The 57,671-nt window shown below is 68.1% G+C and carries 46 protein-coding genes (2 of these 46 running past the window's edge); 21 read left to right on the top strand and 25 right to left on the bottom strand.

The window, feature by feature from the left end; genetic code table 11:
* Positions 1-281, top strand: partial view of a ligand-binding sensor domain-containing diguanylate cyclase gene (locus tag AC3WQA_RS14035; RefSeq protein WP_492675662.1) — the 3' end only. Its footprint begins 2,872 nt before the window's first position; only the last 281 of its 3,153 coding nucleotides appear in the window; its start codon lies off the left edge, out of view; its stop codon occupies positions 279-281.
* A gap of 159 nt (positions 282-440) precedes the next feature.
* Here AC3WQA_RS14035 and AC3WQA_RS14030 read toward each other — a convergent pair whose 3' ends face one another.
* On the bottom strand, positions 441-794 hold the full coding sequence (locus AC3WQA_RS14030) for a Spx/MgsR family RNA polymerase-binding regulatory protein (RefSeq protein WP_492675661.1): 354 nt from the start codon (positions 792-794) through the stop codon (positions 441-443).
* Between the two features lie 102 nt (positions 795-896).
* Complete coding sequence (dapD, locus tag AC3WQA_RS14025) at positions 897-1,718, bottom strand: 2,3,4,5-tetrahydropyridine-2,6-dicarboxylate N-succinyltransferase (protein WP_492675660.1); 822 nt, start codon at positions 1,716-1,718, stop codon at positions 897-899.
* 449 nt (positions 1,719-2,167) lie between these two features.
* On the opposite strand from dapD, the gene AC3WQA_RS14020 reads away from it, so the two are divergent.
* A complete protein-coding gene (locus AC3WQA_RS14020) occupies positions 2,168-3,283 on the top strand; it encodes an HD-GYP domain-containing protein (protein WP_492675659.1) in 1,116 nt (371 codons plus the stop codon).
* Positions 3,284-3,397: 114 nt separating this feature from the next.
* Here the strand turns inward: AC3WQA_RS14020 and glnD are convergent, their stop codons facing one another.
* Together glnD and map are read right to left on the bottom strand one after the other, a co-directional pair.
* The gene (glnD, locus tag AC3WQA_RS14015; RefSeq protein ID WP_492675658.1) at positions 3,398-6,031 is read right to left on the bottom strand and encodes a [protein-PII] uridylyltransferase; all 2,634 of its coding nucleotides are present in this window, start codon (positions 6,029-6,031) and stop codon (positions 3,398-3,400) included.
* Positions 6,032-6,162: 131 nt separating this feature from the next.
* Entirely contained in the window at positions 6,163-6,927 is a 765-nt protein-coding gene (gene map, locus AC3WQA_RS14010) for a type I methionyl aminopeptidase (protein ID WP_492675657.1), read from the bottom strand.
* Here map and AC3WQA_RS14005 point away from each other — a divergent pair.
* The 3 genes from AC3WQA_RS14005 (at position 6,920) to tsf (ending at position 9,079) form a co-directional block, all read left to right on the top strand.
* Complete coding sequence (locus tag AC3WQA_RS14005) at positions 6,920-7,057, top strand: hypothetical protein (RefSeq protein WP_492675656.1); 138 nt, start codon at positions 6,920-6,922, stop codon at positions 7,055-7,057. The genes map and AC3WQA_RS14005 overlap by 8 nt on opposite strands.
* 174 nt (positions 7,058-7,231) lie before the next feature.
* A complete protein-coding gene (gene rpsB, locus AC3WQA_RS14000) occupies positions 7,232-8,104 on the top strand; it encodes a 30S ribosomal protein S2 (protein ID WP_492675655.1) in 873 nt (290 codons plus the stop codon).
* Between the two features lie 96 nt (positions 8,105-8,200).
* Entirely contained in the window at positions 8,201-9,079 is an 879-nt protein-coding gene (gene tsf, locus AC3WQA_RS13995; protein ID WP_492675654.1) for a translation elongation factor Ts, read from the top strand.
* A 344-nt stretch (positions 9,080-9,423) separates the two neighbouring features.
* Here the strand turns inward: tsf and AC3WQA_RS13990 are convergent, their stop codons facing one another.
* Together AC3WQA_RS13990 and purE are read right to left on the bottom strand one after the other, a co-directional pair.
* A complete protein-coding gene (locus tag AC3WQA_RS13990) occupies positions 9,424-10,581 on the bottom strand; it encodes a 5-(carboxyamino)imidazole ribonucleotide synthase (RefSeq protein WP_492675653.1) in 1,158 nt (385 codons plus the stop codon).
* Positions 10,578-11,081, bottom strand: coding sequence for a 5-(carboxyamino)imidazole ribonucleotide mutase (purE, locus tag AC3WQA_RS13985; RefSeq protein ID WP_492675652.1), 504 nt, complete (start codon positions 11,079-11,081; stop codon positions 10,578-10,580). Before purE ends, AC3WQA_RS13990 begins: the two co-directional genes overlap by 4 nt.
* Before the next feature lie 62 nt (positions 11,082-11,143).
* On the opposite strand from purE, the gene AC3WQA_RS13980 reads away from it, so the two are divergent.
* From AC3WQA_RS13980 to AC3WQA_RS13965, 4 genes are all read left to right on the top strand, one after another.
* A complete protein-coding gene (locus AC3WQA_RS13980) occupies positions 11,144-11,416 on the top strand; it encodes a Trm112 family protein (protein ID WP_492675651.1) in 273 nt (90 codons plus the stop codon).
* 75 nt (positions 11,417-11,491) lie between these two features.
* The gene (locus AC3WQA_RS13975) at positions 11,492-13,795 is read left to right on the top strand and encodes a DUF1631 domain-containing protein (RefSeq protein WP_492675650.1); all 2,304 of its coding nucleotides are present in this window, start codon (positions 11,492-11,494) and stop codon (positions 13,793-13,795) included.
* Positions 13,792-14,652: a carboxylating nicotinate-nucleotide diphosphorylase gene (nadC, locus tag AC3WQA_RS13970; protein ID WP_492675649.1), complete on the top strand. Its 861-nt coding sequence runs from the start codon at positions 13,792-13,794 to the stop codon at positions 14,650-14,652. Before AC3WQA_RS13975 ends, nadC begins: the two co-directional genes overlap by 4 nt.
* 101 nt (positions 14,653-14,753) lie before the next feature.
* Positions 14,754-15,233 (top strand): DUF3301 domain-containing protein, encoded by a 480-nt coding sequence (locus tag AC3WQA_RS13965; RefSeq protein WP_492675648.1) that lies wholly within the window; start codon positions 14,754-14,756, stop codon positions 15,231-15,233.
* Positions 15,234-15,247: 14 nt separating this feature from the next.
* On the opposite strand, the gene AC3WQA_RS13960 is transcribed toward AC3WQA_RS13965, so the two are convergent.
* The 5 genes from AC3WQA_RS13960 to petA all read right to left on the bottom strand — a co-directional run bounded on the left by AC3WQA_RS13960 (position 15,248) and on the right by petA (position 19,038).
* Positions 15,248-15,694, bottom strand: coding sequence for a ClpXP protease specificity-enhancing factor (locus tag AC3WQA_RS13960; protein WP_492675647.1), 447 nt, complete (start codon positions 15,692-15,694; stop codon positions 15,248-15,250).
* Positions 15,691-16,317 (bottom strand): glutathione S-transferase N-terminal domain-containing protein, encoded by a 627-nt coding sequence (locus AC3WQA_RS13955; protein ID WP_492675646.1) that lies wholly within the window; start codon positions 16,315-16,317, stop codon positions 15,691-15,693. Before AC3WQA_RS13955 ends, AC3WQA_RS13960 begins: the two co-directional genes overlap by 4 nt.
* Positions 16,318-16,392: 75 nt before the next feature.
* Positions 16,393-17,124, bottom strand: a complete 732-nt coding sequence (locus tag AC3WQA_RS13950) for a cytochrome c1 (RefSeq protein WP_492676367.1) — start codon at positions 17,122-17,124, stop codon at positions 16,393-16,395.
* Between the two features lie 13 nt (positions 17,125-17,137).
* On the bottom strand, positions 17,138-18,433 hold the full coding sequence (locus tag AC3WQA_RS13945; RefSeq protein WP_492675645.1) for a cytochrome b: 1,296 nt from the start codon (positions 18,431-18,433) through the stop codon (positions 17,138-17,140).
* Positions 18,433-19,038: a ubiquinol-cytochrome c reductase iron-sulfur subunit gene (gene petA / locus AC3WQA_RS13940; protein ID WP_492675644.1), complete on the bottom strand. Its 606-nt coding sequence runs from the start codon at positions 19,036-19,038 to the stop codon at positions 18,433-18,435. Before petA ends, AC3WQA_RS13945 begins: the two co-directional genes overlap by 1 nt.
* Positions 19,039-19,228: 190 nt before the next feature.
* Between petA and AC3WQA_RS13935 the strand changes: the two genes are divergently transcribed.
* A complete protein-coding gene (locus tag AC3WQA_RS13935; RefSeq protein ID WP_492675643.1) occupies positions 19,229-20,389 on the top strand; it encodes a S1C family serine protease in 1,161 nt (386 codons plus the stop codon).
* Positions 20,390-20,506: 117 nt separating this feature from the next.
* Here the strand turns inward: AC3WQA_RS13935 and AC3WQA_RS13930 are convergent, their stop codons facing one another.
* Positions 20,507-21,571: a lytic transglycosylase domain-containing protein gene (locus AC3WQA_RS13930; RefSeq protein WP_492675642.1), complete on the bottom strand. Its 1,065-nt coding sequence runs from the start codon at positions 21,569-21,571 to the stop codon at positions 20,507-20,509.
* A 179-nt stretch (positions 21,572-21,750) separates the two neighbouring features.
* On the opposite strand from AC3WQA_RS13930, the gene miaB reads away from it, so the two are divergent.
* The 3 genes from miaB to ybeY all read left to right on the top strand — a co-directional run bounded on the left by miaB (position 21,751) and on the right by ybeY (position 24,732).
* The gene (gene miaB, locus AC3WQA_RS13925; RefSeq protein WP_492675641.1) at positions 21,751-23,094 is read left to right on the top strand and encodes a tRNA (N6-isopentenyl adenosine(37)-C2)-methylthiotransferase MiaB; all 1,344 of its coding nucleotides are present in this window, start codon (positions 21,751-21,753) and stop codon (positions 23,092-23,094) included.
* Between the two features lie 115 nt (positions 23,095-23,209).
* Positions 23,210-24,190 carry a PhoH family protein gene (locus AC3WQA_RS13920; protein WP_492675640.1) on the top strand — a complete coding sequence of 327 codons (981 nt, stop codon included), beginning with the start codon at positions 23,210-23,212 and terminating at the stop codon, positions 24,188-24,190.
* A gap of 77 nt (positions 24,191-24,267) precedes the next feature.
* Positions 24,268-24,732: an rRNA maturation RNase YbeY gene (gene ybeY / locus AC3WQA_RS13915; RefSeq protein WP_492676366.1), complete on the top strand. Its 465-nt coding sequence runs from the start codon at positions 24,268-24,270 to the stop codon at positions 24,730-24,732.
* 7 nt (positions 24,733-24,739) lie between these two features.
* Here ybeY and AC3WQA_RS13910 read toward each other — a convergent pair whose 3' ends face one another.
* The 3 genes from AC3WQA_RS13910 to AC3WQA_RS13900 are packed head-to-tail and all read right to left on the bottom strand — an operon-like array spanning position 24,740 to position 33,041.
* Positions 24,740-26,671: a SpoIIE family protein phosphatase gene (locus AC3WQA_RS13910; RefSeq protein ID WP_492675639.1), complete on the bottom strand. Its 1,932-nt coding sequence runs from the start codon at positions 26,669-26,671 to the stop codon at positions 24,740-24,742.
* Complete coding sequence (locus tag AC3WQA_RS13905) at positions 26,668-27,834, bottom strand: response regulator (protein ID WP_492675638.1); 1,167 nt, start codon at positions 27,832-27,834, stop codon at positions 26,668-26,670. Before AC3WQA_RS13905 ends, AC3WQA_RS13910 begins: the two co-directional genes overlap by 4 nt.
* The gene (locus tag AC3WQA_RS13900) at positions 27,831-33,041 is read right to left on the bottom strand and encodes a response regulator (RefSeq protein ID WP_492675637.1); all 5,211 of its coding nucleotides are present in this window, start codon (positions 33,039-33,041) and stop codon (positions 27,831-27,833) included. The genes AC3WQA_RS13905 and AC3WQA_RS13900 overlap by 4 nt, the downstream gene beginning before the upstream one ends.
* Positions 33,042-33,222: 181 nt before the next feature.
* Between AC3WQA_RS13900 and AC3WQA_RS13895 the strand changes: the two genes are divergently transcribed.
* Together AC3WQA_RS13895 and AC3WQA_RS13890 are read left to right on the top strand one after the other, a co-directional pair.
* A complete protein-coding gene (locus AC3WQA_RS13895) occupies positions 33,223-34,074 on the top strand; it encodes a CorC family transporter (protein WP_492675636.1) in 852 nt (283 codons plus the stop codon).
* 38 nt (positions 34,075-34,112) lie between these two features.
* Positions 34,113-35,321: a lipoprotein N-acyltransferase Lnb domain-containing protein gene (locus AC3WQA_RS13890; protein WP_492675635.1), complete on the top strand. Its 1,209-nt coding sequence runs from the start codon at positions 34,113-34,115 to the stop codon at positions 35,319-35,321.
* Positions 35,322-35,331: 10 nt separating this feature from the next.
* Here AC3WQA_RS13890 and AC3WQA_RS13885 read toward each other — a convergent pair whose 3' ends face one another.
* On the bottom strand, positions 35,332-37,344 hold the full coding sequence (locus AC3WQA_RS13885; protein WP_492675634.1) for an acyltransferase family protein: 2,013 nt from the start codon (positions 37,342-37,344) through the stop codon (positions 35,332-35,334).
* A 120-nt stretch (positions 37,345-37,464) separates the two neighbouring features.
* On the opposite strand from AC3WQA_RS13885, the gene AC3WQA_RS13880 reads away from it, so the two are divergent.
* On the top strand, positions 37,465-38,475 hold the full coding sequence (locus AC3WQA_RS13880; RefSeq protein ID WP_492675633.1) for a magnesium and cobalt transport protein CorA: 1,011 nt from the start codon (positions 37,465-37,467) through the stop codon (positions 38,473-38,475).
* Positions 38,476-38,479: 4 nt separating this feature from the next.
* Here AC3WQA_RS13880 and AC3WQA_RS13875 read toward each other — a convergent pair whose 3' ends face one another.
* Genes AC3WQA_RS13875 through AC3WQA_RS13865 form a run of 3 tightly spaced genes read right to left on the bottom strand, consistent with a single transcriptional unit; the run spans position 38,480 to position 40,540 of the window.
* On the bottom strand, positions 38,480-39,112 hold the full coding sequence (locus AC3WQA_RS13875) for a DUF1345 domain-containing protein (RefSeq protein WP_492675632.1): 633 nt from the start codon (positions 39,110-39,112) through the stop codon (positions 38,480-38,482).
* Between the two features lie 35 nt (positions 39,113-39,147).
* Entirely contained in the window at positions 39,148-39,423 is a 276-nt protein-coding gene (locus AC3WQA_RS13870; protein WP_492675631.1) for a GNAT family N-acetyltransferase, read from the bottom strand.
* A gap of 37 nt (positions 39,424-39,460) precedes the next feature.
* Entirely contained in the window at positions 39,461-40,540 is a 1,080-nt protein-coding gene (locus tag AC3WQA_RS13865) for a 3-deoxy-7-phosphoheptulonate synthase (protein WP_492675630.1), read from the bottom strand.
* Between the two features lie 461 nt (positions 40,541-41,001).
* On the opposite strand from AC3WQA_RS13865, the gene AC3WQA_RS13860 reads away from it, so the two are divergent.
* Positions 41,002-42,864: a DEAD/DEAH box helicase gene (locus AC3WQA_RS13860; RefSeq protein WP_492675629.1), complete on the top strand. Its 1,863-nt coding sequence runs from the start codon at positions 41,002-41,004 to the stop codon at positions 42,862-42,864.
* 258 nt (positions 42,865-43,122) lie between these two features.
* On the top strand, positions 43,123-43,539 hold the full coding sequence (locus AC3WQA_RS13855; protein WP_492675628.1) for an FKBP-type peptidyl-prolyl cis-trans isomerase: 417 nt from the start codon (positions 43,123-43,125) through the stop codon (positions 43,537-43,539).
* Positions 43,540-43,731: 192 nt separating this feature from the next.
* On the opposite strand, the gene AC3WQA_RS13850 is transcribed toward AC3WQA_RS13855, so the two are convergent.
* From AC3WQA_RS13850 to AC3WQA_RS13825, 6 genes are all read right to left on the bottom strand, one after another.
* Complete coding sequence (locus AC3WQA_RS13850; protein ID WP_492675627.1) at positions 43,732-44,700, bottom strand: GGDEF domain-containing protein; 969 nt, start codon at positions 44,698-44,700, stop codon at positions 43,732-43,734.
* Positions 44,701-45,530: 830 nt separating this feature from the next.
* Positions 45,531-45,824 carry a hypothetical protein gene (locus AC3WQA_RS13845; protein ID WP_492675626.1) on the bottom strand — a complete coding sequence of 98 codons (294 nt, stop codon included), beginning with the start codon at positions 45,822-45,824 and terminating at the stop codon, positions 45,531-45,533.
* Between the two features lie 82 nt (positions 45,825-45,906).
* Positions 45,907-47,676: a GGDEF domain-containing protein gene (locus tag AC3WQA_RS13840; RefSeq protein ID WP_492675625.1), complete on the bottom strand. Its 1,770-nt coding sequence runs from the start codon at positions 47,674-47,676 to the stop codon at positions 45,907-45,909.
* A gap of 210 nt (positions 47,677-47,886) precedes the next feature.
* Entirely contained in the window at positions 47,887-49,647 is a 1,761-nt protein-coding gene (locus AC3WQA_RS13835; RefSeq protein ID WP_492675624.1) for a tetratricopeptide repeat-containing diguanylate cyclase, read from the bottom strand.
* Between the two features lie 178 nt (positions 49,648-49,825).
* The gene (locus AC3WQA_RS13830; RefSeq protein ID WP_492675623.1) at positions 49,826-50,119 is read right to left on the bottom strand and encodes a hypothetical protein; all 294 of its coding nucleotides are present in this window, start codon (positions 50,117-50,119) and stop codon (positions 49,826-49,828) included.
* 101 nt (positions 50,120-50,220) lie between these two features.
* A complete protein-coding gene (locus tag AC3WQA_RS13825; protein ID WP_492675622.1) occupies positions 50,221-51,054 on the bottom strand; it encodes an SAM-dependent methyltransferase in 834 nt (277 codons plus the stop codon).
* 89 nt (positions 51,055-51,143) lie between these two features.
* Here AC3WQA_RS13825 and AC3WQA_RS13820 point away from each other — a divergent pair, with 89 nt between their 5' ends.
* The 3 genes from AC3WQA_RS13820 to AC3WQA_RS13810 all read left to right on the top strand — a co-directional run.
* Positions 51,144-52,649, top strand: a complete 1,506-nt coding sequence (locus AC3WQA_RS13820; RefSeq protein ID WP_492675621.1) for a S10 family peptidase — start codon at positions 51,144-51,146, stop codon at positions 52,647-52,649.
* A gap of 274 nt (positions 52,650-52,923) precedes the next feature.
* Positions 52,924-55,776: a TonB-dependent receptor plug domain-containing protein gene (locus AC3WQA_RS13815; protein ID WP_492675620.1), complete on the top strand. Its 2,853-nt coding sequence runs from the start codon at positions 52,924-52,926 to the stop codon at positions 55,774-55,776.
* A gap of 460 nt (positions 55,777-56,236) precedes the next feature.
* Positions 56,237-57,671: the 5' portion of a TonB-dependent receptor plug domain-containing protein gene (locus tag AC3WQA_RS13810; RefSeq protein WP_492675619.1), read on the top strand. Its footprint extends 905 nt past the window's final position; the window shows 1,435 of its 2,340 coding nt (coding positions 1-1,435); it begins with the start codon at positions 56,237-56,239; its stop codon lies off the right edge, out of view.

The following is a 57,671-nucleotide window of genomic DNA, read 5'->3' as shown; positions in this document are numbered from 1 at the left end:
TCGGCGAGGGCCGCCACCTGCGCATCACCTGTTCGATCGGTTTTGCCTGCTACCCGTTCTACCTCGATGCGCCGGAGCGACTGGGTTGGGAGCAGGTGGTGAACCTTGCCGACATGTGCCTGTACGCCGCCAAGCGCGGCGGCCGCGACGCCTGGATGGGCATTGCGCCGATGCGCGCGCCGCTGGCCGGCGATACGGCGGAAACCCTGCGCAGCACGCTGGACCGCCATCCGGCGCCCGGCCCGCTGCCGCTGCTCTGCTCGTGGTCGCGGGAGGCCTGATGCGCCTCAGGGCGGGTGAAGCAGGGCGCTTCCTGCGGAAGGTTTCATCGGTGCGCCTGATCCATGTCCGGACTCACCTCAGTGAAGCAGCCGCTTGCGCGACTGTTTCACATCCGGCCATGCGTGGCCGGGCTTCGCGCCTGAAAAACGCACCCATGCTCAGCGCCCGAAGCGCTGCTTGAAGCCGTTGTCGGTGAATCCCACGCTCACGCTGCCGTCGTCCAGCACCACGACCGGGCGGCGGATCAGCGCCGGGTATTCCTTCAGCAGCAGCGTCCACTCCGGATCGCTGCCGGGGTTCTTGCGTTGCGGCAGCAGATTGCGCCAGGTGGTGGAGGACTTGTTCACCAGCGCCTCCCAACCGCCCAACTGGGCGGCCCACGCTTTCAGCGTGGCCGCCGGCAGCGGGCTCGCGCGGTAGTCCACGAAGTCGTGCGGCACCTCGAAACGCGCCAGCCAGTTGCGCGCCTTGCGGCAGGTGTCGCAGGTGGTCAGGCCGTAGAGAGTGGTCATGCCATGCTTCCGGTAGGAGCCCGCTCGCGGGCGATGGTTCTGATCAGGGCAAGAGCCGCTCGGGAACGATGCCGTTGAAGAGCATCGCCCGCCAGCTGGCTCCTACTCGCCGCTGCGCAGCAGTTCGTTGATCGAGGTCTTGCCGCGCGTCTTCTCGTCCACCTGCTTCACGATGATCGCGGCGTAAAGACTGTGCGAGCCGTCCTTCGCCGGCAGGCTGCCGGCCACCACCACGCTGCCGGCGGGCACGCGGCCGTAGCTGATCTCGCCGGTCATGCGGTTGTAGATGCGGGTGGACTGGCCGAGGAACACGCCCATGCCGATCACGCTGCCCCGCTCCACCACCACGCCTTCGACCACCTCCGAGCGCGCGCCGATGAAGCAGCCGTCCTCGATGACGGTGGGGCCGGCCTGCAAGGGTTCCAGCACGCCGCCGATGCCCACGCCACCGGACAGGTGCACGCCCGCGCCGATCTGCGCGCAGGAACCCACCGTGGCCCAGGTATCCACCATCGTGCCGGCACCCACGTGGGCGCCGATGTTGACGTAGCTCGGCATCAGCACGGCGTCCTTCGCGATGTGCGCGCCGCGCCGAACCAGCGCGCCGGGCACCACGCGCGCGCCGAGATTTTCCAGCTCCGCGCCCTGCGCAAAGCGCAGCGGCACCTTGTCGAAGGCCAGCGCCGGGCCGCCGTCCACCACGTGGTTACCGCTCAGGCGGAAGTACAGCAGCACGGCCTTCTTCAGCCACTGGTTGACTTTCCAGCCGCCATGCCCGTCCGGCTCGGCCACGCGGCGCGCGCCGGATTCGAGCAGATCCAGCGCCTGCTCCACCGCCGGACGCAGGCTGGTTTCGATCTCGCCGGCCGCGAGTTCGTTGCGGCGGTCGAAGGCGTCGTCGATCAGGGATTCAAGGTTTGGCATGGTGAATGGACGTCCAAATTGATCGCGGAAAACCCGTCCATTGTGCCTGCCCCCGCGACCGGACGAAACCCGGCCACCCAAGCTGAGCGGCCGCGAAAAATCGCCTGGCTGTGACGGCCTGCCGGATGACCCCCGCAACAGCTTGTTTTTCAACGGACTGCTAAAGTTGCGGGCGCTTCAGCCGATTTTTGCGGTACCCACCCGACCCGGATGGGCGCCCACCACCCGGAGGCTCGACTGCCCGTGCCATCGACTCGCGCCACCCCGCAATGCAAGAGCGTCCGCGAACATCTCGCACTGCCTGCGGCGCGCGGCGGAGCTGCGCGCAAACCCGGCAGCAAGTCGATTTTTCGGGGTGTTCCAAAGGATCGGTGGATAATGGTGCGACCAGCCGTCGGAGCACCCCACGCGATCCGCCCTGGCCGTACCTCCCCCACACTCTGATGTCCATGTCACGACGCAATTTCGATCCCAACAACCCGGCCATCGGGCAGGTATTGTCCCGGAATGCCTACGACGACAAAGGCCAGTTGCTGCTGCGCAAGGGCGCTGTGATCGGCTCCGACAAGCAACTGGAGCGCATCACCGAGAACATCCTGGCGATCACCGCGCCAAGCAGCCTGCCGCCACCCGAAAAGAACTTCCCCAAGACGCCGCTGGGCGTGATCCTGGCCGCTCGCTGGCGCCTGCTGGAACTGTTCCAGCAGGGTGCCACCGACTTTCCGGCCGAGCTGCACCGCATCGGCAACCTGATTGCCCGCGCCTGCCGCGCCAACAGCGACCTGGCGCTGGCCTCCGTGCTGCTGGTGCGCGATGCGCCGTATGCGATCCGCCACACGGTGAACACCGCCGTCGCCTGCCAGGTGGTGGGCAGCGCGCTGGAATGGCCCGAAGACGTCCTCGGCTCGACCGTGGCCGCCGCGCTCACCATGAACATCGGCATGCTGGATCTGCAGCAGCAACTGCACCAGATGGAAGGGCCGCTCAGCGAGGAGCAGCGCCTCGCCGTGCACCGCCACTGCGAGGTCGGTGTCGACATGCTGCGCCAACTGGGCGTGCGCGACGAGGTCTGGCTGGCGGCCGTGCGCGACCATCACGAACGCCCCGACGGCAGCGGCTATCCAGCCGGCAAGCAGGGCGACGCCATGAGCCAGAGCGCGCGCCTGCTGTCGCTGGCGGACGTCTACTGCGCGCGCGTTTCCGCCCGCTCCTACCGCGCCGCGCTGTCGCCCACCCTGGCGCTGCGCCAGCTCTTCCTGCGCGAAGGCCACTGCATCGACGAGTCGCTGGTGGCGCAGTTCATCAAGACCCTGGGCATCTACCCGCCCGGCACTGGCGTGCGCCTGCAAAACGGCAGCGTCGCGGTGGTCACCCACCGCGGCAACGCCCGGGTAAACACGCCGCGGGTGGCCGCCATCACCACCCCCAACGGCATGTGCCTGGCCACGCCGCTGCGCCACAACGGCGACTCGCCGGCGCACGCCATCAAGGCGGTGGTCGATCTCGATGCGCTGAAACTGCCGGTCAACATGGCCGCCATCTGGGGCGCCGACGCGGTGCTTTGACGCCCACGCCAAACCCATGGCGCACCACGCCGCAGAGCCGGTGGAAAATCCAAACGTCGTCGCACCGGCACCGCTGGCTACGGCGGCGGTAGACGGACGGTTTTTCACCGACGCTCAGTCCACCGCGCCACCCAGCCGTTGCAACAAGGCCTCGCGCAGGCGGCGCTGTCGCGCCTCGTCCAGCGGTGCGTCGCCGTGGACGGCCAACTGGAAGAAATCCTCCACCCGCTCGCCGAAGGTGGCGATGCGCGCGTCGCGCACGCGCACCTCGCAGGCCACCAGCACTTGCGCCACCGCCGCCAGCAGACCGGGGCGATCACTGCACACCAATGCCATGCGGGTGCGGCCATCGGCCTGGCGGAAGTCGATCCGCGGCGACATCTGGAAGTGCTTGAGCTGGCGCGACATGCTGCGCCGTGGCGGCAGGATCTGCCCGCCCTGCGCCAGCGCGCGCTGCATGCGCGCGCGCAGTTCCTCGGCGCGCTCGGCGCTGGCCGGCTGCTGGCTGTCCGCCTCCAGCAGCAGGAAGGTGTCCATCGCCATGCCGGCGCCGGAACCCAGGATGCGCGCTTCCACCACCGAGAAGTGCAGCCGGTCCAGCATGGCGGTGACGCTGGCGAACAGGCCGTCGCGGTCGGGCGTATAGACGAACAATTCGGTGCTGCCGCGCACCGACAACGGATGCACGGCGACCAGCGGCCACGCGCCGTCCGCGCGCACGATCGCCGCGGTCTGCCAGGCGATCTGCTCGGGCCGATGGCGCAGGAAGCTGGAGGCAGGGAAGGTTTCCCAGACGCGCGCGACTGCCTCGGCGGCAATGCCTTCGCCGCGCAGCAGGATCAGCGCCTGCGCGCGGCAGGCCTCGATGCGCGCGGCGGCATCGTGCCCCGGCCGCGTGTCGCTGCGCAGCGCCTGCCGCGCGGCGGCATAGAGGTCGGCCAACAGGCGATCCTTCCAGCCGTTCCACAACCTGGGGCTGGTGCCGATGATGTCGGCCACGGTGAGCAGGTAGAGCCGGCCCAGCCGCTCGCGGTCGCCCACGGTGTCGGCGAACTTGCGCACCACCTCGGGATCGGTGATGTCCTGCCGCTGCGCGGTGGTGCTCATCAGCAAATGCCAGCGCACCAGCCAGGCCACGCGCTCGCCGTCCACCGCAGGCAGGTCCAGCCTGGCGCAGAACGCGCGCGCGTCGCCCTCGCCCAGCACGGAATGATCGCCGCCACGGCCCTTGGCGATGTCGTGGAACAGGCCGGCCAGCAGCAGCAGTTCCGGCTGGCCGAGGCTGGCCCAGGCGTCGCAGGCAACGGGGAATTCACGACGCGCCGCGGGATCGGCGAAGCGCGCCAGCTGGCGCAGCACGCGCAGCGTGTGCTCGTCCACGGTGTAGACGTGGAACAGGTCGTACTGCATGCGCCCGAATACCTGGCCGAACGCCGGCAGGATCGCGGCGAGCAGGCCGTGCCGGTTCATCCGCCACAGCGCGTCCACCGCCGGCGCGCCGCGCTTGAGCAGGCGCAGGAAGGCAGCCAACACCGCGGGGTCGTCGGCCAGCTTGCCGGCGTGCTGCGCAGTGGCCTGGTGGATGCGCCGCATGGTGTCGGCGGAAAAGCCGACCAGGCCGGGTTCGCCCAGCCGCGCGATGAAGACTTCCACCAGCGCCGCCGGGTGCCGCGCGAACAGCTCCGGGTCGCGCGCCGCGAGGCGCGTGCCGTGGCGCACGAAGTCCTCGCCCACCGGCATCGCCTCGCCGGGCGGCTCCAGCAGTTCGACGAAGCGCTCGGCGATCTGCACGCCCAGCCGCTCGACCGTGCTGGCCGCGCGGTAATAGCCCTGCATGAACTGCTCGACGCCGAGGTTCTTCGCATGCTCATCCTCGAAGCCCAGCCGCACGGCGAGCGCGCGCTGGTAGTCGAACAGCAGGCGCTCCTCCGGCCGCCCCGCTTCCAGATGCAGCGCGTAACGGTAGCGGCGCAGCGTGGCCTCGGCCTCGCACAGGCTGGCGCGCTCGGCAGGGTCGAGCAGGCCGGCATCCTGCATCGCCTCGAAACCGCCCGCATGCGCCAGGCGCCGCCCCAGCCAGCGCAGCGAATCCAGCGTGCGCAAGCCGCCGGGGCCGTCCTTGAGGTTGGGCTCGAGGTTGCTCGCGGTATCGCCGTGGCGTGCGTGCCGGGCATCGCGCTCGGCCAGCCGCGCGGCAAGGTACTCGCGCGGCGGCCACGATGCGGGATCGTCCACGATGGCGCGCAGCGTGGCTTCCATGGCCGCATCGCCCGCCATCCATTGCGCATCGAGCAGGCTGGTGAACACGCTGGCATCGGCCGCCGCCAGCGCGCGGCACTGCGCCGGCTCGCGCACCGCATGGCCTACCTTGAGGCCCACGTCCCACAGCGTGGCGAAGCACTGCTCCAGCGCGCGCAGGCGCGCCGGCTCGGGGCGTTCGGCCAGCACCAGCAGGTCCACGTCGGAGTGCGGAAACAGCAGGCCGCGGCCGAAGCCGCCCACCGCGAACAACGCCGCGCCGGCCACCTCGCCCAGGCAGGCCGTCCACACGTGCACCACGATGCGCGCCACCGCCTCGCCACGCCGCCGCGCCAGCGCGCTGGCATCGGCGCCGTCGCGGAAGGCCGTGGCCAGCGCGCGATCGACATCGCCCAGCAACTGCCGCAATGCCTGCCGCGCCTCGACCGAAACGCCCGAGCGCGGCACCGCCGGCGGCAGCCGCGGCAAGGGAGGAAGGACGACGCTCATCGGCGGGATTCGAGGCGGCGGGGAAGGATCGTCAGTCTGCCACGCCACCAGGCCTCACCCGTAGGAGCGCACTGGTGCGCGATGGTTCTGGCGCTGGATCGAAGCCACCGCCATTGCGCACCAGTGCGCTCCTACGCATCCGGCCAGGGCGTGAGTATCTCGAAGCCGGTGGCGGTCACCGCGATGGTGTGCTCCCACTGCGCGGAGAGCGAATGATCCTTGGTGACCACCGTCCAGCCGTCGGGCAGCTGCTTGGTGTGCGGCTTGCCGGCGTTGATCATCGGCTCGACAGTGAAGGTCATGCCTTCCTGCAGCGTGAGCCCGGTGCCGGCCTTGCCGTAGTGCAGCACCTGCGGCTCGTCGTGGTAGATCTTTCCAATGCCGTGGCCGCAGTACTCGCGCACGATGGAGAAACCCGCCGCCTCGGCGTGCTGCTGGATGGCGTGGCCCACGTCGCCCAGGGTGGCGCCGGGGCGCACCACCTGGATGCCGCGCATCATCGCCTCGAAAGCGGTGTCCACCAGGCGCCGGGCCAGCACCGAAGGGGCGCCGGCGATGTACATGCGGCTGGTGTCGCCGTGCCAGCCGTCCTTGATGACGGTGACGTCGAGATTGACGATGTCGCCGTCCTTCAGCAGCTTGCCCTCGCTGGGGATGCCGTGGCAGATCACGTGGTTGACCGAGGTGCACAACGTCTTGGGAAACCCGTGGTAGCCCACGTTGGCCGGAATCGCCTTCTGCACGTTGACGATGTGCTCGTAGGCGCGCCGGTCCAGTTCCTCGGTGCTGACGCCCGGCTTGACGTAGTCCTTGAGCATCGCCAGCACTTCGGCGGCCAGCTTGCCGGCCACGCGCATGCCTTCGAGGTCCTGGGGGGATTTCAGCGTAATGGCCATCTTGAATGCCTTCGATGGCGGCACCGATCCCGCGCCCGGCGCAGGCAACTTGCCGCCTCGCCGGCGCACCGGCTACAATTTCACAGTTTTGCAGCCAGCCGTCGAAGCTTTCGGCGGCCGCACACTGTGAAGCGAAACGGGATTGTAGCGCGCCGCGCCACAACGCCCAAACCCACGCCACACACGCATCGGCACCGCCTTCGGGGTGCCGCGCGCAGCATTCGCTGCCGCGGTCGAAGCCGGGGGTGCGTGGAGGTTCCAACCCCCGGGCCACCTGAAAAGGCCCACTGCAAGGAGTTACACCATGGCTCAAGTCACCATGCGCGAGATGCTCGAAGCCGGCGTCCATTTCGGTCACCAGACCCGTTACTGGAACCCCAAGATGGCCCCGTACATCTTCGGTGCCCGCGGCAAGATCCACATCATCAATCTCGAAAAGACCCTGCCGCTGTTCACTGACGCGATGAACTTCCTGTCGGGCCTGGCGCAGAAGCGCGGCACCATCCTGTTCGTGGGCACCAAGCGTTCCGCCCGCGAGACGCTGGCCGAGGAAGCCACCCGCGCCGGCATGCCCTTCGTCACCGCGCGCTGGCTCGGCGGCATGCTGACCAACTTCCGCACCGTGAAGCAGTCGGTGGCCAAGCTCAAGGAGCTGGAAGCGGCCGAGACCGACGGCAGCTTCGACAAGCTGGTCAAGCACGAAGTGCTGGCCCGCCGCCGCGAGCGCGACAAGCTCGAGAACTCGCTGGGCGGCATCAAGAACATGAACCGCCTGCCCGACGCGCTGTTCGTGGTCGACATCGGCCATGAAGACATCGCCGTGCAGGAAGCCAAGAAGCTGGGCATCCCGGTGATCGCCGTGGTCGACACCAACTACAACCCGGAGCTGGTCGACTACGCGATCCCGGGCAACGACGACGCGATCCGCGCGATCCAGCTGTACGCCCGCGCCGCCGCCGACTCCATCCTGGAAGGCAAGGCCGCCGCGCCGGCCGCCGCCCAGGGCGACGCCGACGAGTTCGTCGAGCTGGACGAGGAAGGCAACCCGGTGGCCAAGGCCGAACGCAAGAGCGCCGCACCGCGCCGCGACCGTGACGGCGACCGCAAGGGTGCCCCGCGCCGCGATGGCGGCCGCGACGGCGGCCGTGGCGCGCGCGCGCCGCGCGACGCCAAGTAAGCGCCGACCGGCGGCGGCCAGCCGCCGCCGGTTCGACAAGCCATCCCGGCGTCGCGGTGACGAACCGCGACGCCATCAAGCATGCGAGGAATACCGATGAGCAATATCTCCGCCCAACTCGTCAAGGAACTGCGCGAGCGTTCCGGCGCCGGCATGATGGAGTGCAAGAAGGCGCTGGTCGAGAACCACGGCGACATCGAAGTCGCCATGGAATGGCTACGCAAGTCCGGCCTTGCCAAGGCCGACAAGAAGGCCGGTCGCGTCGCCGCCGAAGGCCGCATCGTGGTTGCCCAGGGCACCGGCAAGGCCGTGCTGGTCGAGGTCAACTGCGAGACCGACTTCGTCACCAAGAACCCCGATTTCGTGAAGTTCGGCGACACCGTCGCCGACGTGGCGCTGACCTCCGGCGCCGCCGACATCCATGCGCTCAACGCCGCCGCCTACCCGGGCGCCGCCAGCGTGGAAGAAGGCGCCAAGGTGCTGGTCGCCACCATCGGCGAGAAGATCGAAGTGCGCCGCATGGCACGGGTCGAGACCGACGGCAAGATCGGCAGCTACATCCATGGCGGCCGCATCGGCGTGCTGGTGGCGCTCAAGGGCGGCTCCGATGAACTGGCCAAGGGCGTGGCGATGCACGTGGCGGCGATGAACCCGCCCTACGTCCACGCCGCCGACGTCCCCGCCGACTTCATCGCCAAGGAGAAGGAAATCGCCCTGGCCGCCATGTCGGACAAGGAAAAGGCCAAGCCGGCCGAGATCCTGGAGAAGATCGTCAGCGGCAAGATCCACAAGATCATTTCCGAGGTCACCTTGGTCGGCCAGCCCTACGTGCTGGACACCAACGTCACCGTGGCCGACGCGCTGAAGAAGGAAGGCGCCGAGGTGGTGACCGTGGTGCGTCTGGCCGTGGGCGAAGGCATCGAGAAAGTGCAGGAAGACTACCTGGCCGAAGTCGCCAAGGCGATGCAGGGCTAAGGGCGCGCTTCGCGCGCCCGGCGCCCATGGATGGACGCCTGCGCAGCGGAGCCCGGTTCGCCCTGCGAACCGGGCGCGTCCAAAAAGGGGCAAGGGCCCCTTTTTGGACCATCAACACGGCACGCTTCCGCTCTTGGCGAGAACGGGCCAACGCAAAAAGGCCGCGGAAATCCGCGGCTTTTTTGTGGTTGCATCTCGGCGAGCACGAAATGCCAGAGCGCCGTGTTTGATGCCGTCAATGGGCTCCTGCCCATTGGTAGCTCGCCGGACTCGCCAAGCGAGCCCGGCTCTGTCCAGCTGGCCTGCGGCCTGCTGGGACGTGCGCCCATCCATGGGCGCGGCTTCTACCCGCGCAGCGCCGCAATGCCCGGCGCCACCTGCGCCTCGCGGCCCAGCGCCTTGCCCAACGTCTCAAGCTTCGCCGCCATCGTCGCCGCGTCCGGCGCGCACACCGTGGCGTGCCCCACCTTGCGGCCCGACCGCGACGACTTGCCGTAGTCGTGCCAGTGCCCGTCCACCGTGCACAGCACCGGCGCGGCATCGGGCAGTTCACCAATCCAGTTGAACATGACCGACAATCCGCGCACCCCGGTGTCGCCCAGCGGCAGGCCCAGCACGGCGCGCACGTGGTTCTCGAACTGGCTGGTGTGCGCGCCCTCGATCGACCAGTGGCCGGAGTTGTGCACGCGCGGCGCCATCTCGTTGCCGAGCAGTTCGCCGTCCTTCACGAACAGCTCCAGCGCGAACACGCCCACGTAATCCAGCTGTTCGGCCAGCGCGCGCGCCAGCGCCTCGGCTCGCCCCTGCAACTGGTCGATCGCCGGCGCCGGCGCGAGGCTGAGGCTCAGCACGCCATCGACGTGCCAGTTCTGTGTCAGCGGCCAACAGCGGAATTCGCCGGCCCGGCTGCGCACGGCCACCACCGAAAGCTCGCGCTCGAACGGCACGAAGGCTTCCAGGATCAGGCCATGCGAGCCCGCCGACGGCCCCAACGCGGCCCACGCAGCATCGGCATCGGCCAGTGTCTTCAGGCGAAACTGGCCCTTGCCGTCGTAGCCAAAACGGCGCGTCTTGAGCACCGCCGGCGCGCCAATGGCAGCTAGCGCCGCCACGAGGCCGGCGCGGTCATCCACCGCCATGAACTCGGGCGTACGGATGCCGCAGGCGCGGAAGGCGGTTTTCTCCACCAGGCGATCCTGCGCCGTCGCCAGCGCCTCGGGGTTGGGCAACACCGGTACCCGCTGCGCGAGCCAGCGCGCCGTCTGGGCCGGCACGTTCTCGAAATCGAAGGTCACCGCATCGACCTTGCCGGCGAAGCCTTCCAGCGCCGCCCAGTCGTCCCAGCCGCAGGTCACCAGCGGCGCCACCTGGCCCGCGCAGGCATCGGCGGCGCCGTCCACCACCAGGGTCTGCACGCCCAGCGGCGCGGCCGCCAGCGCCAGCATGCGCGCCAGCTGGCCGCCACCCAGGATACCCAGCACGGGCTGCCGTGAGGCGCTCATGCGCGTGGATCCGGCTGATCGAGCACGGCCTGCGTCTGGCTGGCACGCCAGGCCTCCAGCGCGCCAGCCAGGCGCGGATCGTGCAGCGCCAACACGGCGGCGGCCAGCAGGCCGGCGTTCACCGCGCCGGCCCGGCCGATCGCCAGCGTGCCCACCGGGATGCCGGCGGGCATCTGTACGATGGAAAGCAAGGAATCCATGCCGTTCAATGCCTTGGATTGCACCGGCACACCGAACACCGGCAACCGGGTCTTGGCTGCCAGCATGCCCGGCAGGTGGGCAGCGCCGCCGGCGCCGGCGATGATGGCCTGGAGACCGCGCCCTGCCGCCTGCTCGGCATAGCGGAACAGGAGATCGGGCGTACGGTGCGCGGAGACCACCTGCACCTCATGCGCCACGCCCAGTTCGGCGAGCACCCTGGCGGCGTGTTCCATGGTCTCCCAGTCCGAGCGCGACCCCATCACCACGCCCACACGCGGCGTTTCCGTCGTTGCTGTCATGGATTCGACCGTCCAAAAGAGGTTATTGTACGGACTTTCCGGGTTTTCGACGATTTCATCCCATGGACAAGCACCTGCTCGACATCCTCTGCTGCCCGGCCAGCAAGACGCCGGTGCGCCTGTTGGGGCGGGCCGAGCTGGCCGCGCTCAACCAGGCCATCACGGCCGGCGGCGTGCTCACCACAGCCGGCGCGGCCGTGCGCGAAGGGCTGGCCGAGGGCCTCATCACCGTCGACCGCAAGCTGATCTACCGCGTCGACGACGGCATCCCGGTGATGCTGCCCGAGGAGGGCATCGGCACGACCCAGCTCCGCGACTTCCCGGCAGCCGCCTGAGCGGCCCGACCTCACCGCCGAATCGACGAGTCAACCATTGACGCCACCGCGTCCCGCCCCCTCCAAGGTGTGGCCATGAACGAAGCCCCCGAACAGCCAAAAATCATTCCCATCGCGCCCCGGCTGGATGCTGCCAGTGGCGAGCGCGTCGGCGAACTGCTCAACGCCGTGCGCGGCATCGCCGGCAAGCACCTGCAGCAGTATGTTGGCAACCTGTTCGAGCACGTCGACGACGCCTTGTTCGACCTGGCCGAGAAAGCCGAGAACAACGCCACCCAGACCCATTACTTCGACGGCATGCGCGAGGTGCGCAAGCGCCGCCCGGCGGTGGAACGCAACTTTTTGGCACAGGTGAACCGCGAACTGGGCAACCTGGCCGGGCGCCAGGCGTCAGGCCTCGCCGCCTCGGCACCAGCCTCGGCGCCAATGGCGGGCGAGCTGTCGCTGGTGGGCGATGCCGATCTGGAAGAATCGCTGGCCATCACCAGCATGGGCAGCAAGCACCAAAGCCGTCTCGCGCGCGAACTGTTCACCCTGAACCAGCGCCTGGCGGTAATCTGCGGCGGACGCAAGGTCGACGAGGCCAGCAACCCGATCGCGCCGACCGCGCTGTCGCAATCCTTCCGCCAGGCGATGCGCGAGCTCGCCGCCGACATGCGCGTGAAGCTCCTGATCTACAAGCTGTTCGACCGCTACGTGCTGTCTGCGCTGGAGGAACTCTACGGCGAGGCCAACGCGGCGCTCGCCCGTGCCGGCGTGCTGCCCCTGCTCCGGCCGGAACTGTCCCGCAGTGCTTCGGCGCCGCGCGGCAAATCCCCCGCCGGCACGCACGGCGACACCACGGGAACCACCGCCGAGGAAACCTCCGGTGCGCCCGACCAGGCCTCCTCCGAGCTGCTGCAAACACTGCACAACCTGTTCGTCGCCAGGCGCGGCACCGGCGGCGGCGCCATCGATGCACGCGGCGGTGAGGCAAGCGGCCCACCGCCTTCGGTCAACGAACTCCTCGGCGCGCTCAGCGTGCTGCAAACCCAGATCGCCTCCACCGAGCTGCCCAAACCCAACGAAACGGGCACGGAAAGCGAGCTCGATCGGGATGCCGTGGCCAGGCTCAAGGAGCAACTGCTCACCCAGCTTGGCGCCTTGCGCGGCAGCCGTCCCGCCCAGGTCGCCAACATGGACGAGGACACCATCGACCTGGTCGGCATGCTGTTCGAGTTCATCCTGGGCGACCACACCCTGCCGGCCGAAATGCAGGTGATGCTGGCGCGATTGCAGATCCCCTACCTCAAGGCGGCCATCCTCGACCGCAAGCTGTTCGCGCATCGCCAGCACCCGGCGCGGCGCCTGCTCGACACGCTGGCCGAGCAAGCCAAGGGCTGGTCGGTCGAATCCGACCGCGACGGTCGCCTGCGCGACAAGGTCAAGGGCATCGTCGACCAGTTGCTGCACCAGTTCGACGACGACCTCGGCATCTTCGAGCGCCAGTTGGCCGACCTCCTGCAGTTCATCGAGGCTAGCCAGCGCCGCTCGGAGTTGGCCGAGCAACGCGCCACCGAATCCACCCGTGGCCGCGAGAAGCTGGAGCAAGCCCGTCGGCGTGCCGCGCGCGAGATCGTCGAGCGCATCAACGGCCGCGAGTTGCCGCCCTTGGCACGCGAGGTGCTGACCCGCGCCTGGGCCAACAATCTGGTGCTGGTGCTGCTGCGCCAGGGCGAGGATTCGGGCGAGTTCCGCGCCAGCCTGCGCTTCATCGACGACTTCATCACCAGCATGATGCCGGCGCGCGACGAGGCCGCCCGCCGGCAGTTGCGCGAGCTGTTGCCGCACGTCGAGCGTTCGCTGCGCCAGGGCCTGGCCAACATCGCCTTCCAGCCGCAGGACACCGAGCGTCTGCTCGGCCAGCTGCGCGAGTGGTACGGCCAGCAACTAGGCGAAACCCTGCCGAGCGCGGCGCCGGCCCCGGCCCTGCCGACCGCCATCCCGCTGGCGCCGGCCATCCCGGAGAGCATTCAGCCGGTCGCCGCCGCCGAGCCGGAGGAACTCCCCGAGGAAGTCGCCGCCGTCGCGGTGGACAGCCCCGAATGGCGCCAGGTGGAAAGCCTGCAGCCCGGCGTGTGGATGGAATTCCAGTTGCCCGGCGAGCCGATGGTGCGCGCCAAGCTGTCTTGGGTCAGCCCGATGAGCGGACGCTATCTGTTCGTCAACCGGCGCGGCCTGAAGGTGGCCGACTACGCCGCGCAGGAGCTGGCCGTGCTGCTCGGCAGCGGGCATGCCCAGGTGCTGGCCACCAACGCCCTGTTCGACCGCGCGATGAGCGCCATCGTCAGCCGCCTGCGCCAACCTGGCGACAACAAATCCGATACCGGCGCCGAATGACTGCCCGACTCCCGTTCGATCCTCCCGCCGCCGAACAGCTCGCCCTCGATGTGGAACGCGCCTTTGCCGAAGACCTCGGCAAGGGCGACGCCACCGCCAGCCTGCTGCCGGCCGCTAGCCAGGCACACGCCGCGCTCACCTGCCGCGATGACGCGGTGATCGCCGGCACGCCGTGGTTCGACGCCTGCTTCCGCCGCCTCGACCCCGCCGTGCGCATCGAGTGGCTGGCGCACGACGGCGAGCGCGTGGCGCCTGGCACGTTGCTCTGCCGCTTGACCGGCCACGCCCGCGCGCTGGTCAGCGCCGAGCGCTCCGCCTTGAACTTCCTGCAGCTGCTCTCGGCCACCGCCACCGCCACCGCCACCTACGCGGCCGCCGTCGCCGGCACCCGCGCCCGCGTGCTGGACACCCGCAAGACTCTCCCCGGTCTGCGCCTGGCGCAGAAATACGCCGTGCGCTGCGGCGGCGGCCACAACCATCGCATCGGCCTGTACGACGCCATCCTTATCAAGGAAAACCACATCATCGCCGCCGGTGGCATCGCGCTGGCCGTGGCTGCGGCGCGACACCTGCATCCGGCGCTGCTGCTGGAAGTGGAAGTGGAAAACCTTGACGAGCTGCGTCAGGCGCTCACCGCCGGCGTGGATCGCATCATGCTGGACAACTTCACCGTGCCCCTGATGCGCGAGGCCGTGGCCATCACCAGTGGTCGCGTGCCGCTGGAAGTTTCCGGCAACGTCGATCTCACCACCATCGGCGAGTACGCCCGCACCGGTGTGGACTTCATTTCGGTGGGCGCGCTGACCAAGCACGTGCACGCCGTCGACCTGTCGCTGCGACTGCAATTGAGTGTCTGAAGAGTGCGACCAGGGGTAGCCACCCGTTTGATCTCTGCGCTCAGGGATGATCGCAAGGGTAGGCGCTTGCACCCGGGCGGGCCAGCCCACACACTGCCTGCATGGGCAATGTCGACGACCTGCTGGTACTCCTGACGCTGATCGCCGTGGCCGGGCTGTGGCTGAAGCTGAGCGCGGCGCGCGAGCGCGCCGTGGCCGAGGCGCAGCGGCAGTGCGCGCACTATGGCCTGCAACTGCTCGACGACAGCGTGGGCCTGCGTGCCCTGCGCCTGCGCCGCGTGGCTGGCTGGCTGCAACTGGAGCGCGGTTACGGTTTTGAACTGAGCATCGACGGCGCCGACCGCCAGTCGGGCCTGCTGTGGATGCAAGGCACGGAACTCACCGAGCTGCGGCTACCCAACGTGGTGTCGACCACGCCAGCGGGTACCTGGGCAAGCCCCCCGCAGGCGCCCTCTTTCGCCCCGCCACGACCGGCCTTGCCCGATGCCCCGCAGGATCGCTCACCGGATTACCCGCCGGACAGCAACGTGGTGCCGCTGCGGCCGCGCCGGCGTTCGGTCGGGGATGACCGCGCGCACTGAGGCGCGCCAATACGCTACTTGATGACGCGCAGGTGCGAGCCGCCGCGCTTGGGCTTGTCGCCATCGCCGTCGCCACCCTTGCCTACGGGCGCTTCCGGCGGTGCTGACGGTGGTGGCGCATCACCTTCCTCGCCCGCCGGAAACATCATTCCCTGCCCGTTCTCCTGGGCATACAAGGCCAGTACCGCCGCCAGCGGGACGCGCACCGTATGGCTGACGCCGGAAAAGCGCGCCGAGAAGCCCACCCACTCGTTGCCAAGCTCCAGCTTCGCCACCGCGCGCATGGCGATGTTGAGCACCACCTGGCCATTCTTGATGACGTGCGGCGGCACCCGCACGCCTTCCACGGTGGCGTCGACCAGGAGGTAGGGCGTCAGGCCGTTGTCGCTGATCCAGTCATAGATGGCCCGCAACAGGTACGGGCGGTTGGAGCTCATCGCGGGTGCGGCGGTGTCGTTCATCGGGGGCGCATGGCCTGTTCTTGCTCGGTCAGGCTGCGCACGAAACCCTGGCTGTGGAACAGGCGTTCACCGTAGTCGACCACCGGCTTGCCTTCGCGGCCCAGGTCCACGCCCAGCCACGGCAGGCGCCACACCACCGGTGCCACCAGGCAGTCGAGCAGGCTCATCTCGGGGTTCAGGAAAAACCGGGCCGCCTTGAACAGCGGCAGCGCCGCCAGCAGATGCGCGCGCAGGTGCTTGCGCGCGGTTTCCGCATGCCGGCCACCGGCCAGAATGCCGTCGATCTCGCTCAGCCACTCGCGCTCGATGCGCACCGCCGCCACGCGCAGACGCGCGCGGGAAAGCGGGTCGATCGGCATCAACGGCGGATGCGGGAAACGCTCGTCGAGGTACTCGCAAACCACGTCGGTGCCGTACAGGGTGAGGTCGCGATCCACCAGGGTGGGCGCGTCGCCGTGCGGGTTGAGGTCAAGCAGATCCTGCGGCGGCCTGCCCGGCTCGACCAGCACGCGTTCGTAGCTGACGCCCTTGGCGGCAAGCACCAGCCGGACACGGTGGCACTGCACGCCATCAGCCGTGGTGTAAAGGGTGAGTGCGTTACGCGAACGGGCGCTTGGAACCATGCGCGGCATTTCCTGTTTCGGTTGCGCGGCCACGCGGGTCAAGGCCCGCGCGGCCGGGGGTTGCGGCCACGAAAATCAGTGGACGTCCTTCCAGTATTCCTTCTTCATCAGATAGGCCAGGAAGGTGAACACCACCAGGAACAGCAGCACCCAGATGCCATAGTGGTGCCGCTGCAACGCTGCCGGTTCGGAGGCGTAGCTGAGGAAGTTCACCAGGTCGCGGGTGGCCTCCTGGTACTGCGCCGGCGTCAGCGTGCCGGGCTTGGCCAGATCGAGCTTGGCGACCTCCTCCGTGCCGGGTTTCATCACGGCGGTCTGCTCGCCCTGCATCTCCCACAGCGGGAACGGCATGGCGGCATTGGGCAGCGCCAGGTTGTTCCAGCCGATCGGACTCTTGGGATCGAGGTAGAAGCTGTTGAGGTAGGTGTAGACCCAGTCGGCACCCCGCGCGCTCACTTCCAGCGAGAGGTCGGGCGGTGCCTTGCCGAACCACTTGCCGGCATCGTCGGCCGGCATGTGCGAGATCACCGGGTCGTCGAACTTGGCGCCGGTGAAGTTGAGGTTCTGCATCACCTGCTGCTCGGTCAGGCCAAGATCGTCGGCCAGACGCGAGTAGCGCAGGTACTTCAGCGAGTGGCAGCCCGCGCAGTAATTGAAGAACAGTTTCGCGCCGCGCTGTAGCGAGGCCTGATCCTGCACGGTGGCGTGCGCCGGCATCAGGTTTTCGCCGCCCTCCGCACGCACGGCGGTCGGGCCGGCCAGGAACAGGCCGAGTGTCACGGCAAAAGCGGGAAGCAGCCGTTTCATCGAAAGCGTCAACTTAGTCATGCATGGTCACCCGTTCCGGAACCGGCTTGGTCTTTTCCCAGCCAAGATGCGTATACAGCCACATGAACACGAAGAACCCGAAGTAGGCCACGGTCAGGATGCGACCGATGATGTTGTCCCACAGGGTGATGTCCATGTCGGCGCCGAAGATGCGCGGCAGGTATTCGTCGGTGAGGTCCATGCCGATCGCCATGAGGCCGAAGAAAGCCAACACGAAGACCGCGAGTGCCACCTTGTAGCCGGTGCCACGGTAGCGGATCGACTTGACCGGGCCCACGTCGATCCACGGCAGCGCGAACAACAGCGCGATCGAGCCGAACATGCCCAGCACGCCCCACACCGCGGTGCCCAGCGCCGAGGGGATCATGCGCACGATGGCGTAGAAGGCGGTGAAGTACCACACCGGCTTGATCTGCGCCGGAGTGAGCAGGTTGTTCGCCGGGATCGAGTTGTCGTGTTCGAGGAACCAGCCGCCGAAGGTGGGCGCGAAGAAGATGATGAAGGCAGCCACCAGCAGGAACACGCCCACGCCGACCAGATCCTTCACCGAGTAATACGGATGGAACGGAATGCCGTCGGCCGGCGCGCTCGGGCTCCAGCGGTTGCCCTTGGCGCCGTGCTTGACGTCCACACCGTCGGGGTTGTTCGAGCCCACTTCATGCAGCGCAGCCAGATGCAGCACCACCAGCAGCAGCAGCACGATCGGCAGCGCGACCACGTGCAGCGCGAAGAAGCGGTTCAGCGTGGCGTCGGCGGGCAGGAAGTCACCCATGATCCATTCGACCAGGTGGCCGCCGATCACCGGGATGGTGCCGAACAGCGACACGATCACCTTGGCACCCCAGAACGACATGTTGCCCCACGGCAGCACGTAGCCCATGAAGGCTTCGGCCATCAGCAACAGGAAGATCAGCATGCCGAGCAACCACACCAGCTCGCGCGGCTTCTTGAACGAGCCGTAGATGATGCCGCGGAACATGTGCAGGAACACCACCACGAAGAACAGCGAGGCGCCGGTGGTGTGCATGTAGCGGATCAGCCAGCCCCACTCCACGTCACGCATGATGTACTGCACCGAGTCGAAGGCTCCCGCCGCGCTCGGGTTGTAGTTCATGGTGAGGAAGATGCCGGTGACGATCTGGTTGACGAACACCAGCAGCGCCAGCGAACCGAAGTAGTACCAGAGGTTGAAGTTCTTCGGCGCGTAATACTCGGTCATGTGCTTGCGGTAGGTCACCGCCAGCCCGGGCGCGCGCTCGTCGAACCATTGGGTGAATGCGTTCGCCATTACGCGGCCTCCTTCGGACCCACGCCAATCTGCACCGTCATGTCGTCCACGAAGTGGTACTCCGGGATCTGCATGTTCTTCGGCGCCGGCACACCCTGGTACACGCGCCCGGCGATGTCGTAGCGCGAGTGGTGGCAGGGGCAGTAGTAGCCGCCGGCCCAGTTCGGGTCGAACGGTTCGGGTTTCATCTCGCCCACGAAGTTCGGCACGCAGCCGAGGTGGGTGCAGATACCGACCATCACCAGCCACTCGGGCTTGATCGAGCGCGTCTCGTTCTGCGCGTACTTGGGCTGCTGGTCGGCCGAGCTGCCGTCCGACTTGGGATCGACCAGCCGCGCATCCTGCTTGGGCAGGGTGGCCAGCTGTTCCGGCGTGCGGTTGACGATGAACACCGGCAGGCTGCGCCAGGCCACGATGAGCTGCTGGCCGGGCTCGATTTTCTTCAGGGATTGGGTGACCGGCGCACCAGCCGCCTTGGCGCGCGCGCTGGGTTCCCACGACTTGATGAAGGGCATGGCAGCCGTGACAACCCCCACACCACCAACCACCGAGGTGGCGGCCGTGAGGAATCGGCGGCGGCCATGATCGACGACTTCGTTCGCCATCAGGCTCTCCGGTACATGCTGAATCAGGAAAAGGCTCGCGCCCCGGCGACGGTTTGGAACCCCTAAAAATCGCGTTAGTCTAGCGTCAGCCCCCGCACCGTACAATAAAACACCTCGGTACGAGTCGACAGCCGGGCCATCCCGCCAGCCTACCCCACCGCCCGCCGCCCGTCACGGATCGCCGCACGACATGAAACATGCCGCAGGCCTGTTCGCCTTCATCGCCCGCTGCGCCGTCCTCGGCCTTGCCGCCGCGTTCGTGATCGGCCTGTTCTGGCCCGCCAGCGGAGCCCGCCTGCGCGCTCGGCTGGGGCTGCCCGGGGGAACATCCAGCATCGCCGCGCCCTCCGCTCCGGCCTCCTATGCCGACGCCGTGGCGATGGCGGCGCCCTCGGTGGTGAACATCTACGCCGACAAGATCGTCAACGAGCGGGCGATCCGCATGTACGACAACCCCGTGCTGCAGCAGCTGCTGGGCGGTACCCTCACCACCTACGCGCGCCGCGAGCAGACCCTGGGCTCGGGCGTGATCGTCAGCGCCCAGGGCTACGTGCTCACCAACTACCACGTGATCGCGCAGGCCACCAACATCCAGGTGCTGCTCTACGACGGCCGCGTGGCCAATGCCCAGGTGATCGGCAAGGACGAGGAGACCGACCTGGCGGTGCTGAAGATCAACGCCGGCAACCTGCCGGTGGTCCATCTTGCCGCGCAGAAACCCCGCCCCGGCGACGTGGTGCTGGCCATCGGCAATCCGCTGGGGCTTAACCAGACCGTGACCATGGGCATCGTCAGCGCGGTGGGCCGGCAGCTCAGCAACTCCAGCGCCGAGGACTTCATCCAGACCGACGCGGCGATCAACCTCGGCAACTCCGGCGGCGCGCTGGTCAACGCCGAGGGCCGGCTGGTGGGCATCAACACCGCCCTGATCGGCAAGGCCCACAACGCCGAAGGCATCGGCTTCGCGATCCCGGCCGGCACCGCCAAGCGCGTGCTGGACCAGATCGTCGCCACCGGCCACGTGGTGCGTGGCTGGCTGGGCGCGGACTACAGCTTCGTACCGGTAGCCGCCAACAGCGGCCTGCCCGCCGCTGCACGCGGCGCCCAGGTCACCGACGTCTACCCCGGCAGCCCCGCCGCACTGGCCGGCATCCAGTCGCACGACATCCTGCTGCGCATCGGCAACGACGACATCCGCGACCCCGCCGACCTGCGCCGGCGCGAGGCGGCGATCAAGCCCGGCACCACGGTGGAACTCTCCGGCCTGCGCAACGGCAGCCCCTTCCACACCCACGCCACGCTCACCGAGCGCCCGGCGATGAACCTGGACATCGGGGCCGGCAACGATTGACTCCGCGCCGGGACACGGCCCGCGCCGGCCGACGGCGGCCACAGTAGGCAGTGGCGCCGGCAGCACCGCAGGGGCGGCGGATCGCCCGGAGCGGTGGCCCGGCCGATGGGGTGATGGTCAGCCGGCGGGGCGCAGCGCGGCCAAGGGCGGATGCAAGGCGGCTTCGTAACGCTTGCGCAGCGTATCCACGCGCTGCACGTAGACTTGGGTCTCGGCATACGGCGGCACGCCGTTGTAACGCTGCACCGCCGCCGGGCCGGCATTGTAGGCGGCGGCGGCCAGATGCTCGTTGCCGTTGAAGTCGTGCAGCAGCAGGCCGAGGTAACGCGCGCCGCCACGGATGTTCTGCTCGGAGTTGAAGGCATCGAGCACGCCCATGTCGCTGGCGGTGCCGGGCATCAGTTGCATCAGACCCTGCGCGCCCTTGATCGAAAGCGCATTGGGGTTGAACGCGCTCTCGGCGTGGATGATCGCGCGCAGGAAGGCCTCGTCCACGCCGTACTCCACACTCGCCGCGCGAATCGCGTCGGCGTAGGCGGTGAGGTTGAGCTGCAGGCTGCCCCAGTGGATGGCCGAATGCAGGCTGCAGGCGAAACAGGTGGCGATATAGGTGAACAGCCGCTTGGCGGTCTGCGCCGCACGCCCCGCCGGCGGGATATTGGTGTACTCCACGCTGCCGTCGGCCCGCGCGATACGGTACACCGCGCCGCGCAGCACGCGATCGCCCGGTGCCGTGGCGTCCGGTACCGCCGCCAACGCGTCGGTCGTGCCGCCTTGCTGGTAGGTCCAGTGCCCACGCAGCGCCGCCGGCACGTTGCTGGTGACCGCCGGCGGCGACAATGGCCTGGCGCTGGCCAGCACACTGCCCTGCACTCCCGCCAGCGCCACGCTGGCGGCCTCGAACCGTGTCCGTGTGCCCACCGCGCCGCCCTGCACACGTTGCAGGGAAGCCGTGGGGCCGCGCCGCGCCGGCGCGGCGTAGCTGCCCAGTTTGCGACAGTCGTGATAACCCGTCGTCGTGCTGGTGAATACCGCCTCGTCATGGGCGCCGGCACAGTGGTACAAGCTTCCCGCATGCGCCAGCGGCCACCAGATCGCCCCCGACAGCAGGCCGCAGGCCAGCAGCGCACGCCGCGGCGGCGATCGGCGGGACGAAACCTGGTGGCGTACGGCATGGGGCATGGCGTGCAGTGTGCCGCCACACGCACGCCACGCCAAGGGCGAGGCAGCCGTTTCATGCGCCATATCTGCCCCAAGTGCTTGATACGCAAGCCGCTTGCTGGCGAGCCACGGGACGTCGGCGTACACTGCGCGGTTCAGCGGCGGCGCCGCTTCGACGCACACCCACGGTAACCAGCACCATGAGCGGCAAACTTTTCATCAAGACCTACGGCTGCCAGATGAACGAGTACGACTCGTCCAAGATGGCCGACGTGCTGCGCGCCTCGCACGGCATGGAGCTGACCGAGGACGAGGCCGAGGCCGACGTGATCTTGGTGAACACTTGCGCGATCCGCGAGAAGGCCGAAGACAAGGTGTTCAGCCAGCTCGGCCGCTGGAAGGAGCTGAAACAGGGCGGCAAGCCGGTATTGATCGGCGTGGGCGGCTGCGTGGGCAGCCAGGAAGGCGAGGCCATCGTCAAGCGCGCCCCCTACGTGGATCTGGTGTTCGGCCCGCAGACCCTGCACCGGCTGCCGCAGTTGATCGAGCAAAATCGCGCCACCCACCAGCCGCAGGTGGACATCTCCTTCCCCGAGATCGAGAAGTTCGACTGCCTTCCCGCGCCGCGCGCGGAAGGCCCCACCGCCTTCGTCTCCATCATGGAGGGCTGCTCCAAATACTGCAGCTACTGCGTGGTGCCCTACACGCGCGGCACCGAGATCAGCCGACCGTTCGACGACGTGCTGGTGGAAGTGGCCCAGCTCGCCGAACAGGGCGTGCGCGAGGTGAACCTCTTGGGCCAGAACGTCAACGCGTATCGCGGCCCGATGCACGACGGCGGCGTCGCCGACCTGGCCGTGCTGATCCACGCCATCGCGCAGATCGACAGCATCGGCCGCATCCGCTTCACCACCTCGCATCCGCTGGAGTTCTCCGACTCGCTGATCGAGGCCTACGCCAACGTGCCCAAGCTGGCCAATTTCCTGCACCTGCCGGTGCAGTCCGGCTCCGACCGCATCCTGGGCAAGATGAAGCGCGGCTACACCGCCGCCGACTACCGCCGCAAGATCTACCAGCTGCGCGCGGTGCGCCCGGACATCTGCATCAGCTCGGATTTCATCGTGGGCTTCCCCGGCGAAACGGCGGAGGATTTCGAGGAGACGATGACGCTGATCGACAAGATCGGCTTCGACCAGAGTTTCTCCTTCATCTTTTCGCCGCGCCCAGGCACCCCGGCCGCGAACCTCGCCGACCCCACGCCGATGGCCGAGAAGCACGCCCGCCTCGAACGCCTGCAAGCCGTGCTGAACGCCAACGCGAAGCAGGTCAACGAGGCGATGGTCGGTACCGTGCAGCGCGTCCTGGTGGAAAAACCCAGCGCCAAGAACGCCAACGAACTGGCCGGCCGCACCGAAAACATGCGTTACGTGAACTTCCCCGGCGACGCGCGCATGATCGGCCGCTTCGTGGACGTGCTCGTCACCGAGGCGCTGGCCAACTCCCTGCGCGGCCGCGTGCACGCGCTGGCCGAACAAGCCGCTTGAGCCCAAACACTCCCTCCCCCCTCCGGGGAGAGGGCCGGGGTGAGAGGCCGTCCTTGCCGCAAGCCCCGCCCTTCACCGCCATCCTCTCCCCCGAGGGGAGAGGACGCCGCAAAGCATGAGCCCCGACCTCACCGAACGCGATTTCGCCCTGGCCCCCGAAGACAACGCCCGCCTCGCCAACCTGTGCGGGCCGTTCGACGAGCACCTGCGCCAGATCGAGCTGCGCCTTGGCGTGGAGATCGATCATCGCGGCAACCTGTTCCGTGCCATCGGCGAGGACGCCAACGCACGCGCCACCGAGAAAGTGCTGCGCGCGCTCTATGCCGCCACCGAGAACGAGGTCTTGAACGGCGCCAAGGTGAACCTGCAGCTGGCCGAATCGGGCGTGGACGCACTCGCCGACGCCACCGGCGACGGCGTGCAGGACGTGACGATCAAGGTGAAGCGCGGCGTCATCAAGGGCCGTGGCCCGAACCAGGCGCGCTACCTGCATGCCATCGCCCACCACGACATCAGCTTCGGCGTCGGCCCGGCCGGCACCGGCAAGACCTACCTCGCCGTGGCCTGCGCGGTGGAGGCGCTGGAAGCCAACCGCGTGCAGCGCCTGCTGCTGGTGCGCCCTGCCGTCGAGGCCGGCGAGAAGCTGGGCTTCCTGCCCGGCGACCTTTCCCAGAAAGTCGATCCCTACCTGCGCCCGCTGTACGACGCGCTGTACGAGATGCTGGGCTTCGAGAAAGTCGCCAAGCTGATCGAGCGCAACGTGATCGAGATTGCGCCACTCGCGTACATGCGCGGTCGCACGCTCAACGACTCCTACGTGATCCTCGACGAGGCGCAGAACACCACGGTCGAGCAGATGAAGATGTTCCTGACCCGCATCGGCTTCGGCTCGGTGGCGGTGATCACCGGCGACGTCAGCCAGGTCGACCTGCCGCGCAACGTGCGCTCCGGCCTGCGCCACGCGGTGGAAGTGCTGCGCGGCGTCGACGGCATCAGCTTCACCTTCTTCACCTCGCGCGACGTGGTGCGCCATCCGCTGGTGGCGAAGATCGTGCGCGCCTATGAGGCGTTCGAGCAGAAGGACGAGGACAAGTGAGCGGCACGCGCGCGCCCGCAGGAGCGGCTTCAGCCGCGATCCCGCCCAACACAAAGGCATCGCGGCTGAAGCCACTCCTGCAACAGCCCGGTGTGGTGGTGCACCTCGGCTACGCCGTGCCGCGTGCGGGCATCCCTTCCGCCGCCAGCTTCCGCCGCTGGGTGGAGGCCGCGCTGCGTGGCGCGAGGCGGCGCCGTGCCACCGAGCTGTCCATCCGCATCGTCGATGCCGCGGAAGGCCGCTCGCTGAACCGCGACTACCGCGGCAAGGACTACGCCACCAACGTGCTCTCCTTCGAGGCCGAGCTGCCGCCGGAACTCAAGCTGCCGCTGATCGGCGACATGGTGCTGTGCGCCCCCGTGGTGGCGCGCGAGGCTGCCGAGCAGGGCAAGCGCGGGCGCGACCACTGGGCGCACCTGACCGTGCACGGCACGCTGCATCTCCTGGGCTACGACCACCTGGTGGAAGCCGAGGCCGTGGCGATGGAGGCGCTGGAGACGCGCATCCTGGCCTCACTGGGCATCGCCGACCCCTACGCCTGAAGCAGGTTCAGTCGCGCTCGCGCACGCTCACCACCAGCAAGGCGAGATCTTCCACGCTGTCGCCGGTGGCAGCATGCAGCTCGCCCAGTGCCGCCTCGGCGCAGGCGCCGCCGCGGAGGCGGCGGTGCTCCCGCAAGGCTTGCTGCAGACGGTCGATGCCTGACGGCGCCTGGCCGCCATGGTTCGCCGCCACGCTGGGCGAATACAGCACCAGGCGTTCGTCGGCTTCGAGCTGCCCCTGCCACAGCGGCCATTCGGCGCGCTGCTTGATGCCGACAGCCGGCCCGGTTTCCAGCTCCAGCAAGCGCGTGGCGCCCGAGTCGGCCACCAGCAGCGGCGGCAAAAGCATCGCGTTGGCCAGCCGCAAACGACCACTGTCGAGGTCGAGCAAGCCGATCAGCACGCCGGGGAAGGCATCGATATCGGAATCCCCCAACCATTGCTGCGACACCTGCTGCAGCAATTCCGTCGGCATGGCACCGTGGCGCATCTGGCTGCCGATCAAGGCGCCCAGCCGGGCCAGGTACATGGCGGCGGCCAGCTCCGGCCCGGGCATGGCCGCCAGATAGAACAGGCACAGTCCGGGCGCCGGTGCGCTGAAGCCATACCCCAGCCGCGCCACGCCGGCCCGGCGCAGCACCCGCCCCGCCAGCTCGCACTGCAGCCGGGCGCCAAAGAACATCCGGTCGGCCGGCAGCAGCGAGCGCTGGGCGTCGATGCCATGCTGCCAATGGCGCTGCACGTCCTCCTGCGCCTGGCGTGACTCTTCCGCCGACTCGCGCTCGGCCAGGAGGCGCAGTCGAGTGGATTCGAGCGCGCCGGCCAGGCTGCCGATTTCGCGCGAGCCGGCCAGTGCCGGCACCGGCGACACCAGGCTGCCCAGCGCCAGCCGCGCCGCGACACGCGACAAGGCGTTGAGCGGCGCCGCCAGCCGATGCGCCAGTCCAAACAGAACGGGCAGCAGCAGCACCAGCAAGCCCAGCGTCACCCCCGCCACGACACGCAGGCCGCCTTGCAGCGTCGCCAGCAGTTGCCGCTCCGGCACCAGTTCGGCCACACGCCAGCCGGCCCCCGGCACTGGCGCCACCAGCAACCACTGTCGGCCCGACGCGACATCGCCGAACACCTGGGCCGAAGCCGGCGCATCCGCCGGCGCCTGCGCCAACGCGGCCAGCGCGGGCGATGGCAGGCGCGCGGCCAGTTGCCGCACGTTGTCGACCTTCGCGTAAGCCGGATTCCACGCCGCCAGCACCTTGCCCGTGCGATCGAGCAGCAGGAAGCGCTCGCCCTGGCCTTGCCGCGCCCCCAGGCCGACGGTGCGTTCGACCAGGCGGTCGATCGGGACGGAGGCACCGATCATGCCCAGCGCATTGCCGGCATCGTCGCGCAGCGGATAGTCGAGCGTGACGACATCCTGGCCGCCCGCCGCGTCGTCGAAATACGGATCGGACCACCACGCCTTCGCATCCGGCGCGATGCGGCTCAGGTACCAGCCCTTGGTCCAGTATTCGTAATGCCCCTTGCTGGGGCCGCCGGTGGCGAGAAAATCGGTCAGGGCCACGCCGGCGTTCGCATAGGTGACCAACAAGCCGACCCGTTGTTCCGCCACCGGGTTGTGCGGCTCCAGCATCACGCCGATCGAGGCCGTGTCGTCGCCATACAGCACGCGCGCCTTCATCAGCTCGATGAGCTGTTCGCGATCGGGCTTGGCATGGACGATCTGCCAGGCCAGCTCGTCGGTGCGGTGGTCGGCCATGGCAAAGGTTTCCCCCAGCGCGCTGGCGATGGCGCGCTGGCGGTCGAGCTGCCCCTGCACCGCGCGCTGCAAGACCCGGCCGCGCAGCACCGCATAGCCGCCGGCAAGGCTGGCCACCAGCACCACCAGGAAGCCGAGCACCATGCCCAGCGTCAGGCGCGAGCGCAGCCGCAGCGGCTTCATGGCGCGGTCGGTGCGGCGGTCGGATCTGACGCCGCCGCTGCCTCGGCAGCAGCAGCAGCGGCGGTATCGGCGAAGCGCCGCGCGATCCGCTGGCATTCGTCGGCCATCCCCAGGAAGGCGTCGAGCAGGTCGGGGTCGAAGTGGCTGCCGCGCCCCTCGCGCATGATCGCCAGGGCCATTTCATGCGGAAACGGCGGCTTGTAGACGCGCCGGCTGATCAGCGCGTCGTAGACGTCCGCCACCGCCATCAGGCGGGCCGACAGCGGGATAGCGTCGCCGGCCAGTTGCTCCGGATAGCCGCTGCCGTTCCATTTTTCATGGTGCGACAGCGCGATCTCGCGGGCGTAGCGCAGGAAGCTCTGCGGGGTTTCGATGGCGTGCTCGGCCACCATGATGGCATCGCGCCCCAGCGAGGTGTGGGTGCGCATCACGGCGAATTCGGCCGGGGTCAGCTCGCCCGGCTTGAGCAGGATGTGGTCGGGAATGCCGACCTTGCCGATGTCATGCAGCGGCGCCGACTTGTACAACAGCTCGATGGTCGCGTCGTCGCGCAGCGCGTCGCGGAAGCGCGGGTGTCCGCGCACCGCCAGCGCCAGCGCGCGCACATAGTGCTGGGTGCGCCGGATGTGGTTGCCGGTTTCGTTGTCGCGCGTCTCGGCCAGCGAGGCCAGCGCCATGATGGTGGCGTCCTGCACTGCCGCCAGCTCGCGCATGCGCCGGCGCACCTCGGCCTCGAGGTACTGGTTCTGGTCGGTCAGCAGGTCGCGCGCGCGCTTGAGCAGCAGTTGGGCATGCACGCGCGAAAGCATGATCGGCGGGCTGATCGGCTTGGTGATGTAGTCGACCGCGCCGACGTCGAAGCCGATCTGTTCGTCCTCCACCTCGTTGCGCGCGGTGAGGAAGATCACCGGGATGTCACGTGTGAGCGGGTTCTCCTTGAGCAGGCGGCAGACCTCGAAGCCGTCGACCTGCGGCATCATCACGTCGAGCAGGATCAGATCCGGCCGCGCGTCGCCGGCGGCCAGCTCCAGCGCCCGCTCGCCACCGTTGGCGACCAGCACGCGGTACTCGCCACCCAGCAGGCTGGACATCAGGCGCAGGTTCTGCGGCGTGTCGTCGACCACCAGCAAGGTGGCGCGCCCGCCGTTGTCTTGTGCGTTCACGGCTTGTCCTCCAGCAGGTTGCGCACGATGCCGCATGCGGTGTCGAATTCGAATTGGGCGATGGCCCGCGACAACACGCGGAAGCGCTCCCCACCCAGGCGCCCCCGCAGGCCCTCGCGCAAGGCATGGAACAACCGCTCGGCCTCGGCATCGCCGCTTTCCAGCTGCGCCAGCAGCCGCGCCAGGCTGGCCGTATCCGGCGGTGCCGGCGGCTCGGCCGATGCGTCGGTGCCGCCCAGCGCGGCCAGCGTCGGCTGCAACACGGCCAGCTCCCGCTGCAGCTCGGCCAACGCATCCTCATGCGGCTGCGCATGCCGCAGCGCGGTTTCCAACGCCTCGGCCGCCTGCGCCACCGGCATCGCGCCCAGGTTGCCGGCGGCACCGCGCAGCGAGTGCGCCGTGCGCTCGGCCAGTTCGCGGTTGCCGGCATCCAGCGCGGCCGCAATGCGCTCGGCCACATCGCCCTGCTCGGCGCCGAAACGTTCGAGCAGGCTGTGATACAGCACGCGATTGCCGCCGCAGCGGCGCAGTCCGGCCCGTTGATCCAGCCCGGACAACGGCGGTAGCGCCGGCGTGGCCACCGGCGAGGCCGGCGCCAGCGGGGCATGCGCGGGGCGCCACCAGCGCAGGATGGCCTGCAGCAGCGCGTCCGGGTCGATCGGCTTGGCGATGTGGTCGACCATGCCAGCCGCCCGCGTGCGTTCGCGCTCCTCGGCCATGGCGTGCGCAGTCATCGCGATCACCGGAATGTCCCGCCAACGCGGCTCGGCGCGCAGCTCGGCGGTAGCCGCGTAGCCGTCCAGCACCGGCATCTGCAGATCCATCAGGATCAGCGCCGGCGGGGGGGCGAGCTGCGGCAGGCGCTCCAGCACCTCGCGGCCATTGGTCGCCAGCTCGACCTCGGCACCGGCCTCGCTCAGCAGTTCGCGGGCGATCTGGCGATTGATCTCGTTGTCGTCGGCCACCAGCACGCGCAAGCCCTTGAGCGGCTGCGTGCCGGGCACCGGGCTGGGCGCTGCGCCCGGCGTGCGCACGCCGTTGAACAGGTGGTTGAGCGTGTCGAACAGGGACGAGGCATTGACCGGTTTGGCCAGGAAGGCCAGCGCGCCGGCCTCGTCGGCGGCGGTGCGCACGTCCTCGCGGGCGAAGGCGCTGACCATCACGACCTTGACCGTGCCGGTCTGCGGATCGGCGAGCAGGCGGCGCGTGGTTTCGACGCCGGTGATGCCGGGCAGGTCCCAGTCCATCAGGGCGAGGTCGTAGGGCCGCTGCTCGCGTGCCGCGAGCTGTGCCTCGCGCAAGGCCTGCTCGCCGCTTTCCACGAAGCTCGGTGTCACCGGCAAGCCAGCCAGAAGATCCGCCATCACCTCGCGCGCACCGGGGTTGTCCTCCACCACCAGCACGCGCAGCGCCGGCAGCGGCTGGCTGACGGCATGGACGACATCGGGCAGGCCGAACCATGCGCTGAAGAAGAAGTGGCTGCCCTCGCCCGGCGTGGACTGGACGCGCACCTCGCCGCCCATCAGCTCGACCAGGCGCTGCACGATGGAGAGCCCGAGCCCGGTGCCGCCGTACTTTCGCGTGGTCGAACCGTCGGCCTGGGTGAAGGGCTGGAACAGCTTGCCGATCTGCTCGGCGTCCATGCCGATGCCGGTGTCGCGCACCTCGAACTCCAGCTTCACCCGCGACCCCGTGCGTTCGAGCACGCGCGCCCCCACCCGCACTTCGCCATGCTCGGTGAACTTGACCGCGTTGTTGACCAGGTTGGTGAGCACCTGGCCCAGCCGCAGCGGGTCGCCCTCCAGGTTCTGCGGCACCGTTGGCGGGAAGTCGAACAGGAGCTCCAGCCCCTTGTCGAAGGCGCGCCCGCTGGTCACCGTGGCGACGTTCTCCAGCACCGCATCGAGCGTGAAGCGCAGGCTCTCCATCGCCAGCTTGCCGGCCTCGATCTTGGAGAAGTCCAGGAGGTCGTTGATGATGCCAAGGAGCGAGGTCGCCGCACCGTGGATCTTGCCGATGTAGTCGCGCTGGCGCTCGTCCAGCTGGGTTTTCAGCGCCAGGTGCGCCATGCCGATCACCGCGTTCATCGGCGTGCGGATCTCGTGGCTCATGTTGGCGAGGAACATCGACTTGGCGCGGGCCGCTTCCTCCGCCGCCGCGCGCGCCTGGCGCAACGCCTCTTCCACCCGGCGCCGCTCGGTAATGTCGATCAGCGTGCCCACCCGGGTGTTGCCGGCGCCGTCGAACAGGGTCTGCCCCTTCTCCACCACCCAGCGCACGTCGCCGTCGCGGCGCACGATGCGGTATTCGAGACTGTAGGGCTCGCGCTGCGTCTCGGCCCGGGCGATCTGCGCCTGCACGCCTTCGACGTCCTCCGGGTGGCGCATCCGCGCCAGGCTCATGTCGCCGCGCTCGACCAGGCTGGCGGCGTCGTAGCCGGTCAGCGCCTCGACGCCGCTGCTGACGAACAAGGTGCGCTCGTCGTCGGCGCGCACGCGGTACACCGTGCCGGGGATGGAATCCACCAGCACGCGGAACTGCTCGCCGCTGCGCGCCAGCTGCCGCTGCAGGGTGCGCTCGTCGGTGACGTCGACGATCAGCACCACCACCCCGCCCGGGCTGCCGTCGGCCTTGCCGAAGCCGGAGAGCAGCAGGTCGATCTCGTGTTCGCTGCCGTCGCCATAAGGCACGCGGCCCTCGATCTCGACGGTGAGCGGGGTGTCGAGCAGGCGCGCCACCTGCGGCTGCACCAGCGCGATCAGCGGCTCCGGCAACGCCGGAATGTCGCGCAGGTCGTGCCCCTGCACGCCCTCGCGGGTAACCTGGAAGGCGCGCAGGAAGGCGCGATTGCAACCGGAGATGCAGCCGTGCTCGTCGAAGAACCACACCGGCGTCGGGATGGTGTCGACCAGTTGCTGCTGGAACTGGAAGGCGGCGGCCAGCTCGTCCTGCTTGCGGCGTTCGTCGGTGACGTCCAGCGCCACGCCGACGGCGCGCAGCGCGCGGCCGGAAGGATCGCGGAACAGGCGCATCTCCGCGCGCAGATGGCGCAACTCGCCGCTGGGCCAGCGCACGCGCCAGTCGTCCGCGAAGCGGTCGCCGTCGCCGCCGATGGCGCCTTCCAGTGTGCGCCGCGCCCGGCCGCGATCCTCCGCCGCCAGGCAACCAAGCAGTGCATCGGTGGTGCCGGCGAGGACGCCTTCATCCGTGCCCAGCATGTGCTCCAGCTGCGGCGACCAGTAATGCCGATCGCGCACCAGGTTGAGGTCGAACACGCCGATGCCGCCAGCCTCCTGCGCCAGGCTGAGCAGCTCGGACTGCTCGCGCAGCGCACGCTCGGCCCGGCGCCGCTCGCTGACATCCTCGACGATCCACAGGTCGCGCCAGCTGCCACCGGCCGCATGCACGCGCCGGCCGATCAACTGCGCCCAGAAGCGTTCGCCGTCGCGGCGGCGCAGCTCGGCCTCGGTGGCGAACAGGCGGCCCGCCTCCAGCCGGCCCGCCGCGCTGCCCAGCGCGCCGGCAAAGGCCTGTTCGTCCGCGAACAGGGCGCCGAAATCCTGCCCCACCAGTGCCGCCGGATCGACATAGCCGAACATCTGCGCCAGGCTCTGGTTGCAACGCGTCACGGCGTCTACGTCGACGATGGCGATGCCGATGGGCACGTTGTCCACCAGCACGCGCTGCTCCTCCAGCAGTGCATCGAGCTGCGCGCGCGCGGCATGCTCGTCGCTGACATCGCGCAGCAGGGCGCTGAACATCACCGCGCCGCGATCCTCGCCATAAGGCGTGGCCGTCATCGCCAGGCGGCGCTCGCCGGCGGGCAGCTCGAAGCGCAGCTCGCACTCGAGCCGGCGACGCTCGCCGGCGGCATCGGCGAAGGCACGTTCGAGCTCGTCGCGCTGGCTGGCATCGAGCCGGTCGAACAGGCGATCGCTGCGCAGGCTCAAGACGTCCTCGGGCACGCCGACGATGGGCGCACAACTGCGCGCCACGAAACCGACCGCAAGCCGCCCATTCGAGCGCACCGCCGCCTGGAAGACGCCGACCGCGAGGCTGTCGGTGACCTGGCCCAGGCGGATCTGCGCGCTCTGCACGGCCTTGCGCAGCAGCATGCCTCGGCGCATGCCCAGCGCCAGCGCCAGCGACAGCAGCACCAGCACCCCCGAGGCAGCCAGCGCGGCGCGCCGCGCGCGCAGCAACTCGGCGGCAGCGTGCCGCGGCAGCACCTGCAAACGCCAATGCCGTCCACCGAAATCGATCGGCACATCGTGATCGAAACCGCGCAGGCGCAGGTCGTCGTTGGTGGCGACACCGCCCGCACCGGCGGCGAACACCGGCTGGTAGCCGCGACTGGCCGACTCCTGCAGGCGCAGGTCGACGCCGTCGGCGCCCGGCAAACGATCGACCCCGGCAAACGCCTGGCGCAGCGGCAGCAACCCCACCATCACCCCGACCAGGCCGGCGCGGCGCAGCGGCGCGGCCGGCGCGGCCAACGTGGCGTACACCGGCACGAACAGGCGCACCATGCGGTGCCCCGCCCCCGCCACCCCGGCGGCGGTGCCCTGGCGCACGAAGATCTCGCTGAGCGCGGTTTGCGCCTCGGCCCGCGCCGTGACGATGGCCTGCGAATCGATGCGCACCTGCGTCGATTCCGCGTCGAGCGGGCGCGGCGACTCCACCGTCAGCTCGGTGGCCATCACCTCGCCCGCCTCATCGGGGTTTTCCGGCATCGAGAACAGGCGCGGAAAGTACACGTTGCGCTGGTCGCCCCATTCCGGGCCGCGGCGGCCATCCAGCTCGTGTACCGCATAACCGCCCAGGCCCTGCTGCTGGGCCGCCCGCACGAAGCTGTCGTCATCCGCCTGCAATCGCCGCGGCCACCACTCCAGCCGGGCCAGCGCGGGGGTGGCGTCCAGCGCCGCGCCGGCAAAGCCATTGAAGGTCTGGCGATCCATGCGACCGTGCAGGTGGTACACCCAGGACAAGCTTTCCACCGTCTGGGCGGCATCGGCCAGGTTGCGCTGCACCCGCACACCCGTCTCGCGCGCCAGCGTTGCATAGCGCTGCTGCATGGACTGCCCCTGGGCGGCGCCGAGCACGCCGTTGATCCACCAGGCGAAGCCAACCCCCATGCCGAGGATGATCGCCAGCAGCAGCCATTCGCCGCGAGTCAGGGTTTGCGGTGCCGCCTGAGCGTCAGCCATCTGTCGACGAGGCCTCGGGGGTTGCGTCTGCTGCATCTTCGATCAAACCTGTCTATCGGCATGTGAAGGCCGGCCTGCAACGCGCCACGCCATGCCGCACGTCGGCTGGCGCGCCGAATGGACGAGGTTTTTCCGCTAAACTCCTGCTTCCGCCCGCGTTCGGGCAGTTGCCAACCGAGTGATGAACGACGACCCCGGCAGTACCAGCGGCCCCACCCACCGCACCTGGTGGGACAGGCTGGGCCACCTGTTTTCCGGCGAGCCACGCAACCGCGCGGAACTGATCGACGAGCTGCGCACCGCGCAGCAGAACGGCCTGCTCAGCGCCGACACCCTGCCCATGCTGGAAGGCGCACTCAAGGTCACCGAGCTCGCCGTGGACGACGTGATGGTGCCGCGTGTGCAGATCGTGATGATCGCCGCCGACGCGCCGCTGCCGGAGATCCTCGCCGCCGTGGTCGAATCGGGCCACTCGCGCTTCCCGGTGCACGGCGAGGACAAGGACGACATCCTCGGCGTGCTGCTGGCCAAGGACCTGCTGAAATTCTTCGGCAGCGCCGCCGACTTCGATCTGCGCGCGATCCTGCGCCCCGCGGTGCTGATCCCCGAGTCGATGCGCCTCAACGTGCTGCTCGCCGAATTCCGCCGCAGCCGCAACCACATGGCGATGGTGGTGGACGAGTACGGCGGCGTGGCCGGTCTCATCACCATCGAGGACGTGCTGGAGCAGATCGTCGGCGAGATCGACGACGAGCACGACGACGAGGAAGCCCCGGCGCTGATCCACGCCCAGCCCGACGGCTCCTGGCGCATCGACGCGCTCACGCCCATCGACGACTGCAACGAGGCGCTGGGCGCCCACTTCCCCGACACGGAATTCGACACCATCGGCGGCCTCGTCACCGCCCAGTTCGGCCACCTGCCCGAGGCGGGCGAGGAAGCCACCACCGGCGGCTTCCTGTTCCACGTCGTCGCCGCCGACGACCGCCGCGTGCAGCAGTTCCGCGTCGCCCGCCACGCGCCGGACGCCTGAGCGCCGCCCCTGCACGCTGCGGCCCAATCCGGAAGACCATGCGCCCCTTCGCCCCGCTCCTTGCCGTGCTCGCCCTCGCCTGGCTGGCCATCGCGCCCGCCCGGGCCGGCGTCGCCAACGCGCCCGGCGCCAACCTCGAGGTGTACCTGGTCACCTACGGCCCCGGCGACGTCTACTGGGAGCGCTTCGGCCACGACGCGCTGGAGCTGCGCGACGCCGCCAGCGGCGAGGCGATCAACTTCAACTACGGCGTGTTCGACTTCAACGAGACGAACTTCTTCCTGAACTTCGCGCGCGGCCGCATGCACTACCTGATGGACGCCGAGCCCACCGCGCCGGAGGAAGCCGACTACGTGGATACCGGCCGCTCGATCACCCGCCAGCGCCTCGCACTCACCCCGGTGCAGGCCGGCGCGCTGCGTGACTTCCTGTTCTGGAACCTGCGCCCCGAGAACGCCGGCTACCCCTACGACTACTACGCCGACAACTGCACCACGCGCGTGCGCGATGCGCTGGACAAGGCGCTGGGCGGCCTCCTCAAGGCGCGCCTCGCCGCGCAGCCCGGCGGCATGAGTTATCGCCAGCAGACCGACCGCCTGATGAGCGGCCAGCCCTGGCTGATGCTGCTGCTCGACCTCGGCCTCGGCCCCTATGCCGACCAGCCGCTCGATGCGTGGCGGGAAAGTTTCCTGCCCCACGAACTGCAGACGAACCTGCGCGCCATCCGCGTGCCCGACGGCCGCGGCGGCAGCGCACCGCTGGTGCAGGACGAACAACGGCTCTCGCCCAACCGCCTCGCGGCGCCGCCCGCACAGGCACCCGACTTGCGCCTGCCGCTGGGCGTCGCGGGCCTGGCCTTCGCCGCCCTGCTCGTCGTCACGGCGCGCCGCGCACGACGCGCCCACGTCCTGCTCGCCACGCTTTATCTGCTCGCCGCCGGCCTGGTCGGCCTGCTGCTGCTGGCGCTATGGACGCTCACCCTCCACCACAGCGCCTGGGCCAACGCCAACCTGCTGCTGTTCAGCCCGCTCGCCTTCCTGCTGCCACGTGCCGTGTGGCGTGCCCGCCGCGGCCACGCGCCCTCGCACCTGGCCACCGCCGCCCTCGCCCTGCAACTCGCCGCCGTTCTCGTCGCCGCGCTGCTGCTCCTGCTGCCCGGCACCGTGCAGCAGAACCAGCCCTGGCTGCTGTTCGCCCTGCCCGTGTGGCTGGCGCTGGCGTGGAGCCTGCGGCGCGCGCGCGGCTGAGCAAAAACCATCAGTGCCGGGTCGGCGGCGACGCGCCGGTGGCCACCGCCTTGCCCGGTTCAGCAAACCCCAGCTTGTGCGCCAGCAGTGGCCCGAGCGACGCGGCGAAACGCGCGGTCAGGTGCTGTGCATCGCGAAAGACCACCATCCCGCGCTGCTGGGCCGAACAGATGCCGTCGGGACACACCTGCGCGTTCATGTCCAACATGCCGACATTGGGGTAGCCGGAAGCGGCCCGCTGCTCCCAGCGATACACCCGATCCGCCTGCGGATTGGCCGCCGGGGCACTGCACGTGTGCTGCAGCCCCAGCCAGGCCGGGCGCCCGAGGTGCGAGGCCAGGCAATCCGGCCCATCGAAAGGCAGGCCCGGCGTATCGCGCAAAATGTAGATGTGCCCGACCACCGGGCTCAACACGCCAAGCACGCGCGCCGTACCGGCGATCCACTGTTCACGCGTGAAGCCGTTCGTGTCCACCGTGCCCAGCAGCACCACGTCCGGCTTGATCGCGGCGACCTGCTTCAACGCATTCGCCCGCCAGGTCGCGCAAACGGTGTATTCCTGCCGGATGCGGACGTAGAAGAAGGGCTCGTCCACCATCGGGCAGGACGACTTGGTCAGCACCAGTACGCGCCAGCCCGGCCGCGCAAACGCCGCCGCGACGGCGGGAAACCACTGGCCCGCATGGCTGTCGCCCATCAGCACCGCCGTATGCGGCGCATCGCCGGGGCCAAAGGCGCAGAAATGCACGCGGTCGCTGTGATACCAGTCGTCGCAATCCATGCCGTAAATCACCGGCGCATCCAGGTGGGCGGCCGCATAGCGTTGCATGAGCGGGGTTTGCAGCCGCGTGCTGGCCTGGTTGTACCAGCGCAGGCACACGCCGTTGGCCGCCAGCATCAGCGCCAGCGCCGCGAAGATCGCCATGCGCGGACGCCGCAGCCAGGCGCGATGGTTGCGGATGGGCGCCTCGACGAAACGGCACGATGCCCACGCCAGCAGCAGGGAGAGCAACACCCAGGCCAGGCGATACAGCGGCGCATCCGACCCCATGAGCGCCTGGCCCAGCCGCAGGATCGGCCAATGCCACAGGTACCACGCGTACGACACGCCGCCGATCCACTGCAGCGGCCGCCATGCAAGCAGCCGCGTCACGCCTGACCCCGGCGTGGCCGTGCAGCCGGCAGCGATCATACCGACGGCGCCCAGCGTCGGCAGCAGCGCCCAGGCGCCCGGGTAAGCCATGTCGGCGCCGAACAGGCCACCGGCCAGCAGTACCAGCAGCAAACCCAGCCAACCCGCCGCGCGCAGCCACGCCACATGACGTTGCCACCACGGCGTGCCACCCGGCGCCACTCTGAAGCCCAGCCAGACCAGGCCGCCCGCGGCGAACTGCCAGGCACGCATCGGCATCATGTAGAAGGCGAGTTGCGGCGCCCGGTAAGTCAGCAGCACACAGGCCGCCAGGCTGGCCGCGAGCACGACGAGCAGGCCGGTTTTCAGACGCGCGATGCCGCGCTCGCCGTCGTGTCCGATGAGCCAGACCAGCAGCGCCGGCCACACCAGGTAGAACTGCTCCTCCACACCCAGCGACCAGGTATGCAGGAAGAGGTTGCTCTCGGTGACCGGCGCGAAATAATCCTGCGGTGCGAAGGCGAAGTGGAGGTTGCTCAGCCACAGGGCCGCCATCGCGGCAGCCGAGGATTGCTCCTGCTGCTCGGCGGGCGCCAGCAGCGCCGCCGCCAACGCGCCCACCAGCAGCAGCATGAGCAGCAGCGCCGGCAGCAGGCGACGCAGGCGCCGCACGTAGAACTCCGCGAAGCGCAGTCGCCCGGTGCCGGCAGCCTCCTGCACCAGGAGCCCGGTGATGAGGAACCCCGACAGCACGAAGAACACGTCAACGCCGACGAAGCCGCCGCGCAGCCAGGGCAGGCCCGCATGCACCGCGACAACCAGCAGGATCGCCAGCGCGCGCAGCCCCTCCAGGTCGCCCCGATAACCCAACCGGTACTCGTGCCCCTTCATGCCTTGCCTGTCCGCCGCACTGGAAGCTGGCGATGGTACAGGCACGCCGCCCCGCCATCGCCACCGCCATCGCCGGCGCAGCGCTTGCCCCGCCGCGCCGCACCGACGCATCATGCTGGCATGCATGCCAGCGCACCCACCGCTACCGTTCCCGCCACCGACATGGTGATCAACTGCGTGGCCTACCACAGCGACGGTCGGCGCCTCGGCGACATCGGCGTCGAGGCGATCAGCGACGTGCTGAAGGAGCCCGACACTTTTGTCTGGGTCGGGCTGCACGAACCCGATGAGGCGCTACTGGAGAAACTGCAGGAGGAGTTCGACCTGCACGACCTCGCCATCGAGGATGCGCGCAGCGCGCACCAGCGCACCAAGATCGAGGCCTACGGCAACTCGCTGTTCATCGTGGTGCAGACGGCCCAGCTCGGCGGCGGCCACATCGCCTTCGGCGAGACGCACATCTTTCTCGGCCCGCGTTACCTGGTCACCGTGCGCCACGGCGCCTCGCTGTCCTACGCGCCGGCACGACGCAGTTGCGAGCATGCCGTCGAGCTCCTGGCGCTGGGGCCGAGTTACGGGCTGTACGGCGTGCTGGATTTCATCGTCGACCACCTGCTGCCGATCGTGCGCGACTTCCGCGAGGAATTGCAGGAGCTGGAGCAGGACATCTTCGCCGCCAGCTTCAACCGCGACACCGTGCGCCGGCTCTACGACATGCAGCGCGACCTCCTGACCCTGCGCCTGGCGGTATCGCCGCTGCAGGACGTCATCAGCCAGCTGATGCGGCTGCACCCGCAGTTGATCCCCGACGAATTGCACGCCTACTTCCGCGACGTGCACGACCACGTCACCCGCGTCAACGACGCCATCGGCGCGATGCGCGAGATGCTCGCCGCCGCGATCAACGTCAACCTCTCGCTGGTCACCTTCGGCCAGAACGAAGTGATGAAGAAGCTCGCCGGCTGGGCTGCCATGCTGGCCGCGCCAACGCTCATCACCAGTTGGTACGGCATGAATTTCCAGCACATGCCCGAGCTGGCGCAACCGTGGAGCTACCCCGCCATCATCGGCGTGGTGGGCTGCGTGGTGGGCGGCATCTACGTGGGCTTGAAGCGGGCGAAGTGGCTGTAGGCTCTCAGCCGCCCAGGCCGCCCACCACGCTCACGCTGATGGCGAGGATGAAGACGTTGAAGAAGAACGCCACCACGCTGTGCAGCAGCGTGAGCCGGCGCATCGGGCGGCTGCGCGCCGACACGTCCGACACCTGGAAGCACATGCCGATCACGAAGGAGTAGTAGACGAAGTCCCAGTAGTCGGGCTTGGGGGTGTCGGGGAAATCCAGCCCGCCCTGCAGGCGACCGTCGTCGCCGTAGTAGCCGTGCGCGTAGTGCAGCGCGAAGGTGGTGTTCACGAACAGCCACGACAGCACCACGCTGAGCGCCGCCACACTCACTGCCGAGGCACCGCCGGTCTTGGCCGCATGCAGCTCGGTGGTCAGCGCCACCAGCACCACCAGCGCCACGATCACCGTCACCGTCAGCGTGCCGCGCCGGCCGGTGTCCTGCAGCCGCGCCTGGCGACCCAGGTGCTCGGTATTGGCGCGGGAAAACATGTGCGCCAGCGTGACGAGGTAAAGCAGGGCGCCGGCATCGAAGCCCAGCAGCAGCGCGGATGCCAGACGCAGGCCGGCCAGCGCCAGCAACACGGTGGCCAGCACGAACAGCGCGGTGCAGGTACTCAGCCGCGGGCGGTTGCGGATGAAGCGCAACGGCCGCCAACGGTGCGGTTTCGATGGCGCGGCGTTCAAACGCGCAAGTCCGCGTAGTCGGAATGGCGTGCCATCCAGGCGTCGGCGTAGCTGCACAGCGGCGCCACCTTCCAGCCCTTCATGCGGGCGTAATCCAGCGCGGTACGCACCAGTTCGCCGGCCACGCCACGACCACCGGCGGCGGGCGGCACCTCGGTGTGGGTGATCGCCATGCCGCCATCGGCGAGCTGGTAGTCGAGCACGCACAGCGCGCCTTCCACCGTCACCTCGAAACGCTGTTGCCCGCGGTTGTGCTGGATATCGAGTTCCATGGCGACCATCCCGAAAGAGGCGCCAAGCATAGCGCCGTCAAGCGGCCCATTCACCGCGTGGCACGGTGCGGCGCTGGCGCACGGCGCGGGCGAGGCGTTCGAGTACGCGCACCGAGTCGTCCCAGCCCAGGCACCCGTCGGTGATGCTCTGGCCATAGGCCAGCGCGCGACCTTCGACCAGCTCCTGCCGGCCGGCCACGAGGTGGCTTTCCACCATCACGCCGACGATGCGGCGCTCGCCGGCTTCGAGCTGGCCGGCGATGTTGGCCACCACGTAGGGCTGGTTCTCCGGGCGCTTGCCGCTGTTGGCGTGGCTGGCGTCGATCATCACTCGTGGCGTCAGTCCCGCCTTGCCGATGGCGGCGCAGGCGGCCGCCACGCTGGCCGCGTCGTGGTTGGGTTGCCTGCCGCCGCGCAGGATCACGTGGCAGTCGCGGTTGCCGCTGGTCGTGGCGATCGCCGCCTGGCCCTGCTTGGTCACGGCGAGGAAGTGATGCGGATGCGCCGCCGCCTGCACCGCGTCCACCGCCACCTTCACGTTGCCGTCGGTGCCGTTCTTGAAGCCCACCGGGCAGGACAGCCCCGAGGCCAGCTCGCGATGCACCTGGCTTTCGGTGGTGCGCGCGCCGATCGCGCCCCAAGCCACCAGGTCGGCCAGGTATTGCGGCGAGATGATGTCGAGAAACTCGCAGCCGGCCGGCACGCCCAGCGCATTGATGTCGCGCAGCAGGCTGCGCGCGAGGTGCAAGCCCTTGTCGATGCGGAAGCTGCCGTCCAGGTCCGGGTCGTTGATGAGCCCTTTCCAGCCCACCGTGGTGCGCGGCTTCTCGAAGTACACGCGCATCACGATCTCCAGTTCGTCGGCGAAATGCACGCGCTGTTCGGCCAGCCGCCGCGCGTAGTCGAGCGCGGCGCGCGGATCATGGATGGAGCACGGGCCGATCACCACCGCGAGGCGCTCGTCGCGCCCCGCCAGGATGTGCTGCAACGCCTCGCGCGCCGCGCCGACGGTGGCCAGCGCGGCGGGCGTGGCGGGACAAGCGGCCATCACCGCGGCAGGGGGGCTGAGCGGCGCGATGGTGCGGATGCGCAAATCATCGGTGACGGGTTGGGACATGGCGGCGGCTCTCCTCAGGTGGGGTGCCAGCGGCGGCCATGAAAAAAGCCGCCTCGGTGTCGCTGGCGGCTTTCGGGATGGGGTTCTTCCGGACTTCAGTTCAAACGCACCCATGCCTCCGCCAGCGGCTTCGGATAGCCGTAAAACCAAAAATACTGGCGGGCGGAGTGGGTCATGGCGTCCATCAATAGCACCAAGATTGTTGCGCTGCAAATAACCGAATCAGATAACCCGGGACGGCGACGCCATGTGCCGAATCGCCAGCATCCCTTGCCCCGCTGCTCAAGGCCAGCGCCATCCATGGCGCTTCCCCGCGCCCGCCTGCCATCGCAAGCGACGCCCGGCACGAACGTTTTTTCAGCTGAGCCTCGGCGCTGACCGGAACGGGCGTCGGCCATTCGCGCCGGTTGACAGCCCGCTGCATTGGGCTACTTTCCGGCAGGACTCCCCCGGACGACCGCATGGCCACGCTCATCCCCAGCCGCAACAGTTGCCTGCCGCGCATGACCTCCGGCGAGAAGCGCGTCGCCGAACGGCTGGAGCAGAAACTGGAGGACGACTACCTGCTCTGGTATGACGTGCCGGTGGGCCCGCGGCAACTGCATCCGGATTTCGTGGTGCTGCATCCGCGCCGCGGTGTGCTGGTGCTGGAGGTGAAGGACTGGAAGGCCGGGACCATCCGCCAGGCCGACAAGACCCAGTTCAGCCTGGTGACCGAGCGCGGCCTGGTCACCGAGAACAACCCGCTGCTGCAGGCGCGCTCCTATGCGGTGACGATCAAGATGGCGCTGGAGCGCGACCCCGCCCTGCGCCAGCCCGAGGGCAGCCGGCACGCCGGCCAGTTGCTGATGCCCTGGGGCTTCGGCGTGGTGCTGGCCAACCTCACGCGCAAGCAGTTCGACGAAGGCGGGCTGGAAGCGGTATTGCCCGCGCACCTGGCGATCTGCCGCGACGAGATGTACGAGACGGTGGAGGCCGAGGCCTTTCAGGAGCGCCTGTGGGCGATGTTCCCGCAGGTCTATCCGGTCACGCTCACCCTGCCGCAGATCGACCGCGTGCGCTGGCACCTGTTTCCCGAGATCCGGGTCGAGCCGGGCAGCGGGCAGTTCGGCCTGTTCCCGCACGCCGCCGACGACGAGCACGCGCTGGCCATCCCCGACCTGGTGAAGGTGATGGACGCCCAGCAGGAGCAGCTTGCCCGCTCGCTGGGCGGCGAGCACCGCGTCATCCACGGCGTGGCCGGCTCCGGCAAGACCATGATCCTGGGCTTTCGCGCCATGCAGCTGGCGCGCGCCACGGAGCGGCCGATCCTGGTGCTCTGCTACAACAAGACGCTGGCGGCACGGCTGGAACAACTGCTGGGCGAGCGTGGGCTGGCCGACAAGGTGCAGGTGTACAACTTCCACCGTTGGTGCCACCGCATGCTCAGCAGCTACCACGTGGAGCTGCCGCCCAAGGGCGAGCGCTTCTTCGAGGCGATGGTGGAGCGGGTGATCGAAGGCGTGGACAAGGGCCGCATCCCGCGTTTCCAGTACGGCGCCGTGCTGATCGACGAAGGCCACGACTTCGAGCCGGACTGGTACAAACTCATCGTGCAGATGATCGACCCGGCCACCAACTCGCTGCTGGTGCTCTACGACGACGCGCAGAACATCTACGGCAAACCCGAGCGCCGCAAGCTCAGCTGGAAGAGCCTGGGCGTGCAGGCGCAGGGCCGCACCACCATCCTGAAACTCAACTACCGCAACACGCTGGAAACCCTCGCCGTGGCGCGCGCCTTCGCCAACGAACTGCTGGAGGCGCATGGCGCCGACGACGACGGCGTGCCGCTCGTGGCCCCCGAAAGCGCCGGCCGGCGCGGCCCGCTACCCGAGCTGATCCGCACCGACTCGGCCAACGCCCAGCTCGATGTGCTGATCGCGCGCCTGCGCGACGAGCATGCCCACGGCCGCCCCTGGGGCGAGCTGGCGGTGATCTTCCGCAACCACTGGGAAGGCGAGAAACTGCACGAGGCGCTGAACCGCCAGGACATCCCCTCCAGCCTCGCCGACGAGCGCGGCAAGCAGGCGCTGTTCGTGGTGAAGGACAGCGTCAAGCTCGTCACCATGCACTCCTGCAAAGGCCTGGAATTCCCCTTCGTCGCCATCCCCGGCCTGGGCGCGCTGCCCAAGGAGGGCCAGCGCGAGGTCGACGAGGCCCGCCTGCTCTACGTGGCGATGACCCGCGCCACCGAGCGCCTGCTGCTGATCCACCACCTGGACTCGGTGTTCACCCGCCGCATCCGCGACTCCATCAACGACGTGCAGGCGCAACTGGCGCGATAGCCGCTGGCACAAGCTGTGCGTTGGATGAGCTTGCGCGAAAGCCCCCTCACCCCAACCCTCTCCCCCAAGCAAAGCTTGGGGGAGAGGGAGACAAGCTCGCGCCGCGCAGCATCTCGTTCCGACCCACTGGCGTTTTCCCGGTTGAAGGAAGCCACGCGGCTGATGCTCCCTCTCCCCCGGCTTTACCGGGGGAGAGGGTTGGGGTGAGGGGGCGCCCTCCCGCTAGACTGCACGACTCACGCCCCACGGAAACCCATCATGCGCCGCCTGCTGCTCGCCGCCACGCTCGCCCTCGCCACGGGCTTTGCGCCCGCCCACGCCACCGACCTCAGCCAGTTGCAGAAGATCGACCATGTCGTTGGCACGGGCGTGGTGGCGCGCAACGGCGACACCGTGCTGGTGAACTACACCGGCTGGCTGTACGACGCCGGCGCCAAGGATCACCACGGCAAGGAATTCGACAGCTCACAGGCCAGCGGCGAGCCGATCCGTTTCACGCTGGGTGCGGGCCAGGTGATCGCCGGCTGGGATCAGGGCATCCGCGGCATGCACGTGGGCGGCAAGCGCACCCTCGTCATCCCTGCGCGCCTCGCCTACGGCAGCCGTGGCGACGGCGATGACATCCCGCCCGACGCCACCCTGGTCTTCGACGTGGCGCTGGTCGGCGTGCGTTGAACTGGGAGCATGGGCGGTAGAAACATTCGAGGCAAGGCGCTCCACAACAGCGAAGCTGGTCAAGGTCGGCCATGCGAGGGCGGATTTTCGGCGCTTCGCCGCCCCCATAGCGGTTCTATGGGGCAGGCAGCAACGGAAATATGCACTGCATGGCAGGCTTTGCAGCCCGGATGATTTCTGCCGCCCGCGCTCCTAGGCCGGCGCAGCCTCCGTCCCGCCATCCGCCACCACGCAGTTGCGACCGCTGTCCTTGGCCAGGTAGAGCGCCGCATCGGCGTCCATGCACAGGCGCTGCAGGTCGTGGCCGGAGCGATCCGTGAAGGCCAGGCCCATGCTGGTGGACGCCGTGATGAGGCTATCGCCAAACGTCACCTTGCTCGCCGCCACCGCCTGCCGCACGCGGCTCGCGATGAGCAGCGCCTGCTCGCGCGAGGCATCCACCAGCAGGATGCCGAACTCCTCGCCGCCCAGCCGGCCGAACAGATCCACCGGCCGCAGGTACTGCTGGCAGGCGGCCACCGTTTCGCGCAGCACCGCGTCGCCCGCCGCATGGCCGTGCGTGTCGTTGATGCGCTTGAAGTGGTCGAGGTCGAGATAGGCCAGGCAGGCCGCGCCGCCACGCTTGTGCAGCCGCTGCAACACCAGCGCGGCATCGCCCATGAAGTGCTGGCGGTTGAGCAGCTCGGTCAGCCCGTCCAGCCGCGACAGCCGCTTGAAGCGCAGCTGCGAGCGCTTCAACCGGATCATGCCGAACACACCGAAACCCAGCGCCAGCGCCAGCAGCACGATATACAACCGGCTCGCCTCCGCCGTCTTCGCCGCCAGCTTCTGCTGCAGGCGCAGCTCGTTGTTCTGCCGCGCGAGCTGCTCCGTCTCCAGCTTCTGCGCCAGCACGTGCTGCTGCACCGTCTCGTAGGCCAGCGCACGGGCGTTGACGTCGTCGAGATAGGCCTTGTCCAGGGCGACGAATTTCTCGTAGTCATCGAGCGCGGCGGCGGCGTGGCCCTGCTTCTTCTCGATACGGTAGAGCACTTCGTAGGCGTCTTTGCGCCACATATCGAAGTCGCGGGACGGCCCGGCGGCAATCACGGCCAACGCCGCTTTGCGGGCGGCTTCGTCCTCGCCAAGCTCGGCCAAGGCCAATGCCTTGGCATTCAGCATAGTCAGCTTATTTGGAGTATCTATAGATGAATTTACGCGCGACCTAATATTATCAAGTAAAGCTAACGCGTATCGCGGCCGCCCACTATGGGCATACAGGTCAAGTTGAATTATGGATATACCTGTATTGAAGAGCGCTTCTCGATCTTTCGGGCAAGCATCGAACGCCCGCCGCAATTCCACGCTATCAGGTTTGAGCTGATGACCCTCAAAAAGCGCTTCAACCAGTACAGCAGCGGCATAGCATTGACTGCTTTCTGCAGCGTCAGTGGCCATTGCCATATGTGCATAACGCTCAGCCAGCCCTGTTTGCCCAGCCAATCCCATCGTTTGCGATAAGTTAAGTAATAACGAGTAGCGAATCTTGGCATCCACCACTCCTGGCAGCCTCGTCGAAATGCGATTTGCCAAATTAAAAGCATCAATGTAACGATTAGTAATTCCGTACTGACTCAAGAGCATCGCAGAGGCACGATCTACCAGCTGGGCACTGCCGGAGTTTCGTATAATTTCTTTGAACAGCTCCTCCGATTTATCATACTTACCCTCTTGCTTAGCCTCCCACCCATCAAGAAGGCGCAAGTGCCATTGCTGACTCAGCGTAAGGCTGGCGGCATGTTCGTTAAGTTGTGCCAGCAACTGCACGGAGCGTGCATGATCTGTGACCTGCAGATCCCAGGTCTGCTGGAGCAAGGCATCAGCATCAGCGGCAGGCGGGGCAGCCTGCGCTGGCTGCAAGCACAGGCAGACGGCAAGAGTCGCGCCAGCGACCCATCGCTTCAAGCGGCCCGTTCGCCAAGACATGCTGCCCCACCCGCCCTGACTTCGACCTATTCGGGCTTCTGGGTAGATAGCGACGACGGTGGCTCGTCGGGCTGGCGGCGCTCCGGCGCGGGCTCGTCCTCATCATCGTCCTCATGACCCGGGGCATGAGTATTTAACACCTGCGTAGACTGCTGAAGCTTCAGCTCCCGGCGCAGCGGCGCGCCATCGCCAAGGATCACCGCCTCCGCGAGCTCGGCGCTCGCCTGCGCCTGCTCCAGCACGTCCTTCAGCTCACCGGCCTGCGCATACCGCAGCGACGCGTCGCCGCCAATGGTTTCCAGCCATTCGATCGTATCCACTCGTGCTTCCCCTGTTTCCCGCGGCGACGCCGCGGCCGGTGCCAAGTATGCCGGTTCGGGTGGGTGCCGTGGGAGCCCCGGCTCAGCCCGGGGTGGCGGCGTCGATGGCGGTTGCCTCGATGCGGTTGCGACCATCGCGCTTGGCCCGGTAGAGCGCGGCATCCGCCTCGCGGCACAGCTGCGGCCATTCGACCGCGCGCGCACTGGTGAAGGCCAGGCCCAGGCTGACGGACACCACGAGGCGCGCCTCGCCGTGACGCACCACCTGCGCCGCCACCGCCTGCCGGATGCGTTCGGCGATGGCCAGCGCCTGCGCGTGCGAGCAGTCCACCAGGAGGATGCCGAACTCCTCACCGCCCAGCCGGCCGAACAGATCAGCCGGGCGCACGTGCTGCCGGCAGGCGGCCACCGTTTCGCGCAGCACCACGTCACCCGCCGCATGGCCGTGCGTGTCGTTGATGCGCTTGAAGTGGTCGAGATCGAGATAGGCCAGGCAGGCCGCGCCGCCACGTTTGTGCAACCGCTGCAACACCAGCGCGGCATCGCTCATGAAGTGCTGGCGGTTGAGCAGCGCGGTCAACCCGTCCAGCCGCGACAGCCGCTTGAAGCGCAGCTGCGAGCGTTTCAGCCGCAGCAGCGCGAACCCACCCAGGCCCAGCGCTGCCAGCAGCAGGGCGATGTACAGCCGGTTGGCTTCCGCCGTCTTGGCCGCCAGCGCCTGCTGCAGGCGCAGGGCGGCGTTCTGCCGGCCCAGCCGCTCGGTGTCCAGGCGCTGCGCCAGCATGTGCTGCTGCACGGTCTCGTAGGCCGCGGCGCGGGCGTTGACGTCGTCGAGGTGCTGTTTGTCCAGGGTGGCGAAGCGCACGTAGTCGTCCAGTGCCTCGGCGGCATGGCCCTGCCGCTTTTCCACCCGGTAGAGCACCTCGTAGGCATCCCGCACCCAGCCGTTGTCGCCACCACGCCCCGGCGTGGCCAGCACGGCCTGCGCCGCCTGCTTCGCGGCCGCGTCGTCGCCGAGCTGCTCCAGCGCCTGCGCCCGTTCCAGCTGCGCCGACATGGCATGCGGGTAGTAGCGCCGGGCATGGATGCCGGGCTGGATCGCGTCGAGCAGTGCCAGCGCCTGCCGCGCCTGATTCGCCGCCAGGTGCAATTCGCCCTGCAACAGGTGCAGCGCATCGACGACGACGGACTCGCGCGCCGCCGTGCAGGCGTCGATGGCACGCTGCAACACCGGGTTGTCGAGGCGCAGGCGTTTGGCGTCATCCAGCGCGGCGGCCTGCAGGTAGCGCGGCCGGCACGGCGATTCGCCCGCCGGCAGGTGCTCCTCCATCAGCTGCGCATAGTGCAGCGCGAGGTCGGTCTGACCGGCGCCGGCCAGCATCTGCGACAGCGCCAGCAGCACCTGGAAGCGCGTCCGCGCATCGGTCAGCCGTGGCAGTTCGCCCGTCAGCTGGTTGGCGAGCCGGTAGGCCTCCAGGTAACGCCCGGTCAGGCTCAGCGTGGTCATCAGCAGGGCGTTGGCCCTGGCCACCTGACCTGGGTCACCGGCATGCGCCACCACATCACGCAGCAGGCGCTCCGCCTGCGGATAATCGCCCTCGTACATGGCTTCCCAGCCCTGCAGGTCACGCAGGCGCCAACGCTGCGCCTCGTTCAAGCCTGCGGCCGGTGCTTCGATCTGCGCCAGCAGACGTTCGAATTGCAGGTGGTCAACCGTGCGCAGACGCTCCGCGCGCGCCAGCAAGTCGGCATTGTCAGCCGCAGGGGCCAGCGCATGGCAAGCCGGCACGGCGAGTGCCCAGGCCATCGCCATCAACAAGACATTCGACAGGAAAGGTGTCAACGAAGGCATCACACCTGCCACGACGGCATGAATTCGCGGCCGCACCAATACGCCCACCGCTTTTTCGGTCTACACCGCGCCCCTGCAAGCGTCAAGCGCGAGCCACCACGCGGGCGCCGCCCCCCTGCCCAGAGCCCATGAAAATTTCGAGCGTCGTCGCGAGGGCGTCGCCGGGCCGGCTTCCGAAACATGCAGAGAACCCGAACCGGCCGTTACCGGTCACGCGCCAGACGACAGGCTTTCGCCATCCGCCACCACGCAGTTGCGACCGCTGTCCTTGGCCAGGTAGAGCGCCGCATCGGCGTCCATGCACAGGCGCTGCAGGTCGTGGCCGGAGCGATCCGTGAACGCCAGACCCATGCTGGTGGACGCCGTGATGAGGCTGTCGCCAAACGTCACCTTGCTCGCCGCCACCGCCTGCCGCACGCGACTCGCGATGAGCAGCGCCTGCTCGCGCGAAGCATCCACCAGCAGGATGCCGAACTCCTCGCCGCCCAGCCGGCCGAACAGATCCACCGGCCGCAGGTACTGCTGGCAAGCGGCCACCGTTTCGCGCAGCACCGCGTCGCCCGCCGCATGGCCGTGCGTGTCGTTGATGCGCTTGAAGTGGTCGAGGTCGAGATAGGCCAGGCAGGCCGCGCCGCCACGCTTGTGCAGCCGCTGCAACACCAGCGCGGCATCGCCCATGAAGTGCTGGCGGTTGAGCAGCTCGGTCAGCCCGTCCAGCCGCGACAGCCGCTTGAAGCGCAGCTGCGAGCGCTTCAACCGGATCATGCCGAACACACCGAAACCCAGCGCCAGTGCCAGCAGCACGATATACAACCGGCTCGCCTCCGCCGTCTTCGCCGCCAGCTTCTGCTGCAGGCGCAGCTCGTTGTTCTGCCGCGCGAGCTGCTCCGTCTCCAGCTTCTGCGCCAGCACGTGCTGCTGCACCGTCTCGTAGGCCAGCGCGCGGGCGTTGACGTCGTCGAGATAGGCCTTGTCCAGGGCGACGAATTTCTCGTAGTCATCGAGCGCGGCGGCGGCGTGGCCCTGCTTCTTCTCGATGTGGTAGAGCACTTCGTAGGCACTTTTCAACCAACGGTCCGAACCACTCGACTTCCTCTGGATCACGGCTAAAGCCGCCTTTCTGGCTGCATCGTCGTCACCCAAGGCGATGAACGCCTGCGCCCGACTCACCAGAGCCGCCAATTCGATGAGTTCGTAATCACTGACCGCAACGTCTGGTTTGGTTCGGTCAAGCAGAGCAAGCGCCTTGCGGGGTTGGCCTTCATGCACATACAAATCAGCCATTACGATCTGCAGATTAGTGCTGTACACCGATTCACTTGAAGCCGCGCAGGCATCGAGTGCCCGCTGTAGCTCTGGACTGCTGGATGCGAGCCGATGGCCGTCATTGAGCGCCTCAACCAGGCTCGATGACGACCAACAAATACTGGCCCCGGGAGGGGCTTCCGCCACCGCCATGCGGGCGTAATACACGGCCAAATCAGTTTCGCCCGCCAACATCAAGGTGTTCGTCAAATTCAACAGCAGTGAGATGCGAACCATCCGATCAGTGACCAATGGCAGGCGAATCGCAAGGCGATTGGCCAACTCAAACGCATCGGTGTAACGCCTGGTAAGTCCAAACTGACTCAACAACAGGGAAGACGAGCGATCCGCCAACAGTGGATCACCCGAATGCCGAATGATGTCCCGGAATAAAGCCTCTGACTCGGCGTAATCGCCTTGGTACATGGCTTCCCAAGCGTTCGAGTAGCGAAGGCGCCACTGCTGGCTCGGTGTCAACGTTGATGCATTGCGATTGAGCAACGCCAGTTGCCTGAGAAAACGCGGGTGATCCACGGTCGCCAGCGTCTGGGTTTGTTTGATGAGATCGTCCGTATCGCTAACAGCCGCTGCGGCACGGCCAACCTGCCAGCAGAAGCAACCGGCGGCAAGGCCCACCCCGCAAACCCAGCGCCACAGGCTATTCACAACCTCCCCGCACCTTCACTTGACGACCGTTGGATTACCAAGCAGTACCGTCAAAACAACCGCCCCACAAACTATTCAAGCCCAAAATCCAGCCACGGAGACGTCCATTGAGACGTATCTGACGTATCGATGAAAGTCTCCGTAACATTATTTTTCACAGGCACTGAGTAGGGCAGCATCAAACGACCACTACTGAGGCACAAGCTGTGCCGCCTTCGTTATTCTCTTCATTTTCGCCCTCACCCTCGCCTTCGTCTTCATCCCCGTGGCCCGGCGCGTTGCTCTGCACCACATGCTGCTCCTCAGGGATACCAAGTGCCGAACGCAGCAACACGTTGTCGCCCGCCGCCACCGCCTTGACGAATCCGACATCGGCCCGCGCACGCTCCAGCACGCCCATCAACTCGTCCGCCGCCGCGTAGCGCAGTGAGGCATCGCTGCCGATGGCTTCCAGCAATTCGATCGTATCCACTCGGTGTCTCCCCCCATTTGCCGCGATGACGTCGCGAATCCACGGCAAGTATGCCTGTCCCCAATGACTCGGGGGGCAGTTCCCACCGGTCGAACCGGCGCTCAGCCGGCGTCTGGCCGGATCGCCACATCCAAGGCCTGCAGTCGCTCCAGCATCGCACGGTTCGGCTGCAGGGCCACGGCCGGCGGCAGCACCACGGTTTCCTCGGCGGTCAGCGGCACGCTGGCCAGTTCGCGCAGGGTGATGTGCCGGATGCGCGACTGCTCGATCGGCAAGGTGGCGCCGCGATAGACGATGACCTCGTGCTCGGCCGGGTAGTCCTGCTGCAGGCGTTCCACCAGCAGCTCGCGGTAGGCCATGGCATTGCCCAGCGGGCCGACGGAGCGGTTGCCGACCACGCCGACCTGCCACAGCACCAGGTAGCCAGCGGGGTCGATGCGCCGCTCGCAATACAGCAGTTGGCTGGCCTCGAAGTGCTGACAGCCGCGGGTGCCGGGGTCGAAACCGAGATCGGCGTAGAGGCAGTCCTCGGCCGAGATGCCGGGCTCCATGTGCGCCTCAAAGCCCTCGGCGCGGGCTTGTTCGATCGCCTTGTGCGGCGACCACGCGAAGATGCCGGGGTGGCCGTAGAACACGCCGCACACACGCTTGCCGGCGCGCAGCTCGGCCATCATCAGCGCCACCCACTCGCGGTAGGTTTTCATGCGCGGCTTGCCCTCGCCGTAGTAGGGCTGCAGGCTGCGTACATCGGGGTGCAGGCGCTTGAGCCACTCTTCCGCGATGGCATCGGAGAGCGCGGCAAATACCACGTCGGCCTGCGCGATATGGCTGCGCGCCAGCGGCGTGAGGTGGGAGCCCAGGGTCATGCCCAGGCCCACGCAGGCGAGGCGGCCACGGCCGGGGAGGTGCGAGGAAATCGATGAGGTGTCGGTCATCCGCGCATGGTAACCGACCCCTGCCATCAGGCACGGTCGCCACGCACGGTCTGCCGCTAACCTGCCCTTTTCCCCGTGAGGAACCCGCCGTGCGCAAACCCCTGCACACCGCTTTGCTGGCCACCCTGCTGCTGGCCGGCGTCCAGACATCGTCGCTGGCTGCCGACGCCAAGCCGCCGGTCGCGTCGCCGGCGCCGGGCACCAGCGACGGCTTCCACCTGCCGCCCTTCCCCGCCGACGCGCACGTGGCCCAGTCGGTCGCGGTGGACGGCCGCACGCTGAAGTACACCGCCACCGTGGGTTCGCTGCCGGTGCGCGATGAGCAGGGCAAGGTGATCGCACAGGTGATGTTCACCGCCTACACCCTGCCGGGGAAGAATCGCCCGGTGACCTTCGCGCTGAACGGCGGCCCGGGCGCCTCGTCGGTGTACCTCAACCTCGGCGCGATCGGCCCGAAGAAGGTGAACTTCGGCGTGGAGGGTGACAAGCCCTCCGACCCCGCCATGCTGCACGACAACCCCGGCACCTGGCTGGGCTTCACCGACCTGGTGTTCATCGACCCGGTGGGCACCGGCTTCAGCCGCGCGCTGGTGGACGACAAGCAGGCCACCAAGGATTTCTACAGCACCGATGCCGACATCAAATACCTGTCGCGCATCGTCTACGACTGGCTGGTGAAGAACGGCCGCATGGAGTCGCGCAAGTACCTGGTGGGCGAGAGCTATGGCGGCTTCCGCGGTCCGCGCATCACCGACTACCTGCAGACCCAGCTCGGCGTGGCGATGAACGGCGTGGTGCTGCTGTCGCCCTACCTCGACCCGGCCGCGTCGGACGACGAGAACGTCTCGCCGCTGCCGTGGATGCTCACCCTGCCGTCGATCGCCGCCGCCCACCTGGAGCGCGAGCACAAGCTCACGGCGGCGGCGATGCAGCCAGTCATCGACTACACCCGCACCACCTATGCCACCGCGCTGATGCAGGGTCGCGGCAATCCGGCGGCCACCGACGCGATGATCCGGAAGGTGACCGAACTCACCGGCCTCGACCCGCTGTTCGTGCAGCGCTCCGGCGGCCGCATCGAAACCCAGGCCTATCTGCGCGAGGTGTACCGCGCCGAAGGCAAGCTGGGCAGCCGCTACGACTCCAACGTCACCGCCTGGGACCCGTTCCCCTACGCCCCGCACCAGAAAACCGGCGACCCGATCCTGAATGGCATCATCGCCCCCACCACCACCGCGATGGTCAACTTCGTCACGCAGACCGTGGGCTGGAAATTCGACGGCCGCTACAACGCGCTGAGCTACGCGGTGAACCGCCTATGGCACGAGGACGACGACGCCCGCCTGGGCTCCACCAAACAACTGCGCGAGGCGGTGGCCAACGACTCCGGCCTGCGCGTGCTGATCGCCCACGGCTGGGACGATCTGTCCTGCCCGTTCATGGCTTCGCTGCTGATCGTCGACCAGATGCCCGCGATGGGCGACCCCACCCGCGTGCAGGTGAAGGAATACCCGGGCGGCCACATGTTCTACGCCCGCCCGGCCAGCCAGGCCGACCTGCTGCGTGACGTGAAGACGCTATACGGCAGTCGCTGAGGCAGCGAACCATCGGCATAGCCGCAGCCGATGGCCGCCGCGGCTGACACACAGCGGCTGAACCCGTGCTGCAGGCGCGTGCCCGCAACTCCGGCCGCTCGCCTTGTTGCAGTGCAAAGCTTTCGTTAAAATTCGCGCCGCATCGTCAGCCCCCATGCTTCGACGACGCCGTGGCGCGCGGTTTCCCCAGACCGCCGCGCCGTCTGCCGAACATCCCGCCTGCTGACGCCCCCGCGCCGGCGCGGGCGCCGTTTTCCCGGAGTTTCAAAAGATCATGAAGAACAAGACACTGCTGGCCTCGGCCATCGCGGCCGCATTGGCCATGAGCGCGTGGACGGCTGCTGCGTCCGACGCCCCCGCCGCGGACGCCGACGCCGCGCCCGCCACCGCCAAAACCCTGGCCACGGTCGTCGTCACCGGCTCGCGCATCCGCAGCGTGGATGTGGAAACGGCGCAGCCCGTCGTGACCCTCAATCGCGAGCAGATCGCCGCCACCGGCCTCACCAACGTCAGCGACGTGCTGCAGCGCATCGTCGCCGCCAACTCGCCCGACATCACCACGCAGGACACGCTGGCTTCCGGCGCCTCCGTGGGCGGCAACTACACCAGCCTGCGCAACCTCGGCTCGGCCCGCACCCTGGTGCTGGTCAACGGCCGCCGCTGGAGTACCGACATCAACGGCCTGACCGACCTGTCGACCATTCCGTCCTCGATCATCGAGCGCATCGAAGTGCTGAAGGACGGCGCATCATCGATCTACGGCTCCGACGCCATCGGCGGCGTGGTCAACATCATCACCCGCGACCACTTCGACGGCGCCGAGGCCAACATCTACTACGGCCAGAATCAGAAGGGCGACGGCCAGCAGCAGACCGACGATTTCACCTTCGGCACCCACAGCGACAAGTCCAGCACGGTCTTCACCGCCACCTACCAGAACACGTCCGCGATCTGGGACGACTCGCGCGAGCTGACCCGCTACGCCTTCGGCCCGCGCCATCCCGACACCGGCCTGGGCCTGGGCCCCTGGGGCCGCGTGGTCGACCCGGGCAACCCGAACCAGAGCTGGGTGCTCAACCACGGCGCCACCGACGCCGCGCAGCTGGGCAACTACCACCCGTACGACCCGAACAGCAACGCCGACAAGTACAACGCCCAGGCGGACATGACCTTCCGCGCGCCCACGCGCCTGAAGAACCTGTTCGTGCAGGAACACTACAGCCTGACCGACAACATCACGCTGCACGCCATCGGCAGCTACAGCCAGCGCACCTCCTCCTCGCAGCTGGCCGGCTACCCGTTCCAATCCATCGGCAACCAGATCGTGCCGCTCTCGGGCCAGAACGCCTACAACCCGTTCCCCGGCCACGACGTGAGCTTCTTCCGGCGCACCATCGAGATGCCGCGCATCACCACCAACGATGCCAAATTGGCGCATCTGAACGTCGGCGCGGAAGGCTACTTCACCCTCGGCAGCCAGGAGTGGAGCTGGGACGCCAACTACAGCTACTCCAGGGCCGACCTCGACAAGACCGCCTACGGCAACCTCAACCTCATCAACGTGCAGAAGGCGCTTGGCCCGACCACCGTCAGCGGCGGCCAGGTCGTTTGCGCCAACGCGGCCGACCGTGCCGCCGGCTGCGTGCCGTGGGACATCCTGGCCGGCCCGGGCGCCACCACCGCCGCCGTGCGCCAGTACGTGGAAGCCATCGAGCAGGCCTCCGCGCAGAACTCCACGCGCGACGCCAGCGTCAATGTCAGCGGTGGCCTGTTCAACCTGCCGGCCGGCACGGTGAACCTCGCCGCCGGCGTGGAACATCGCCGCCTGGCCGGTTCGTACCTGCCCGACCAGTTCGCCGCCACCGGTTTCTCCACCGACCTGGCCAGCGCCCTGACCCATGGCAAGTACACCACCAACGAGGCCTACGCCGAATTGGACGTACCGCTGCTGCAAGGCCTGCCCGGCGCGCAGGAGCTGGCGGTCAACGTGGCCAGCCGCTACTCGCACTACAGCAACTTCGGCAACACCACCAACAACAAATACAGCTTCCGCTGGAAGCCGATCAACGATCTGCTGGTGCGTGGCACCTACGCCAAGGGCTTCCGTGCCCCGGCACTCAATGATCTTTACGGCGGCACCGGACAGAGCTTCGAAACCTTCCTCGACCCCTGCGACAGCGTCTACGGCGCCGCCGCCGGCAATGCCGGGGTCGCCGGCCGCTGCGCCGCGGCCGGCGTGCCGACCGGCTACCGCCAGGTCGATGCCACCGGCAAGGTGATCGACAGCAACGTCGGCGGGCAGACGCCGACGCCATTCCTGTCCTACGCCAACCCCAAGCTGCACCCGGAAACCTCCACCACGCGCACGCTTGGCCTGGTCTACAGCCCGCACTACGTGCAGGGCCTCAACTTCACGCTCGACTACTACAAGATCGACATTGGCAACACCATCGGCGCGGAAGCGGCGACGGATATCCTGAACAACTGCTACGTGCAGGCCAACCCGACCTATTGCGACCGCTCCACGCGCGCCGCCGACGGCTCGGTCGCCAGCCTCGACGAGAGCATCATCAACGTCGGTCGCCTGGTCACCGCCGGTTACGACTTCGGCGCGCGCTATCGCCTGCCGGCGCTGCCCTACGGCCAGTTCACGGTCGCGCTGGAAAGCACCTACCTGACCCGCTACGACCTCACCAACGGCCCCTCGCAGCCGACGCAGGGCATGGCCGGCATGATCGCGGGCACCAATGGCCTGTACCGCGTGCACGCCAACACCTCGCTGGAGTGGAGCCTGGGCAACTACAGCGCCAGCTGGACGGCGCGCTACTACAGCGGCCTGCGCGACAGCTGCTGGGACGCGACGACGGAGTGCAACCAGCCGAACTACACCAACCCGTGGATCGGTTCCTACGGCTCCAGCAGCAAGGGCTCGGTGGTGTTCAACGACGTGCGCTTCGGCTACCGCCTGCCCTGGCATGCCACGGTCAGCGTCGGCGTGAACAACCTCTTCGCCAAGCAGGGGCCGCAGTACTACAACGTGGCCAGCTCGGGCTCGGGCAGCGCACCGTACATGCCGGCCTTCGACGTCGACCGCTACTTCTACCTGTCGTACACCCAGAAGTTCTAGGAGCTTGGGCGGTAGAAACCAAGCTCCTGGACATGCTGCAACGTTGAAACCCGAGGGCGGGCTCGCAAGAGTCCGCCCTCGGCGTATCCGGCGTCAGTGCAGCGCACCCGCCTTACCCCGACGCAGGCCCAGCGGCATCCCTGTCCCATTGAACATGGCCGTTCCCCCGGGTTCCTCGCCCTCATGGTCACGCCATGCAACGCGCCGTGCGCACCCGTCAATCTTGTTGCAGCCGCCGACAAAACGCCTGTGTTGACAGGCACTTCAGACACTCCCCGTCGTTTATTGCCGCCTTCGCGATAAAGTTATTTTTTCGTTGACCTATCGCATATTCTTGCGATAGGTTCGATGGAACTTGCCGAACCTCGGCAAGCCATTGCCGGATTTCCTGCATGCAGGCAGGCATAACCCAAGGCACACGCCCATACCAGGCCAAAAGATTCAACAGGGGAGCAACGACATGCATCGCAAGTTCTTGACAGTAGCCATCTGCGCCACACTGGCGGCCCCGCTTTGGGCTACCCCGCTCCACGCACAGGACACCGGCAACGGCACAACCTCCAGCACCCCGGATCAACCAACCTCCACCGATGGCAAGAAGGCCAAGAATCTCGGCACTGTCACGGTCACCGGCTCGCTGATCCCGAAGGCGCAGATCGAAACGGCTACGCCGACAATCCAGATCACCGCCGAAGACATCAAGGCGCAGGGCTTCGTTACTGTTTCCGACGCCTTGCGTTCGCTGCCGCAGGCCAACGGTGCCGTGCTGGGCAACGCCTACACCAACGGTTTCACCCCGGGCGCGAACACCATCAGCCTGTTCGGCCTCAACCCCGGCTACACGCTCAACCTGATCGACGGCCACCCGATGGCCAATTATCCGCTGCTGTACAACAGCACTGGCACCATCGTCGACCTGTCGACCATCCCGATGGCGATGGTCGACCACATCGATATCGTGCCCGGCAGCCAGTCGGCGATCTACGGCTCCAGCGCGATCGCCGGCGTCATCAACGTCATCCTCAAGAAAAACGTGGACGGCTACATGGTCGATCTGCGCGGCGGCGGCTACTCGCACGGTGGCGGCAGCAGCCAGCGCGTGCAGTTCGTCGGCGGCAACCACAGGGACAAGCTCAGCGTGAACTACGCGCTGGAATTTTCCAAACAGGAGCCGATCTACAACTCCCAACGCGCATGGACCGACTCCACCGCACGCAACCCCACCCTCAAGCCCGGGCAAGCGCCGATTCCCGCGTTGAACTGGGTACGTTGGAACGGCAGGACCGGCAAATTCATCGATCCAGGGCAAGCCACCTGCGACGCGCTCGCCTCCCAGTACGGCGGTTCCACCACCTACGCCACCCGCCCCGAAGGGCACTACTGCGGCAGCACCAAGAGCAGCAGCTACGGCACGCTGCTCAACCGCAGCAAGCACATCAATGGCTACGCCAACGCGAAGTACGACTTCAACGACAGCGTCCAGCTCTACGGCGACGTGCTCTACAACCACAACACCACCAGTTATACCAACGGGTTCAACACGTTCTGGTGGGGCAGTACGCCCGTGGCCCCCTATCTCTACAACACCAACACCGGCTTGTTCGAACGCTACCAGTTGACCTTCACCCCGGAGGAAATCGGCACCGCGGCCGACCGCGTACTGAAGCAGGACGCATATACCAGCACGGTTGGCATCCGCGGCAATATCGGCGGCTCGAACTGGGGCTATGACGCCTACCTGCACCGCTCCGGCTACGAAACCGACTCCAGCTACCTGCGCCCGCTGGCCAGCAAGGTGAATGCCTACTTCCTCGGCCAGAAGCAGGGCCTCGACCCGGTTTACGGCAAATATCCGGCTTACAACGTCGACCTCAACCGCTTCTACAGCATCGTGC

This window comes from Rhodanobacter sp. FW106-PBR-R2A-2-24, from assembly GCF_058789615.1.
This window is presented reverse-complemented; position numbering and strand designations above follow the sequence as displayed.

Coding starts and splice junctions, on each gene's coding strand:
- AC3WQA_RS14030 (WP_492675661.1), bottom strand. CDS start 794: ATGACCACTCTCTACGGCCTGACCACCTGCGACACCTGCCGCAAGGCG.
- dapD (WP_492675660.1), bottom strand. CDS start 1,718: ATGCCAAACCTTGAATCCCTGATCGACGACGCCTTCGACCGCCGCAAC.
- AC3WQA_RS14020 (WP_492675659.1), top strand. CDS start 2,168: ATGTCACGACGCAATTTCGATCCCAACAACCCGGCCATCGGGCAGGTA.
- glnD (WP_492675658.1), bottom strand. CDS start 6,031: ATGAGCGTCGTCCTTCCTCCCTTGCCGCGGCTGCCGCCGGCGGTGCCG.
- AC3WQA_RS14005 (WP_492675656.1), top strand. CDS start 6,920: ATGGCCATCTTGAATGCCTTCGATGGCGGCACCGATCCCGCGCCCGGC.
- map (WP_492675657.1), bottom strand. CDS start 6,927: ATGGCCATTACGCTGAAATCCCCCCAGGACCTCGAAGGCATGCGCGTG.
- rpsB (WP_492675655.1), top strand. CDS start 7,232: ATGGCTCAAGTCACCATGCGCGAGATGCTCGAAGCCGGCGTCCATTTC.
- tsf (WP_492675654.1), top strand. CDS start 8,201: ATGAGCAATATCTCCGCCCAACTCGTCAAGGAACTGCGCGAGCGTTCC.
- AC3WQA_RS13990 (WP_492675653.1), bottom strand. CDS start 10,581: ATGAGCGCCTCACGGCAGCCCGTGCTGGGTATCCTGGGTGGCGGCCAG.
- purE (WP_492675652.1), bottom strand. CDS start 11,081: ATGACAGCAACGACGGAAACGCCGCGTGTGGGCGTGGTGATGGGGTCG.
- AC3WQA_RS13980 (WP_492675651.1), top strand. CDS start 11,144: ATGGACAAGCACCTGCTCGACATCCTCTGCTGCCCGGCCAGCAAGACG.
- AC3WQA_RS13975 (WP_492675650.1), top strand. CDS start 11,492: ATGAACGAAGCCCCCGAACAGCCAAAAATCATTCCCATCGCGCCCCGG.
- nadC (WP_492675649.1), top strand. CDS start 13,792: ATGACTGCCCGACTCCCGTTCGATCCTCCCGCCGCCGAACAGCTCGCC.
- AC3WQA_RS13965 (WP_492675648.1), top strand. CDS start 14,754: ATGGGCAATGTCGACGACCTGCTGGTACTCCTGACGCTGATCGCCGTG.
- AC3WQA_RS13960 (WP_492675647.1), bottom strand. CDS start 15,694: ATGAACGACACCGCCGCACCCGCGATGAGCTCCAACCGCCCGTACCTG.
- AC3WQA_RS13955 (WP_492675646.1), bottom strand. CDS start 16,317: ATGGTTCCAAGCGCCCGTTCGCGTAACGCACTCACCCTTTACACCACG.
- AC3WQA_RS13950 (WP_492676367.1), bottom strand. CDS start 17,124: ATGAAACGGCTGCTTCCCGCTTTTGCCGTGACACTCGGCCTGTTCCTG.
- AC3WQA_RS13945 (WP_492675645.1), bottom strand. CDS start 18,433: ATGGCGAACGCATTCACCCAATGGTTCGACGAGCGCGCGCCCGGGCTG.
- petA (WP_492675644.1), bottom strand. CDS start 19,038: ATGGCGAACGAAGTCGTCGATCATGGCCGCCGCCGATTCCTCACGGCC.
- AC3WQA_RS13935 (WP_492675643.1), top strand. CDS start 19,229: ATGAAACATGCCGCAGGCCTGTTCGCCTTCATCGCCCGCTGCGCCGTC.
- AC3WQA_RS13930 (WP_492675642.1), bottom strand. CDS start 21,571: ATGCCCCATGCCGTACGCCACCAGGTTTCGTCCCGCCGATCGCCGCCG.
- miaB (WP_492675641.1), top strand. CDS start 21,751: ATGAGCGGCAAACTTTTCATCAAGACCTACGGCTGCCAGATGAACGAG.
- AC3WQA_RS13920 (WP_492675640.1), top strand. CDS start 23,210: ATGAGCCCCGACCTCACCGAACGCGATTTCGCCCTGGCCCCCGAAGAC.
- AC3WQA_RS13910 (WP_492675639.1), bottom strand. CDS start 26,671: ATGAAGCCGCTGCGGCTGCGCTCGCGCCTGACGCTGGGCATGGTGCTC.
- AC3WQA_RS13900 (WP_492675637.1), bottom strand. CDS start 33,041: ATGGCTGACGCTCAGGCGGCACCGCAAACCCTGACTCGCGGCGAATGG.
- AC3WQA_RS13895 (WP_492675636.1), top strand. CDS start 33,223: ATGAACGACGACCCCGGCAGTACCAGCGGCCCCACCCACCGCACCTGG.
- AC3WQA_RS13890 (WP_492675635.1), top strand. CDS start 34,113: ATGCGCCCCTTCGCCCCGCTCCTTGCCGTGCTCGCCCTCGCCTGGCTG.
- AC3WQA_RS13885 (WP_492675634.1), bottom strand. CDS start 37,344: ATGAAGGGGCACGAGTACCGGTTGGGTTATCGGGGCGACCTGGAGGGG.
- AC3WQA_RS13880 (WP_492675633.1), top strand. CDS start 37,465: ATGCATGCCAGCGCACCCACCGCTACCGTTCCCGCCACCGACATGGTG.
- AC3WQA_RS13870 (WP_492675631.1), bottom strand. CDS start 39,423: ATGGAACTCGATATCCAGCACAACCGCGGGCAACAGCGTTTCGAGGTG.
- AC3WQA_RS13865 (WP_492675630.1), bottom strand. CDS start 40,540: ATGTCCCAACCCGTCACCGATGATTTGCGCATCCGCACCATCGCGCCG.
- AC3WQA_RS13860 (WP_492675629.1), top strand. CDS start 41,002: ATGGCCACGCTCATCCCCAGCCGCAACAGTTGCCTGCCGCGCATGACC.
- AC3WQA_RS13855 (WP_492675628.1), top strand. CDS start 43,123: ATGCGCCGCCTGCTGCTCGCCGCCACGCTCGCCCTCGCCACGGGCTTT.
- AC3WQA_RS13850 (WP_492675627.1), bottom strand. CDS start 44,700: ATGCTGAATGCCAAGGCATTGGCCTTGGCCGAGCTTGGCGAGGACGAA.
- AC3WQA_RS13840 (WP_492675625.1), bottom strand. CDS start 47,676: ATGCCTTCGTTGACACCTTTCCTGTCGAATGTCTTGTTGATGGCGATG.
- AC3WQA_RS13825 (WP_492675622.1), bottom strand. CDS start 51,054: ATGACCGACACCTCATCGATTTCCTCGCACCTCCCCGGCCGTGGCCGC.
- AC3WQA_RS13815 (WP_492675620.1), top strand. CDS start 52,924: ATGAAGAACAAGACACTGCTGGCCTCGGCCATCGCGGCCGCATTGGCC.